Here is a 56181-nt window from a genome sequence, read left to right on the forward strand (position 1 = left end):
CCCGAGAACGTCGCGGTCAGCGTGTGCGCACCAGCAGCCGAGGGCGTCCACTGGAAGGTCGCGGTGCCGGTCGCGTCGACCTGCCCGGTCCCCAGAACCGTAGTGCCGTCAGCGAACTGGACCGTGCCACCCGCCGCTGCCGGAGTGACCGTCGCGGTCAAAGTGGTCGCGGTGCCCACCTTCGCACCCGTCACCGGGTTGAGGACGGTGGTGGAAGCGACATCGGCCGCGACAACCGACACCTGCCCGGTGGTATTGGATCCGGTGACACCGTCACGCCCCGAGAACGTCGCGGTCAGCGTGTGCGCACCAGCAGCCGAGGGCGTCCACTGGAAGGTCGCGGTGCCGGTCGCGTCGACCTGCCCGGTCCCCAACACGGTTGTGCCATCAGCGAACTCGACCGTGCCACCGGCCGCGGCGGGAGTCACCTTGGCCGTGAGGGTGGTCGCGGTACCGACTTTCGCACCCGTCACCGGATTGAGAGTGACGGTGGAGGCGACATCGGCCGCGGTGACGTTCACGGTCTGCGGCGCGGACTGCGATGCGTTGGCGTACGCGGTGCCTGGATACTGCGCGGTCAGGGTGCGGTTGCCGCTCACCGTCGGTGTCCACTGGTAGGTCGCGGTACCGGTGGCGTCCAGGGCGCCGGTTCCGATCTGGGTGCCGCCGTCGTAGAAACCGATCGTGTCACCGGCCGAGCCACCGGTCATCGTGGCCGTCAACGTGACCGGCTGGCCCGCGCGGGCGCCCGAGACCGGGGCCAGGGTGGTGGTCGTAGCGTTCTTGCCCACCGTGATCGACGGGCCCTGAGTACCATACAACCCCGAGCCGAGCGACCCGCCGTAATCCATGCCGGTGGTCAGAGCGGCCCCGCGGGCACAGCCGTGACCGACCTTGTACTGCACGCTGAAGGTCGGGGAGCTGTGGAAGCCCGGCCGGTTCTGGACCACCCAGGAGGTGCTGCCGAACGACGCTCGCACGTAGCCGCCGCCGTTGCCCTCGTCGGCGACTACTTCGGGATTCGACACCGCGCCACCACCCATGGTGGCCGAACCCGGTACATAGGTGATACAGGCCGGGTGCCGGTCCTTGATGTTGTAGATGTACTCGTCGGTCCAGCTGTTACGGCTGAACTGGGTGGAGACCGTGATGGTGTCACCCTCGGCCGGGGACACGTTGCTGATGGTCCGGGTGAACTGCGAGGAGCCGTCGGACCACGTGATGTTCCCGGGGTTCGCGTCCGCGGCGCCGGTGCCGAACAGCGCCAGAGCGCTCGCGGCCGTGGTGGTCGCGGCAAGTTTGCGGGCGACATGTCGATTTGTCATTGTTATTCCTGGAGAAGAGAATTCGGCGCTCGTTCGGAATTCGATCGCGGGCAGAGGGACGGAACGCACATCGCTCCACTCCCCCGCGACGCCGCTTATCCCGAGGCAGGCCCGCCGGTTACGAGCAACGCTGACGCCGCGAAACCGGCAGCGATCGAGGAATGACGCATTTTCTTTCCTTCTACTGATTTTCTTCTGAGCGCTGGTATCCGGACAGGGCAAATCCAGCGATCATCAACAACATTCGATCGCTGAATCACGCAACGCCGGCGATCACGCAGACTCAGGGGTTTCAGCGGAGGCTACGACCGAGAGTTTCGGAAGCTCTGCTCTCGGCATTTGTTCTGATCCGTACTGCTGTGATCTCCTGTGATCTCGTCTGGGGCAAGCGCGCTCACCATAGGTGGCCACATTCGGAAATGTCGGCGTTTCACAAAGTTACCGGCGAGTTCGACACCAATTTTGGACATCTGCCCAGTTCGGCCGAAGGTAACGATCCGGGCACGTCGGCAAATACTCCGCTCGATTGCCCAGCAAGACAGCGAATGCGCCGTTCCTCCGGCACCCGCTGGTCACTCCGCGCGCCAGATACGGAGCGTAGCCGGGCGGTCGACACCCAGATCTGACCAGATTGCGGCCGGGTGGCTCCGGGAGCCGGCGACTGGCCACACACCCGACACGACGGAACGATGAAGATTGAATCGAAACCGTGGGCAAGCGCGGGGTAGGCGGAACAAAAACAGGTCAGGCCCGGTACGAAACCGGGCCTGACCTGTATCAACGGGTGGACCTGACGGACCAGCATACGAACCGGGTCGTGCTGGTCGACGGGCCCGACATCATGGTTCGAGCGGTGGGTGCCCGGCCGAGTCCGGTTGCAGGTGCCCGATGACCGCGACCGCTCCCCATACCCGGTCGCAACGAATCACGTGCGGACCAAACCGCCGACTCAATGACAACGCTCTAGCGAAGCGGTGGCCCCAGCATCGGCAAGAAGCGCACGAACATAGCGGCAGATCGCGCACACAACTTCCGGCAGATCGCGCACGCATTGTGCGGCAGATCGCGCATGAAATATGCAATACTACTGCGGTGACCTCGTCCTTCTCGTCATCGCCGATTGGTCGAATACTTCCCCGCCATGCCCATTCCGCAGTGCATGAAGCTCTTGCGGACACTCGTGTCGTCCTGGTCAACGGGGCTCGCCAATGCGGGAAGAGCACGCTGGTCTCCCGGATAGGCAGGGAGATCGGCGCGACCTGGCGCAGCCTCGACAAGCCGGAGACTCGGCAGGCAGCCGGCTACGACCCGACCCAGTTCGTCCTCGACGATTCCCTCTTGATCATCGACGAGGTACAGCGAGTACCGGAGCTGTTACTGGCGATCAAGGAGACCGTCGACGCCGACGGACGACCCGGCCGGTTCCTGCTGACCGGTTCGGCTCACGTAATGGCACTTCGGAGCGTTCCAGACGCGCTTCCCGGACGCATGGAGACGATCGAACTCTGGCCGCTCTCCCAAGGCGAAATCGACGGCGCGCCCGATAGATTCATCGATTGCGCTTTCGAGCGCGGACCCCAGCTACGGCACGATGGGACCGAGAATCGCGATGATTACATCGAACGGATCGCACGAGGCGGCTTCCCCGAAGCCGTTGCACGAGAGGGCAAACGGCGTTCCCGATTCTTCTCCTCCTATATCGCCGATCTGATCAACCGAGACGTCATGCAACTGTCCGAGATCGAACGTTCCGCAGAGATGTTCACCCTGACCAACCTCGTCGCTGCCAGATCCGGTCAACTCCTGGTGCCCGGCGCCCTCGGCAATGAACTCGGCCTGCCCAAAGACACCGTCGCCCGCTATCTTCGCCTCCTGGAAGAGGTTTTCCTGATCAAGCGAATCCCCGCTTGGTCCCGAAACCTGACCACCCGGGCCGTCGCGACCTCCAAGGTATTCATGGTTGATTCCGGAATCGCCACCTATCTGTGCGGTGCCGACCCGCGCACGCTGCGGGCCGTGAACGGTCCACTCGGGTCACTGCTGGAGGGCTTCGTAGCCGCCGAACTCGCTCGTCAGCTCACCTGGTCCGACCAGGACGCTCGCATGTTCCACTACCGCACCCGCGACAACGTCGAGGTCGACATCATTCTCGAGAACAACCGGCGGGAGGTCATCGCGATCGAGGTCAAAGCCGCCGCCACGGTCAAGGGCGAGGACTTCCGCGGCCTCCGCCACCTCGCAGACCGCCTGGGCGACGACCTCCTCGCCGGATACGTGCTCTACACCGGCACCGAAACCCTCCCCTTCGGACCGAAATTCCGCGCCCTACCGGTAAGCGCCCTCTGGAACGCGCGACCATGACCGCCGTCGCCGGTTCGCGCACTGTCACGAAAGAGGCAGAGCCGCAAGTCAATGACCTGCGGCCCTGCCGTGGAGTGGAGCTAAGGGGACTCGAACCCCTGACCCCCACACTGCCAGTGTGGTGCGCTACCAGCTGCGCCATAGCCCCGTATTCACTTCTTCGCCAGCCGGGCGTTGCCCCGCTTGCTTGAACGAAGTTACACGACCGATGCGGAACAAACCAAATCGCCTGGACAGAGGCTGGCGGTGACGATCACCGGGAGGTAGTCTCGAACGCATGTTCGATAGCCGAGAGGTGGAGGCGATGGGCGAGGACGAGCTGGTCGACGCGCTGCGGCGGGCACACGGGGCGGCGGCGTTCGCACAGGCGGCGGAAATCACAGCGGTGCGGGAGGTGTATCGCCGCCATCGGGCCGCGAACGCCGCACCGGGCGCCGGCGGGGTGCGGGCCGGGGAGTTCGCGGCGGCGGAGATCGCGGTCGCGGTGCAGGTGCCGGAGGGGGTGGCGGCGGCGCTCATCGACATCGGGCTCGCGCTGGACTCGCTACCCCAGACCAAACTGGCGTTCGCGGCGGGACGGATCGATCTGTCCCGGGTGCAGGTGATCACGGACTGCCTGCGGGGGATGCCACGGGAAATACGGGAAGTCCTGGAGCCCAAGCTGATCGACGCCGCGTTGCGGTCCGATCCGGTCCGGCTGCGGCAGACCGCGCAGCGCTGGGTGACGCGGCTCGATCCCGACGGCGAGACGCGGCGGCGCGAGGCCCGGGAACAGGACCGCGACGTCCGGATTCGCGCGGTTCAAGACGGGATGGCCGTGTTCGACGGGCTGCTGCCCGCCGCGGGAGCGCAGGCGCTCGCCATGCGGCTGCGGGAGATGAGCCTGCAAGTGTGCGAGGACGATCCGCGCACCATGTCCCAGCGCCGGGCCGACGCGCTCATCGCCCTCGCCGACGGCTCGGGCCGCCTGCACTGCGAATGCGGCAAGGAACTCGACTGCCCCAAGGCCAGCACCCCCACCACGCCTCGCCGTCCACTCATCCAGGTCGGCGTGTCCGCCGAAACCCTCCTCGGCCTGCGCGACGATCCCGCCTTCCTGTCCGGCTACGGACCCATCGACGCCGCGCTGGCCCGCTCGCTCGCCGAACACGCCCGGTTCCAGGTCATCCCCGAGTACTTCCCGGAGGACGCCACTCCGGGCCCGAGCGAAGACGACGCCCCTTCGCCCCCTGAGGAAAGCGCTTCGCAGACAAAGGAATCCGTCCTCGCCGACGGCATTCCGAGCCCGCGCCGGACCCGGCGGACGCGAATCGCCGCCGAAGCTCCCTGGGAGCGCGCGGCCGCCGCCCACCTCCGCGAGCGTCGCGTGCGCGACGACACCCCGGCCACCCCCCGGGTGGATCGCGGCCGCCTCACCACCGATGGTCCCGCCACCGCCGACAGCCCTGCCACCCAGGAACGGCCCGCCCGGCCCACCGAACCGGCTCCCCCGTCCGCACCACTGCGCAAACACGCCAAAGTCACTGCGGTGCGCCCCTTCTCGAACGCCCCGGCCCGCGAGGTGCGCGCCCTCGACGGATTCTGCCGTTTCCCCGGCTGCACCATGCCCGCCGCCGAAACCTCACTCATCCAGTTCGGCCCGCTCCCCCACCTCCCCGCACAACCGAACTCCGGCTACCGCGCCGTGCTCTGCACCCATCACAACCGCCTGAAGTCCCTGGCGGACAAGGGAAAACACCCGTGGCGCGTCTACCTGGCCGACACCGACCGCATGCGCTGGATCGACCCGAGCGGTGAGACCCACGAAACCATCCGCGAGGGCGCCCGCTATCTCTTCCCCCACACCGACATAGACGCCCCCGCCAAGCCGCCCCGCCTCCGCCCGGTCCCCACCGACCCCGCCACGGCCGGAAGCTACTTCACCACCGACCTGGCCTACCCCCTCGAATCCCACGTCCTGATCCACCCCCAGCTGTCCCGCACCACCGCCGACAACGACATCCCCGAATCCCCCACCCACCCGGTCCCCCACTGACCGTTCACCACCCCGAACCAAGGGACCGAGCCCCCGGCTCGGCCCCCTGCCCGGGGTGCGGCTCAAATTCACCGTTCCCCCGATGGGCCGCACCCCACCCAATCGCAGCGGATGCCACCGCATGAGACAGGCCGGGCAGCCGACTCGCAGGAGTCGCTGCCCGGCCTGAACCGGCTATCCGAAGACCGCTGTTCCGCAGCCTATTTCGCGGCGCTGAGGACCCAGTCCGCGTTGCCGCGGTCGACCTTCTTGCCGTCGAGGAAGACCGACGGGGTGGCGGCCGGGCCGTTCAGAGCGTCACCGAGGGCCTTGAGAGCGGCGGCGGCGTGGGCCCGGGCGGTGTCGGCGCGGTCGCCGGAGGTGATGCACTTGGCGACGGAGTCGCTCGCGCCCGCTTCCTTGGCGATGGCGGCGAGTTCCTTGTTGTCGTGGTCGGAGCCGCCTTCGGAAGGCTGCTTCGTGGTGAAGAGCAGCTCGTGGAACTTGGCGTACACCGGGCCGTTCCCGTCCTGCGCCACGCATTCGTTGGCGGCGACGGCGCGGGTGGAGTAGTCCTTGCTGCCCGAGCGGGAGTCGAGGAAGTTCACCAGCCGGTACCGCACCGCGAGCTTGCCCTCGTCGACCTGCTGGGCGATCTCCTGGCCGTTGACCTTCTCCATCTGGCCGCACGCCGGGCACAGCGGATCCTCGTAGATGTCAAGGGTTTTCGCCACCTTGGGCTTCCCCAGCACGATGGCCCCGTCGGAGTCCAGCGCCACCTCCACGGCCGGATCGTGCGCCGACCCGTACCCGTCGTTGCGCACCGCGTCCCCGCCACCGCGGTTCCACTGGAACACCGCGAACACGATCAGCACGATCACCACCACCGCCACCCCGGCCAGCGCATAGGTGGTCTTGCTCGACACCGGCCGCGGCGTGTGCTTCGAAGTCGGATTGCTCACCCGCACCACTCTGCCCGACACCCCCACCCCACCGACACCCGCCCCTAACGGTCGACGGCGAGCGCGGCTTCCTTGCGGCGCAGGGTCTCGGGCACGACCAGCCAGACCGCGGAGGCGGAGGCGAGCAGGATGCCGGTGACGCCGAGCGCGACACCGTAGGAGACGCGGTCGGCGAGCAGGCCGATGGCGTAGGGGCCGAGGAAGGTGCCGAGGTCGGCGGACATCTGGTAGCCGGCGAGGACCGGGCCGCCGCGGCGGCCGGGGCCGATGATGTCGGCGACCGCCGCCTGCAAGGCGGGGGTGAACATGCCGGATCCGATGCCAGCGAGGGCGGAGGCGGCGAGGAGCCAGGGCAGGGTCGAGGCGAAGCCGATGCCTGCGGTGCCTACGGCGCAGACCAGGGTGCCCGCGGTGAGGAAGGGTTTGCGGCCCAGGGTGTCCGACCAGCGGCCGGAGAGGAACAGGACCGAGGCGTTGCCGAGGGCGAAGGCGGTGAGGGCTACGCCCGCCAGGGCGGCGTCTTGTTTGAGGACCTCTACGACGATCAGGGGCACGAGCGCCATACGGACGCCGAATACCGCTGCGCCGTTGCCGAAGTTGGCCCAGAGGGCGGCTCGGTAGGCGGGGCGGGCGGCGGCTTCGCGGAAGGACATGGTGGGGGCGCCGTCGGATTTCTCCGGAAGAGCCAAGGGGGAATCACGGAGGGCCGCATAGACGATGAGGCTGGCGATCAGCAGGGCTATGCAGTAGATCAGGAAGGGGGCGCGCAGGCCCAGGAATGACAGGGCGCCGCCGACCAGCGGGCCGCTGATGGAGCCGATGAGGAAGCTGGTGGAGTAGACGCCGGAAACGCGGCCGCGTTCGGCGGGCGGGGACATGCGGATGACCAGGCCCAGGGAGGACACCGTGAACATGGTGGATCCGATGCCGCCCAGCGAACGCAGCACCAGGAGCTGCCAATAGCTTTGCGCGAGGGCGCACGCGCCGGTGGAGACCGCGACGATGAGCAGACCGGTCAGGTAGACCGGGCGCTCGCCCAGTTTCTGCAACAGCCGCCCGGCCATGGGGGCGAAGATCAAGCGCATCAACGCGAACGCGCTCACGATGAACGAGGCCGCCGCCACGCCGACATCGAAGCTCCGCGCGAACTGCGGCAGAGCCGGTGCGACCAAACCGAACCCGATGGCGATGGTGAAGGCCGAGCCCACCAGCACCCAGATCTCCACGGGCAGCCGCCGCGTCTCCAGCACTTCACTCACCGGCCGACACCTCGCGCTCACCTGGTCGCGCGACCCCGGCACACCGCGACAACTCCACCGCACACACCGATCCACTCATTTCCAACATCCGGCCGAACGCCGCACTAGCCACCGGACAACGCGTGTCCGACGATCTCCTCCGCGGCCGCCTGCACCTGTACGAGGTGCTCGGGGCCCTCGAAGGATTCGGCGTAGATCTTGTACTTGTCCTCGGTCCCGGAGGGCCGGGCCGCGAACCACGCGTTCTCGGTGGTGATCTTGAGCCCGCCCAGCGCCGCGCCATTGCCGCGGGCGCGGGTCTGGATACCGGTGATGGGTTCGCCGGCGATTTCGGTCGCGGTGATCATGTCCGGCGTCAACGCCGCGAGGCGGGTCTTCTGTTCCGCGGTGGCGGTGGCGTCGACGCGGGCGTAGGCGGGTGAGCCGTAGCGCTTCTCGAGTTCGGTGTAGCGGGTGGACGGGCTCTGCCCGGTGACGGCGGTGATCTCCGCGGCCAGCAGAGCCAGCAGGATGCCGTCCTTGTCGGTGGTCCAGACGGTGCCGTCCATGCGCAGGAACGAGGCGCCCGCGGACTCCTCGCCGCCGAAAGCGAGGCTGCCGCTGAACAATCCGGGCACGAACCATTTGAACCCGACCGGCACCTCGTACACGTCGCGGCCCAGGACGCCGACCACGCGGTCGATCATGGAGGACGTCACCACCGTCTTGCCGATCTTGGTCAGCGCGTCCCACCCCATCCGGTTGGCGATCATGTATTCGATCGCCACCGCCAGGAAGTGGTTCGGATTCATCAGTCCCGCATCGGGAGTCACGATCCCGTGCCGGTCCGCGTCCGCGTCATTGCCGGTCGAAATGTCGTAATCGTCGCGAATCGCCACGAGTGAGGCCATGGCGTAGCGCGAGGACGGATCCATCCGGATCCGCCCGTCGGAATCCAGCGTCATGAACCGCCACGTCGGGTCGACGAACGGGTTCACCACCTCGAGCTCGAGGTCGTAGCGCTGCCCGATCTCCTCCCAGTAATCCACGGAGGCCCCGCCCATGGGATCCGCGCCCAGCCGAATCCCGGCGCCGCGAATGGCGTCCAGATTCAGCACGTTGGGTAGGTCCGAGATGTAGCGGTCCAGGTAGTCGTAGCGCTCCACGTTGGTGGCCAGCGCGTGCGCCAGCGAGGTGCGCTTGACCTCGGAGAGCCCGGTACGCAGCAGCTCGTTGGCGCGGGCGGCGATGGCGTCGGTGGCGATGGTGTCGGCCGGGCCGCCGTGCGGCGGGTTGTATTTGAAGCCGCCGTCGCGGGGCGGATTGTGCGAGGGCGTCACCACGATGCCGTCGGCCTGATGCCGGGTGCCGCCCCGATTGTGGCGCAGCACGGCGTGACTCAAAGCCGGTGTGGGCGTGTACCTGTCGCGGGCGTCGATGATCGCGGTGACATCGTTGGCGGCGAGCACCTCGAGGGCGGTGGTCCAGGCGGGCTCGGACAGCGCGTGCGTGTCCCGCGCCAGGTACACCGGCCCGGTGATGCCGCGCGAGGCCCGGTATTCCACGATGGCCTGCGTGATGGCCAGGATGTGCGCCTCGTTGAACGCGCAGTCCAGGCTGGATCCACGATGCCCGGAGGTGCCGAAGGAGACCAGCTGCGTGGGATCGGCCGGATCCGGGATGCGGCTGTAGTACGCGGTCACCAGGTGCGCGATGTCCTCGAGGTCCGTGGCCCGCGCCGGTCGTCCGGCTCGATCGTGGGCCATGCCCGCACCTCCCTTCCGTATCGCCTGCGCCCGGCTGGTCATCAGGATCACGGCCGTACCCACTGCCCGAGTTGGACACCGAGGTAGGCCGCGGCCAGGCTCGCGCCGACGCCGATCACGACGTTCGCCACCGCATAGCTGTAAGCGCCCTCCTCGGCCAAACGAACCGTTTCGTATCCGAACGTACTGAACGTGGTCAGCGCGCCGCAGAAGCCCGTTCCCGCGGCCGCGAAGAGCCAATGGTTTGCTCCCGCACCGATCAACGCGCCCAGCAAGGCCGAACCGCCCATGTTCACCGTCAGTGTGCCCAGGGGGAGAACACTATCGAATCGAAGGGCCAACGCGCGATCCACCAGAAATCGGGCGGGCGCACCGAGCAGCGCGCCGAGGATCACCGCCAGCGCGGTCACCGCCGCACCCCGTCGAAGACGTCGACGGGTGAGAGCGCGACGGTCAGTGAATCCAGCAGGTCCGCATTGGTTTCCACGAAAGCACGCAACCGGTCGGTGTCGTCGATGATCATCACCATCACCGGCAGCCGTTCAGCCAGATCGAGCAGTCGGGTGGTGTGGATCTGGGAGGACACCCCGTACCCCTCGACGCCGCGCCACACACTCGCCCCGACCAATCCGGCATCCCGGGCACGCCGCACGATCTCGTGGTAGCGGGGCCGATGCCGATAGGTGTCGTCCTCGCCGAGCAGCACCGTCAGCCGCGACGCCGGTATCCACCGCCGGACCGCATCGGTGTCGGACTCCGTGTTCATCGTCCTGCCCCCAATCGTCGCGCCGTTCCCGATATCCATCGTGTCGCACCCACGCCCAGCACGACCGCGATCAGCCCGGTCACCACCGTCCCCCCGAGGTAGCCGAGCCCGTAGCCGATTCGGCCCGATTCGAGCAGTGTACGAACTTCCCCGGCATATGTGGACATGGTGGTGAATCCGCCCAGTACACCGACCCCGAGGAACGGCCGCAGCAGTCGGTGCGCCGCCCAGATCTCGGTGATACAGACCATGAGTACCCCGATGAGCAAGCAACCGATCACGTTGACCGCCAAGGTGTGCCAGGGGATCACACCGCGCTGCGGCAGCAGCACACTCACCCCGTAGCGCGCCTCCGCCCCGATCGCGCCTCCCAGGGCGATGACGCCGAGCAGAGCGACGTCGACGCCCGCGGTGTTCGCCGCCATCACCCTCCCTTCGATTTGCCTGGCCCAATCGCCGCTGTCTGGCGTGTTGCTGAGCCCGAACAGCAGCCCGGAACTGCGAGGATAGTGCGGCTTGCCCGGTGTTGTCCCACCGGCCTCGAGGAGAGCCAAGTTGGCGGTGCGCCAGTCGATCAGAAAGATGCTGGTCCAGAGCTTCGGAATCGCCGCGGTCCTGGCGGCCGTCATGGCGGCCGCGCCCGCGGCGCACGCCGGGGCAATCTTCCCCCTCCCTGATCCGGACGGGTTCTACTACGCCGCAGGCAATCTCGACGCCGCTCGGAACGGCGACGTGCTGAACTCCCGCCAGGTGCCCGCCCACCCGTTCCCCGGGGCGACGGTGTGGCGGATCCTGTTCCGCTCCACCAATTCCAACGGCGCGCCCATCGCCGCGGTGACCACGTTGATCTCCCCGGGCCCCGGGCCGCGACCGCTGCTGTCGTATCAGCCGTTCGTGAATTCCCTGGGCCTGCAATGCGCGCCGTCGCACAGCCTGATCGACGGGAGTCTGAAGGAGTCGTCGGCGTTCCCGCTGCCGCCGGCCAAGGGCTGGGCGATCGCGGTGCCCGAGCTGATCCACCAGCCGCTCTGCGAATGGCACGACGGCAACGACCAGGTGCCGCTGGATCTGGCCCAGTACACCGCGGGCCGCGACTGCGCCGCCGGGACGCCGGTCCAGTTCGACGTCATCCCGGGCGCGGACCACGGCACCGCCATCTTCTCCGGCACGCTCAACGCCATGAACTATCTGTCCGACCGGTTCGCGGGCCTGGCCCCGCCCTCCAACTGCCGCTGATCGCGGTAAGAAGGAAAACGAAGCGGCCCCGCTCGGATCGGCGAGCGGGGCCGCATTCATGGTTGAACCACGGTGTCCAGGGGTTCGGATCTCAGTGCGCGAGAACGGGTTCGCCCTCGGCCGGGACCGGTACCTTGTTCGGCATGATCAGCCCGGTGACCACCGCGCCGACCACGAAGATCGCGGCGGCCCACCAGAAGGTGGTGGTGTAGCTCTGCACCGCGGCCTCGGCCAGCACCCGCGGCGACGGCGGAACGTGCCCGGCCACATAGTCGTTGAACGAGGTCGCGGCCAGCGTGCTCAGCAGCGCGGTGCCGATCGAGCCGCCCACCTGCTGGCTGGTGTTCACCATGGCCGAGGCGACGCCGGCGTCGGCGTGCTCCACGCCCGCGGTCGCACCGCTGAACGCGGTGGACATCGCCATACCCAGACCCAGGCCCATCAGCAGCAGGCTCGGCAGGATGTGGCTCGCGTAGCCGGTGTCCACACCGATGCGGGTCAGCAGCGCCATTCCCAGTGTGGCGAGCAGGAATCCGGTCACCACGGTCACCTTCGGGCCCACCCGCGGGATGAGCAGTGCGGGCACGGTGGTGGAGGCGGCGACCATGCCCGCGACCATCGGCAGGAACGCGACGCCGGTGCGGATCGGCGAGTACCCCAGCTGCTGCTGCATGTAGTAGGTGAGGAACAGGAACATGGCGAACATGCCGATGCCGATGGTGAACACCGCGACGTAGGACGCGCCGCGGGTGCGGTCCAGCACCACGCGCAGCGGCAGCAGCGGGTGCGCGACGCGCTGTTCCAGCCACACGAACAGGCCCAGCAGCGCGACGCCGCCGATCAGGAAGGCCAGGGTGACGCCGTTGGTCCATCCGTCGGACTCGGCGTGCGAGAAGCCGTAGACGATGCCGAACAGCGCGGCGGTCACGGTGACGGTGCCGGGCAGATCCAGCTTGGGGCGGGTGGTGGCGGTGTGCTTGGCCAGCAGCAGGATCGCGCCGACCAGCGCGACGGCCGCGAAGACCAGGTTCACGTACATCACCCAGCGCCACGAGGCCCACTCGGTGAGCGCGCCGCCCAGCAGCAGGCCGAGCGCGCCGCCCGCGCCGGCGATGGCGCCGAAGATGCCGAATGCCTTTGCGCGCTCGGCGGGTTCGGTGAAGGTGACGGTCAGCAGCGAGAGCGCGGCGGGCGCGAGCAGCGCGGCGAACACGCCCTGCGCGACGCGGGAGCCGACCAGCACCTCGAAGTTGCCGGCCGCGCCGCCGACCGCGGAGGCGACCGCGAAGCCGATCAGGCCGGTGATGAAGGTGGTGCGGCGGCCGAACAGGTCGGAGAGCCGTCCGCCGAGCAGCAGCAGCGAGCCGAAGGCCAGCGCGTAGCCGGTGATGACCCACTGCCGGTCGCCGTTGGAGAAGCCGAGATCGGCCTGCGCGTGCGGGAGCGCGATGTTCACGACGGTCGCGTCGAGCACGACCATCAGCTGGGCGACGCCGAGCACGGCGAGCACCCACCAGCGCAGGGCGTGCGATCCGCGCCGCCCTGCCTTGTCCTCGGTCGCAGCCGGGGCTGTGACGTCTTTCTCGAGCGCTGTAGTCATGGTTGGTGTCCTCGTCCCCTAGACTTAGTGGAGAAACCATCTCCGCTTACCGATCAAGCTATCAGCTAAACGGAGATAACTCCTCCGGATAATCCCGATTGCTGATAGGATTAGCCTGTGAATCACGTCACCACCGCGCCCCCACCTCGGCGTCTGCGCGCGGACGCCGCCCGCAATCAGCAGCGCATCATCGCGGCCGCCCGCGAGCTGTTCGCCGATCGGGGGCTGGACGTCACCCTCGACGATGTGGCCGAGCGGGCGGGCGTCGGCGTCGGCACGGTCTACCGCCGCTTCGCCAACAAGCAGGAGCTCATCTCCGAGGTCTTCGACCAGATGGTCACCGAACTGGCCGAGGCCGTGAACGTGGCGCTGCACCACCCGGATCCCTGGGAGGGCCTGACCGACCTGTTCGAGTACTCGTGCCGCCACGTCGCCGCCAACCGGGGCTTCAGCGAGGTGATCCTCGAACTGCACGACAGCATGGAGCGCTTCGTGTGCATGAAGGATCAGATCCGGCCCGGGATGCAGGCGGTCATCGCGCGCGCCAAGGACGCGGGCGTGCTGCAGCCCGATATCGAACCGGCCGACTTCTTCGCCATGGTGAACATGGTCGACGGCATCGCGGGCTTCGCCCGGCCGGTCAATCCCGAAGTGTGGGAGCGCTACATGGCGGTGATTCTCAATGGCGTGCGCGGCGACAGCGTGCCTCGCCTGCCGCTCACGCAGCGTCCACTGTCCGAAGACGAGGTCGAGCGAGCGAAGGCGGCCGCCTTCAACCCGCGCAAACGGTAGCGCGCATCACACTCGCGGTTTAAAGTTGGTCGCATGACCAACTCTTGGGTGAACTGGGCCGGGGATCAGAGCTGTACCCCGGCGTCCATCGCCGAACCGAGCTCGCCCGAGGACGTCGCGGCAGTACTCGCTCAGGCCGAAGCGAACGGCCACACCGTCCGGGTCGCCGGATCCGGGCACTCCTTCACCGAGACCGTGCTCACCGACGGCACGCTCATGCGGCTGAACCAGCTCGACAAGATCCTGCACGTGGACCGCGCCACCGGCCTGGTCCGCGCCGAGGCCGGCATCACCCTCAATGCCGCCAGCAACGCGTTGCACCCGCTGGGCCTGGCCTTCCCCAACCTCGGCGACATCGACGTGCAGTCGATCGCCGGCGCCACCGCGACCGGTACCCACGGGACCGGATCCAAGCTGCAGAACCTCTCCGCCGCACTGCATTCGGTGGAGCTCATGCTGGCCGACGGCAGCCGGGTCGAACTCAACGAGCAGACCGATCCCGACGGCTGGCGCGCCGCGCGCGTGAATGTCGGCGCGCTGGGCGTCGTCACGGCCGTGACGCTGCAGATGGTGCCGTCGTTCGTGCTCGAGGGCATCGAGCGGCCGATCCCGGTCGAGGACGTACTGGCCGATCTGGACAGCTACGTCGAGGACAACGAGCACTTCGAGTTCTACATGTTCGCCCACAGCCCGCTGGCCATGACCAAGCGCAACAACCGGGTCGAGCTCCCCGAACAGCCGCGCGGCAAAGCCATGGACTGGTTCTCCGACATCCTCATGACCAACTACACCTTCGACGCGCTGTGCAAGCTCACCCGGTGGCGCCCGAACCTGATCCCGATGGTCCAGCGCAGCGCCGCCTACGCCGGCAGCTACCGCCGCCAGGTCGAACGCTCCTACCGGGTCTTCGCCAGCCCCCGGCTGTTCCGCTTCACCGAGATGGAATACGCCATCCCGCGCGAGCATTCGGTCGACGCCATCCGCGAGATCAAGGAGGTGGCCAAGCATTTCGACACCCCGATGCCGATCGAGGTGCGCTGGGTCGCCCCCGATGACGCCTTCCTGTCACCCGCCGGCGGGCGCGAGACCTGCTACATCGCGGTCCACCAATACGAGGGCATGAACTACGAGCCGTATTTCCGCGCCTGCGAACGCGTTTTCGACCGCTACAACGGCCGCCCGCACTGGGGCAAGCGGCACTTCCAGACCGCCGAGACACTGCGTGAGCGCTACCCGGAGTGGGACCGCTTCGCCGAGGTGCGCCGTCGCTTCGACCCCAAGGGCCGGTTCACCAACGCCTACATCGAGCGCGTCCTGGGCCCGGTGAACTGAGTACGCCCGAGCGTAGGACAAACCGACTAGTATCGGTTGCTGAAAGATCGCTGCTCTTCCGGGCGTGACCACCCACGTAGGAGGTTCGATGACTTCTTTCAGCGACGGCAACGAGGCGGGCGAGAAGGCTCCCGGCGCGGCCCAGAATCTGGGCGACACAGTGCAGGAGGCCTTCAAGGGCGGAGCCGAGGACGCCAGGGAATGGGTCGAGAAGGCGGGCGACGAGGTCAAGGAGTGGGCCGAGAAGGCCGGTGACGAAGTCAAGGAATGGGCGGGGGGCTTGACCGACAAGGTCAAGGGGATGTTCGACCGCGGATCGAAGTAGGAGTCCAACCATGCCGACCAACGACGACGATCTCGGCGACGGCGCTTCGAAGTTCGAGGACGCGACCGAACGCCTGGCAGACGACCTGCGCACCACCGCCGACGACCTGACCACCGATCTCGGGGTCACCGCCGCCGACCTGCGCGAGCGGGCCGGGGCGGCGACCGGACAGCTGGCCGAACGGGCCAGCGGCGCCGCCGCCGAACTGGCCGAACGGGCTCAGACCGCGGCCGCCGACCTCGCCGATATGGCGAAGTCCTTCGCCGACAAGATCACTCCCGAGGATTTCCAGGTCACCCTCGAACAGGTGCGGGCCAACCTCGACCACGCCGCACAGGACGTGCTGGCCGCGGTCAACGAGATCGTCACCGCGCTGAAGAACAGGGCCGGAAAGTAGTTCAGCCAACCCCGGTTCCGGGCCACACGGCCCGGAACCGGGGTTGTTCGCATGTGTTCGGCAGGTAGATCGCAGCAGACGACGACCGCAGGGGGCACGCCACGTGGGCACGACCCGACATACCTCGACCGAGACGGTTCCGGCCCATCATCGAGTGGCGGTGGCTCCCCGGGTGTTCTGGCCCTCGGCCATCGTGGTGGCCGCCTTCACCGTGTACGCCATCGTCTTCCGCGACACCGCGGGCCGGCAGGCGAAAGCGCTGCAGGACAATGTGATCGGCGGCTTCGGCTGGTACTACATCCTGATCGTGAGCCTGTTCGTGGTGTTCGCGATCTGGCTGGGACTGGGCCGGTTCGGCGACATCACCCTGGGCGAGGACGGCGAGCAGGCCGAATACTCCATCGGCGCTTGGCTTTCCATGCTGTTCGCGGCGGGCATGGGGATCGGCCTGGTGTTCTGGGGTGTGGCCGAGCCGCTGTTCCACTACGAGGACCCGCGCCCCGGGGTCGGGTCCACCCCGGCGCAGCGCGCGGATTCGGCCATGGTGCAGACGTTCCTGCACTGGGGCATCCACCCGTGGGCCATCTACGTGGTGGTGGGGCTGGCGATCGCGTACTCGATCCACCGCAAGGGCAGGCCGGTGTCGATCCGCTGGTCGCTGGAATCGATCGCGGGCGACAAGGTCCGGGGCTGGCGCGGGGATCTCATCGACGTGGTGGCGGTGATCGGAACCGTGTTCGGCGTCGCGACCTCCCTCGGGCTGGGGGTGCTGCAGATCTCGGCAGGGCTGAATCATCAGGGCTGGCTGCACGAACCGGGCAAGGGCTTGCAGGTGACGCTGGTCGTGGCGGTCACCGCGCTGGCCACGGTGTCGGTGGTGACGGGCGTGGACAAGGGCATCAAACTGCTGTCCCAGCTCAATATGGGTGTGGCGGGCGCGCTGATGCTGTTCGTGCTGATCGTCGGGCCGACGCTGTTCATCGTCGACGATCTGGTGCAGAGCCTGGGCCAGTACCTGCAGTCGCTGCCCCGGATCAGCATGTACACCGGCGCGACCGAAGGCCCCACCGGGACGGCCTGGACCCGGCAGTGGACCGTCTTCTATTGGGGCTGGTGGATCTCCTGGGCCCCGTTCGTGGGCGTGTTCATCGCGCGCATCTCACGCGGGCGCACGGTGCGGGAGTTCGTGGCCGGGGTGCTGCTGGTGCCGACGCTGCTGACCTTCGTGTGGTTCGCGGTGTTCGGCGGGGCGGGCCTGCACCGCGAGATGTTCGGTGGCGGCGGGCTGGTCGGTCCGGACGGACCCGATCGCGACAGCGCGCTGTTCGAGCTGCTGCGGACGCTGCCGGGCGGATCGATCACGGCGGGGCTGGCGATCCTGGTGATCGTGCTGTTCTTCGTCACCTCCGCGGATTCGGGGGCGCTGGTGGTGAACATGCTGTCCTCGGGCGGCAATCCGGAGCCGCCGACCTGGAGTCGCGCGTTCTGGACCACCGCGCAGGGTGCGGTGGCGGCGGCGCTGCTGGTGGCCAGCGGCACCGGCACGGCCGCGCTGACCACCCTGCAGACGGTGGCGATCTTGATCGCGTTGCCGTTCAGTGTGGTGTTGCTGGCCATGTGCGTGGCGCTGGTGAAGACCTTCCGGGCCGATCACGCGCGCTCGGAGCCGGGCCGCGAGAGCTGATTCGGACCCTCCGGTTTGCCAAATGTGTGCCAGCACCCTTCCGGCGATCGGGGTGACACGCGTCAAGGGGGGTGTGCCGGGTGCGCACAAGGCCCCTACCAGCATTTAAACTCCCATCCGGAACATAACGAAAACGTCTCGGATTGGAACTGCGCGCATCATGCTCAAGGGCTTCAAAGACTTCCTGATGAGGGGCAATGTCATCGATCTCGCGGTGGCGGTGGTCATGGGCACCGCGTTCACCGCCATCGTCACCTCGGTGACCAAGGGCGTGATCGAGCCGCTGCTCGCCACCCTCGGCGGCAACAAGGAATTCGGCCTGGGCTTCCAGCTGCTGGCCGACAAGCCGTCCACCTTCGTCGCCCTCGGGCCGATCATCAGCGCGGGCATCAACTTCCTCTGCGTCGCGGCGGTGCTCTACTTCGTGCTCATCCTGCCGATGAACACCATCAAGAACCGTTTCGCGAAGGTCGAGGAGGAGAAGGTCGCGACCGAGCTGGAACTGCTCACCGAGATCCGCGACCTGCTCGCCAAGCAGAACGCGAGCCGGTAGTTCTCCACCGTCGGGCCACGGTTCCGCCGAGCGCCTCGACTAGGCTTAGCCAGGTTGTTGCCAACAGCCGGACAGAGATCTAGTCGAGGAGGCGGGAACCGTGGGCCGCATTCCACCCCGGGAACAGGCGAGAGATCTGGCGGACCCGGTGCGGCCCGCGCCGGCGAGCCGGTGGGCCATGCTCGCCGTGCTCTGCGCGAGCCTGCTGCTGGTGGCGATGGACGCGACCATCCTCAATGTCGCACTGCCCTCGCTCATCGATCACATGGCGCCCACCCCCATGGAGCAGCTGTGGATCGTCGACCTCTACGGCCTGGTGCTGGGCGGTCTGCTGATCACCTGCGGCGCGATCGGCGACCGGTACGGCCGGAAACTGCTGTTCCTGCTCGGCTTCCTGCTCTTCGGCGTCGCCTCGGTGATCGCTGCGACCGCGCACTCCCCCGCCCAGCTCATCGCGGGCCGGGCGCTGCTCGGGGTCGGCGGAGCCATGGTGATGCCGTCCACGCTCTCGCTGATCCGCAATATCTTCACCGATGACCACGAACGCACCCTCGCCATCGGCATCTGGGCCTCGGTGGCCGGCGGTGGCGCGGCCATCGGCCCGCTGGTCGGCGGTCATCTGGTCGAGGCGTTCGGCTGGTCGGCGGCCTTCTGGCTCAATGTGCCCGTAGTGATCCTCACCGTGGCCGCGGGGCTGTGGCTGCTGCCGGAGTACCGGGCCCCGCAGCAGGGCCGCTTGGACTGGGCCGGCGCGGCGCTGTCGGTGCTGGGCATCGTGGCGCTGGCGTGGGGCATCAAGCATGTGGCGAAGGGCAATCCGGCCCCGGTCGATCTGATCATCTTGGTGTCGTCGGTACTCCTGCTGGGGTGGTTCGCCTACCGGCAGTCGAAGTCGCCCGACCCGCTGCTGGATGTGCGGCTGTTCCGCAATCGCGCCTTCACCGCCGCCGCGCTCGCCACCCTGCTCGCCATGCTGGCCATCGGAGCTGCGCTGTTCCTGATCTCCTTGTGGCTGCAATACATTCACGGCTACTCGCCGTCGGAGGCCGGTATGCGCACCCTGCCCGCGGCGCTGGCCACCCTGTTCGGTTCGCTCGCCACCCCCTGGCTCATGCGGCGCGTGGGCGTGCGCGCGCTGATGGGTTTCGGATTGGGCGCGCTGGCGACGGGTTTCGCGGTGCTGGCCGCGATTCCCGACACCACTTACCCGATCGTCGCCCTGGTGCTGCTGTGCCTGGGCATCGGTGACGGCATCGCGATCACCACGGCCGCCGCCGTCCTGGTCGCCTCGGTGCCCGCCGAGCGCGCCGGGCAGGCGGGGGCGGTCGAGGAGACCAACTACGAACTGGGCATCGGTCTGGGCGTGGCACTGCTGGGCAGCATCCACGGCCGTTTGTTCACCGGCCACATGACCGGATTGCCGCTGCACGGCGACGATCTGACCGAGGCGCAGGGCTCGGTGGGCGGCGCGGCCCACGTCGCCGAGCGGATCGGCGGACCCGCCGGCGACGAGGTGCTGCGCATCGCCCAGCACGCCTACGACGCGGCGCTCACCACCACCTCCTGGATCTCCACGGGACTGGTGGGCGCGGTCGCGGTGCTCACCGTGATCCTGGTTCCGCGCGGCTTCAAGGCGACCGCCGCGCACTGAGACCCCCTTCCCGGGGATGCATCCGGTTATGCCAGTGCGACTTTCAGCTGCGCCAGGCCGGAGCGGATGCGCGCCTTCACGGCGGGCAGGCCGATTCCCAGCCGGTCCGCGACCTGCGGGTAGGTGAGCCCGCCGTAGAAGGCCAGCACCAGCGACTCGCGTTGATTGGGGGTGAGGGTGGACAGGCCGTGGCGGATGGCGCGCTCCTCCTGGCGGCGCAGGATCTCCTCGGCCACCACATCGGTGGCGGGGCGGTAATCGCCGACGCCCCAGCGGTGTTCGTGTCCAGCCGCGCTGCACTCGCGCCGGACCCGGTCCACCGCCTGATGGTGGGCCAGGGTGGTGAGCCAGGTCAGCGCGTTGCCGCGGGCCGGGTCGAAGTTCGGGGCGCTGCGCCAGACCTGGAGGTAGACCTCGTGACAGGTTTCCTCGGCATATCCGGTGTCGCACACGATGTTCAGGACGCGGGAGTAGATGAGGCCGCGGGTGCGGCGGTAGAGCTCCTCGTAGGCGGCGCGGTCGCGCTCGGCGATGCGGCGGACGAGGTTGTCGAACTCGCTGCCGCGCCGGGTGCGGCGGGCAGGGACGGTCGAAGGTCGGACGGGGTGGGCCGATTGCGGACGGACTGCCGGGTGGGCAGCGGAACGGTGTGGTGCACGTGAGGAATTCACGATTGCCCCCAGGTCGACGAAGCGAGCGGATCGACGGTGTCCGGATACGGATATGTCGAAACGAGCCGTCGAGGACTGGGACGGCCACTGCGGAAACCGGCCGGGGACAGGGGCTTTCGGTTCCGCCAAGAATCCAGGCTACGCCCCGGGGCCCGATGCCTGCACCGATCCGATTAACCGGACATCATCCCGGCAAACCCGGCCGAACCGGGCGTGGGTCAGATCCGTAGCCCCAGTGCGACGATGCCGTGCGCGACCGCGTGCACCGTCACCCGGTTGCGGCGGGCGTGCGCCCGGATCAACTCGAACGCCGCGTCGGGGGTGGTGTGGTGGGCGTGGGCGAGCACGCCCTTGGCCTGTTCCACCACGATGCGGGTGGTCAGCGCGTGCTGGAGCTGTTCGGTCACCCGCTGGTGGCGGTGCACCAGATCGGCGGTGACGATGTGCCCGGCGGCCATGCCCGCCAGCAGCGTCGCCACCGACAGGTCCTGGCCGGTCCAGTGCCGGACCTCGCGCGAATACAGGCTCAGCACACCGGCTTCGGTGGCGTCCAGGCGCATGGGGACGGCGGCGACCGAGGCGATCCGGCGCTGCCCGGCCACGGTCGTGTACTCCGGCCACAGGTCGCCGTAGCTGCCGATATCGGTGACGGTCACCGGCGCTCCGCAGGCGTGCGCGACCACGCCGGGTCCGCGGTCGTGGTCGCGCTGGCAGACCTCGAGATCCAGGAGGTCCTCGGGGATACCGGTGAAGAGTTCGGACCGGTCGCCTCGTAGTCGGGCGGACAGCGCCACCGTCACCCCGCCCGGTTCCAGCACATCGATGGCGCTGCGCATCAACTCGTCCAGAATCTGGGGCAGTTCACTCGCCGCCGGTAGCAGCCGCGCGAATCTGGCCAGCACCGTCACCAGCAACTCACTGTCGGACACCGCATTCACCCCGCATCGGCGAACGCCGGGCGCCCGCCACGAAAGTATTCCTGTGCCGCTCTTGCCGTCAGCCCATGGTATTTGCCGGGCGGGTGTCACGGAACAGTTGCGCTCATTCGGCCTCGATCCGAATGCTGCGCTCCACCACCCGCCGTGCCACCTCCACCAGCGAGAGTCCATGGGTGAAGGCGTATCCGCGCAGGCGGGCGTAGGCGTCGGGGATCTCGATGCCGAGTTGGGCGCTGGTCATGCCGGCCGCCTGGTGAATCCATCTGCTGGACAACGGCTGTGCCCACTGGCGGGCGTCGTGGCCGGTGGCCAGCACCAGGCTGGCGGTCACCAGATCGGCGATGTGCAGCGACGCCGACAGCAGCCGCGGCCCGGGCCGCCCGATGGATTCGCGATACAGGTCCAACCCGCCGAGCCGAATCGCGCCCAGCCGCAAGGGCACCGCGAACAGCGATCCCGACACCGGGGTACCGGAGAGGGCTTCGGCGAAACCTGGCCAGTGCTCGCAGTCGGCGCTCAGATCGGTGACCACCACCGGCACCCCGTCGGCCACCGCGGTGACCGCGGGGCCCTCCCCCGCCGTCGCCTGCGCCCGCTCCACCCGTTCGGCGAATTCGTCACTGGCGCACCAGGGTTGCATGCCCGCGTCGCGTTCCTCGAGCACGATGGCGGCGCGGCGCACCGGTAATACCCGCACGCACGCGATGCACACCGCGTTCAATCCGCCGCCCGCGTCGCGCACGGCGCGCAGGAACTGTCCTGTCAGCTGATCGAACTGCGACGAAGCCATCACCATCGAACCGCCCCACAATCATCGCCCGGCGATGAGTTATTCGGTGCCCGAGGCCAGTATCTCCGTCACAGCTCGACAACGAACAGGGCCGAAAGTCACTGTGGGTCAGCGCCAACGGCGACCGCGACCGGACGGTGCGGCACGCCGAGCCGGTACAGGCCGCGCAGATCGTACAGATGCGTGGCGACCGCGCCGAGCACCGCTCCGAAGGCCAGCCCGAACAGCGTCATCCAGATGCCCGTGCCGAGTCCGGCCTCGAGGTGGCCGTCGAAGAACAGGATGGCGCGCACCGACAGATAGATCTGGTGCATCGGTTCGAAGCTCGACAGCGAGGCGATCCAGCGCGGAATCGCTTCCACCGGAATCGAGCCCGAGGACGAGGGCAGGCCCAGCACCACGAACACGATCATATTGATCAGCAGGCCCGCGGTGCCGAAGGCCGCCAGCACCGACAGCCCGGTGACCGACACCGCGATGATGGCCAGCGTGCCGTAGAGGAACAGCGGCAGCGGTTCGTCGATGGGCATACCGAAAATCCGCGCGATGCCCATGAACATGCCGGAGAGGAAAGGCGCGGTGATCGCGGCGATGGCCCACTTCACCAGCAGCGTGCGCCAGCGGCTGATCGAGGCGGGCTCGGGGGCGCGGAACCACGGGCCGTATTCGGCCGGGACGTAACCGAGCACGTTGTCGATCATGGAGTGGATGATCATCGCGCCGCTGAAGCCCGCGAACAGCAGAACCAGGGTGTAGAAGAACGCGGACAGGCCCTGCCCGGTGCCTGCCGGGAGCGGACGGTACGGGCTGGTGACCACGTCGATGGGCTGGGCCAGCTGCAACCGTGCCGCGCCGGACAATTCGGTGACGGGCGCACCCGCCTGCGGCGCGAGCTTGGCCTTCACCTGGTCGGTGAGCTGCGCGCCGACCGTCGAATTCACCTGCGCCATGGCCCGATCGGCGATGCGCTGGGTGATCGAGGAGGCGTAGGTGCCGGCACGCGGATTGGTCTGCACGGTGATGACCGGCCGTTCCACGTCGCCGGGCACCACCGAGGCCGCGGCGAGGATCGAGAGTCTCTTGGTGAAGTCGCCGGGAATGATGATGGCGCCGTAGACCTGGCCGTCGCTCAACTGCCGGCGGGCCTCGCCGATGCCGACCACGCGCAGGTCGATCTTGTCGGCGGGGATGCGCTCGGTGAGCGCGTCGGCGATCTGGTCGCCGATATTGACGGTGCGGCCGTCCATCACGTCACCCACGTCCTGATTGACCAGGGCGACCGGGAAGTCGTGCAGGTTCTTCTCCGGGTCGGAGGTGTAGCCGAGGTACATGGTGCCGATCAGGGCCGCGAGCAGGCCGAGCACCACCATCGGGCCGATCCAGCCGCGCAGCGGCACGGCGCGCTGGACCGAGTTCTCATTCGCCATGGGCACGAATGTAGGCAGCGACAACAAAGTAGTCAACGTCAACATCCCCGAGTGTGTCCGATATCCTGCTCTCACCATGAGCATCACCAAGCGCAAGGCCCGGGAGGTGGTCGAGCGCGCCCGTTCCTACCACCACGGGGACCTGCGCGCCGAACTCCTCCGCCGCGCCGAGGAGACCCTGCGCGGCGGCGGAATCGAACGCCTGTCGCTGCGGCAGCTGGCCCGCGACACCGGGGTCAGCCACGCCGCGCCCGCCCGGCACTTCCGCGACAAGCAGGCGCTGCTGGACGCGCTGACCGTAGCCGGATTCGACCGGCTCGGCGCGGGATTCGAGAAGGCGGCGGCCGCGGGCACCTTCCTGGAACGCCTGCGCGCCATGGCCCACACCTATCTGCGGTTCGCCATCGACAATCCGGAACTGCTGGCGCTCATGTTCGCCCGCAAGAACAGTCCCACCCCGGCCATCGAGGAGGCGGCCGCCCGCGCGTTCACCGTGCCGATCGAGATGGTCACCGACGCGCAGGCGAGCGGGGAGGTGGTGCCGGGCGAGCCACGGCGGATCTGCCTGTCCGCGGTGGCGGCGCTGCAGGGGCTGGCCGCGATCCTCGGGTCGGGGCTGGTCGACGCGGCGGAGGCGGACGGACTCTTCGACGAGATGGTCACCCACATGCTGAATGGTTTGCGTCCCCGACGCTGACGCTCGGTTCACAAAACTCGGCACCGCGCCGCCGCCCCCGAAATCGGTGGCCTCCGCACCCGTAACCTTTCAGGCGTGACGATCGAGAAACGACAGTGACGATCGAAGGCAGGCAGTACGGCGGACGCGCCGTGACCGAACGAAAAGCCGAGCGCCGGCAGCGTTTCCTCGACGCGGCCATCCGAATCTTCGGCGAGCGCGGCTACGCCAACTGTTCGCTGGCCGATGTGTGCGCCGCGGCCGGACTGTCCAAACGCCAGTTCTACGAGGAATTCCAGACCCGCGAGGACGTGCTGGTCGCGGCCTACGACCAGATCCAGGACCAGTCGGCCGCCGCCCTCGCCACCGCGCTGAGTTCCATGGGTCCCGACCCGGACCCGACCGAGACCGTGACGCAGGCCCTCTCGGCCTTCCTCGACTCCATCGGCACCGACCCGTTCCGCGCCAAGGTGGCCTTCGTCGAGGTCGTCGGCGTCAGCGAACGCATGGAACAGCATCGCCGCGCCCGCCGCCACCTGTGGGGCGACACCCTGCGCCTGGCCGTGCAGCCCCTGGCCGGTGACTCCGCTTCCCTCCGCGGCGCCCCCGGACTCGCCACCAGCGCCCTCATCGGCGCGATCAACGGCCTCGCCCACGAGTGGCTGCTGTCGGACCCGCGACCGCCCGTGCGCTCCCTGGTGGAAGTCCTGGTCCCGATGACGGTCGCCCTGATCGCCCGCGACGCGGACTAGCCGCCGCGCGACCCCACGGGAGGTCACCGACGCCCGGGGGCGCGGGCAACGCCTGTCGGTGCCGAGCGCGGGATCTTTCGGTGCCGGGCGCAGAGATCTGTCGGTACCGGGCGGCAAGATCGCGGGTATGACCGACGAGCAGCGGTGGGCCGATCCGCACGCGACCGAGGCTGTGCGCAAGCTGTTGCGGCGGCATCGGCGGGCAGTGGAGATGGTGCTGATGGCCGCGCGGGTGGATGGGCTGGATCAACTCGCCGATGCCGCAGCCGGATACGTGGCGGCGCCGGAGCGGGCTGGGACCGCGGTGGGGGCGGCGGTGGCCTTCGCCATCGCGCAGTACGCGGCGGTGGCCTATCGCACGGGGGTGCGGCGGGAGCAGGAATTCATCGATCGGTTCATCGACAGCTGGATGGTCGAATTCGGGCATGCGTTCGCGACCGAGGTCGCGGAGGCCCGAGTGGGGGTGCGGGTGGAGGAACCCGATCCGCGTGCGGGGCGAATGACGGCGTGGCTGCGGGTGATCGAGCCCGGGGAGGATGTCGAGCCCGCTGCCGAGGCGCTGCGAGCCCGGGTGCGGGAACGTCTGGGGAGCGCGTCCGAGGAGTCGGGACGGGTCGCGCTGGAGCCGAAGTCGGTGACGACCGACCAGATTCGGCGGCTCGAGGCGGCCATGGTGGACGGCAGGCGGTGGCGGGCCGCCGCGCATCGGCGATTGGTGCTCGAGGATCCCGCGCTCGGGCAGGCCGCACGGCTGCTGGTGTGGGCGGTCTTCGATGCCCGCGGCGAGGTGACGGGGGCGTTCCGGGTGGACGAGGAACGCGTGCTGCGCAATCTCGAGGGCGCGCCGGTCGAACTGGCGGGCCAAGCGTTGGTGGGTGTGGCTCACCCGATCCAGCTCGGTGAGACGCTCGCGGCCTGGCGGGACCTGTTCGACGACAATCGGTTACGGCAGCCGTTCGAGCAGCTGGAACGACCGGTCAACCTGCTCACGAGCGAAGACGCGGAGTCGAATCGCCTGTCCCGCTTCAGCGATCAGCCGATTCGCACGGATCGGGTGTTCGGTCTGCAACAGCTGGGCTGGCAGGTGTCGCGGGAGGTCCTCAGTCGCCGGTTCGGACCGGTCCGGGAGGTGATCGTCACGCTGGATCCCGGGCTCGAAGGCGGTTTCCGCGACGAGCCCGAGCTGCAGCGGGTGCTCTCGGTGGAGCTCCGGGGCGGCACGTTCGACTCACTCGACGCCGTGACCGCCTCGGAGCTGATCCGTCAGCTGGAGCGGCTGGCGGCGTGACGTCCGGCGCGGCGGCCGAAGAACGAGCCCGCGCCGAGCTGGGTACCGCTGGAATAGCCCTTGCCGTCCTGAGCCAGAGTGGAGGCCGTCGCGCCCGCCGCGTACAGACCGGGGATGGGTGATCCGTTGTCCCGCAGCACCTCCGAGTCGACCGAGGTGCGCAGCCCGCCGAGGGTGAAGCCCGCGTAGAGCGCCTTGCCGAGGGTCAGGTCGAAGGCCGCCCACGGGCCCTGGTCCTGCGGTTGCAGCCATTCGGCGGCCTTGTGGAAGTCCGGGTCCTCACCCCGGGCCGCGTTCTCGTTGTACCGGTCGAGTGTGGATCGCAGTGTCTCGGCGGGGATTCCGAGCGCGGCGGCCATCTCGTCCACGGTCTCCCAGCCGTCGATGAACGGTGCGAGCGGGAACATGGGCCGTTCCATGTGCTCGGAGTCCACGATCAGATAGGCGACCGCACCGGGCTGATCGAGCACGTACGCGGAGGTGCGCGCGTGGTAGGAGTCCTCGGCGACGAACCGTTCGCCCTTGTGGTTCACCACGATTCCGGTCAGCAGCTTCGACGGCGGATATACCGGCGCGGTGACGAACGCCTGATCCATCATGCGGGTCACGCCGCCCGCCGACACCCCGAGCCGGATACCCAGCCCGTCGTCGAACGGCGTCCCGAGCACGAACGGCTTCTCGGTCAGCCACGGCACGTGCTCGGCCACCATATCGGTGTTCATGACGAAGCCGCCGGCGGCCAGCACCACCGACTTGGCTTTCACCGCACCGGTTTTCCCGAGGTTCTTCCACTCCACTCCGACCACCGCGCCGTCCGCGTCGGTGATCAGGTTGGTCACGCCGGTCTCGTAGCGCACCTCGACACCGAGCGTGGCGGCCCGCTTCACCAGCAGGTCGATGATCATGGCCGCGCCCTGGGTGTCGCCGGGCACCGGAACCTTGTGCCCGCGGGGCGCGGGCACGGCCTGTTCCCGATAGGGCCACACCTTTTCGTTGCCCGTGTACATCAGCCCCTGTGTACCGGGCTGGATGACCGCCTTCTCCGGGTAGTAGCTGCGCTCGAACTCGAACCCGAGGCTCTCCAGCCAGTCGAAGTGCTCGACACTGCCCTCGCAGTAGGCGCGGATCTTCTCCGGTTCCGGATCACGCGCCACCGACAGCAGGTACTTGTACATCTCCTCGACGGAGTCGTCGTGCCCGGTCGCCTGTTGCACGGCGGTGCCGCCGCCCAGGTAGAAGTGCCCGCCCGCCAGGGCCGTGGTCCCGCCCGCGACCCCGGCGCGTTCCAGCACCAGCACGCGGGCCCCGCGCGCGGCCGCCTCGACCGCCGCGCACCCACCCGCGATGCCGAATCCGGCGACCACCACGTCGACTTCGTCGGACCAGTCGGTAACGGACTCCGCCGCAACGGTTTCCGGAATCTGCGTGCTCACTGCGCACCCTTCTTGATCTGCTCGAAGAACGCCCGCATGTTCGGCCCGATCTCCGCGAGTTCGATGAACGGCACGCCCGAGTCCGCGCCGTCGAGGTAGGCGAACCGCATCTGCCCGCCCATATCGCCCTGTTGTACCACCGGAATCCCCCGGGCCTCGGCGTCTTTCAGCGCGGCGTCGAAGTCCTGGGGCTCCAGGCAGATGTGGTGCAGCCCCGCTCCCCCGCGTTCGAGGAATTCGGTGTAGATGGAGCGCCCGGTCACCGGCTGGATGAGTTCGAGCTGCATATCCCCGCTGTACCCCAGCGAGATGTGCGCGGTGAAGTCCGCGGCCTCGCCGCGATACACGCACGTCTCGGGTCCGAAGTGCACGTCGGGCATCCGCATCCAGCCCTTCACGCCCATGGTCGTCGTCAGGAACCGTTCTCCGGCCTCGATGTCCTCGACCACCCACGCGATCTGGGTGACGGGCCCATCGGCCACGCTCGTGCTGTCCACCTCGGCAGTTAATCACAATCGCTTAATTTGGCAAGGGCTACTCGTCGTCCGGATCGGCCTCCGAGGGAGCGGTCCACCCCTTGTTGCTCAGCCCGTAGAAGGTCGCCACCAGCAGATACAGCACCAGCGCCGCGATCGGCGACAGGAATCCGACCCCGATGCACGCCGCGTAGACCAGAATCCCCGGCCAGGCCCGCCAGCTCTCCCGCCGCGCGTAATCCGCCCCCAACCCGGACTTCAGCATCTCCGGCTGCTTCGCCAGCCGCCACCACATGGGAGCCCACGGCACGGTCATCAGCACCCCCACGATGCCGTACAGGGCCACCGCCACCACCGCGTCCCGGTGCGTCCCGTGCACGACGTTCTCAGCCACCACCATGGTCGGGAACGGCACCAGCGAAATCCCCAGCAGCAACAGGAGATTCCACCACCGCAGCACATGGTCGATCCGCCGCAACCGCCCGAAGAAGGTGTGGTGGTTCATCCATACCACCCCGATCGTCATGAACGACGCCAGATAGGCCACATACGACGGCCAGATGTGCCCGAGCGCCTGCAGCAAGCGCCCGGGCTCGTGCTCGGGCACCCGGATCTCCAAAATCAACAGGGTGATGGCAATCGCCATCACCCCGTCGCTGAACGCTTCCACCCGAGCGGTTCCCGCGAGCGTGCGTTCCGGAACCGATCCCTCACTCATGCATCGCAGCGTAACCCGGTTCGATGATCGATTCGGATGCCTTGAGCCGCTTGATGGTTCGCACCGTGATCAACATCAGGATCGCGGTGGTGCCGATCATGAGGGCGCTCGACAGCCAGGCCATGGTGTGAACGGGCAGCCGGTAGGCGAGCACCACGCGCAGGACGGACTCGCCGAGCAAGCCCGCGCCCCACAGCACGGCGATCCGGTTGTGCAGCCGCCGCACCACCGGGTTGGTGCGGAACTTGTGCTCCATGTCGGCCAGTTTCGCCGGGGATCCCGCGAACGCCTTGCGGGCCGCGACGTAGGTCAGCGGCTTCCCCACCACGGCGCTGATGCCGAAGGCCACGCCGATCACCGCGGTGGTGATCGAGTCCCGCACGATGATCATCCGGGCATCCCCGCTGATCAGCGAGCTCGCGATGCCGAAGACGAACCCCGCCAGGATCAGGGCGGCCAAGGCATCGACCCGCCGCGCCCGGATCGCCTCCACCAGGACCACCGCCCCCGAGCACAACGCCCCCGCCAGCAGGGCCACGAAATCGGAGTACCCGGCGGCGTGCAGGGCGAAGTAGACGGCCAGCGGCACCAGGATGTCGCGCATGGTCGGTGCGAGCATGCGCAGCACATTCGGCCGTTCCGGAGCCTGCGACGCGGGTGCGGCGAGCGTATTGTCAGCCATGATGCGAACTCCTGTAATCGGTTTCTGCGCTACAGGAATGACGCTACGGAGACCGCCGCCGCGCCGAATCTGCCAACCATCACCTCCCGGCCGTGACAGTTGTCATGCCGCGACCGTGGCCGCCGATTCCAGGTTGCGCCCCTTGGTCTCGGGTGCGCCCCACAGGCAGATGAGGAAACCGACCGCGGTGACCACCGCGGCGAACAGGAACGTCGGCCCCATCCCGAGATGGTCCAGGGACCACGGCAGCAGGTAGGTGCCCAGGGCCGCGCCGATCCGGCTGATGGAGGTGGCGAATCCGACGGCGGTGGCGCGAATGTGGGTGGGGAACAACTCGTTCGGATACGTCCAGTCCAGCACGTTGGGCCCGCCGCAGAAGAACGCGCACAGCACCGCCCCGCTGGCGAGCTGCCAGCGCCAGCTGCCGTTGCCGCCGAAGGTCAGCATCAGATAGCCGTAGGCGAGCACCGAGCCCAGATACCAGGTCCCGGCTGACACGCCGTTTCCCCGTCATCCCGGCCGCGCGCGGGAGCGGCGGCGATGATTTCCGGTGCCGAACGTCGTCTCCATTCGCAGCGGCCGAAATACCGAGCGAACACCGATTCGAGGAGTTGACCATGTCGTACCCCACGCAGCCCGGCGATCCGATCTGGACCGATATCTTCACCACCGACCCCGAGGGCGCGATCGCCTTCTACGGCGAATTGCTCGGCTGGACGGCCGAGATCGCGCCGGAGCACGGCGACTACATCACCTTCCGCAAGGACGGCAAAGCCGTGGCGGGCGGGATGGCCGGCGACGGCTCGGGCGGCCCCAGCCAGTGGATGGTGTACCTGGCCAGCACCGACGCCGAGAAGACGGCCGAGAAGGTGACCGCGGCGGGCGGCATGACGGTGGTGCCGGTGATGCCGGTGTCCGAGCTCGGCAGGTTCGGGGTGTTCGGCGACAACGGCGGCGTCGGCATCGGCGTGTGGGAGCCGGGCACCATGACCGGTTTCGAGCAGCGCGGCACCGTCGGCGACGGGCACTGGGAGGGGCACGTGGGTGCGCCGTCGTGGTTCGAACTGCACACCCGCAGCTATGACGACGCGCTGAAGTTCTACCGCGAGGCGTTCGGCTGGCAGGACCCGTTCACGATCGCCGACACCCCCGAATTCCGGTACACCACCATCCATTCCGTGAGCCCGATGCTGGGTGGCGTGATGGATTCCTCGGGCTTCCTGCCGCCGAGCGTGCCCGGCTACTGGACGGTCTACTTCGGTGTCGAGGATGTGGACGCGTCGGTGCGGAAGGTGCAGGAGCTGGGCGGCAGCGTGGTGCGCCCGCCGGAGGACACCCCGTACGGCCGGCTGGCGGCGGTGGCCGATCCGGCCGGTGTGCGATTCAGCCTGGGCGGCAACAAGTCCTGACCCGGAAAGGGGACGAACGGCCCGGTCTCCACAGCGACCGGGCCGTTCGAATCATCCCGTGGCGACGTGCTCCGCGCCCCAGCAGCGCGTCCGGCGTCGTCGCGGGAAGTCTGTTACCGCGTCGGGTTCAGCCGCGCACCCCGGTGGCGAGGGTCTGCTGCCTGCCCAATCCCGCCACCTCCACGACGACGACATCGCCGTCGCGCAGATAGGGTTTCGGCTCCGGACGGCCGACCGCGACGCCCGCGGGCGTGCCGGTGAGCACCAGATCGCCGGGTTCCAGGGTCATCAGCGTGCTCAGGTAGCGCAGCACCTCGCCGACCCCGGCCACCATGTCGCCGGTCGAACCCGCCTGCCGCTGTTCCCCGTTCACCCACAGCTGCAGGCTCAGCGCCTGCGGTTCGGCGATCTCGTCGGGCGTGACCAGCCAGGGTCCGATGGGTGTGAAGGTGTCGAAGGACTTGCCCTTCACCCAGGTCGGTTCGCCCGCGATGCCGGCGCGTTCGGTGACGTCGTTGGCGGTGACGTAGCCGCCCACCGCCCCCAGCGCGGTGGCGGCGTCGGGGCAGTCGCGCAGGCGGCGGCCGATCACCACGCCCAGCTCCACCTCGTGGTCGGTGGTGGCGCTGTCGCGGGGCAGTTCGATGGCGTCGTAGGGACCGCTCACCGTGGTGCCGGGTTTGAGGAATACGACGGGCCGTTCCGGGATGGCCGCGCCGATGGCGGCGGCATGGTCGGTGTAGTTGAGTCCGACGCCGATCACCTTGCCGGGCCGGGCGATCGGCGCCCCGATCCGGGCGGCGGGGTCCACCTCGGGCAGGGCGCCGGAAGCCAGCGCCCCGAGGATCGCGCCGAGCGCGACCGGATCGCCCAGCAGCGCGCCGTCGACGTCGGCGGTCACCGCGGACACGTCGCGCAGCACGCCGTGATCGTCGATGGCCGCGGGCCGTTCGGACCCCTTGGCCCCTACTCGCAAGAGTTTCACGCGTCGCCTCCGGACTGCTCGGATACCGTGGCGGCCACGCGGCGACCGCCCGGCAGGTACTCGTCCGCGATGCGAACGCCCAACTGCTGCAACAACATCAACCCGGCACTCAGGCAGCGCTGCTCATCGGGCTCGATCTCCAGCAGCGAATACACCGCCGCGAAACCGGCCGCGTGAAAACGCTCCGGCGGCAAGGTGTTCCGGCCGCACACCGCGACCACGGGCACGCCCGCCGCCCGCGCGGCCTCGGCGACACCGGCCGGCGCCTTGCCGTGCAGGGTCTGCTCGTCGAGCTTGCCCTCACCGGTGACGACCAGGTCCGCCCCGGCCAGCCGTTCGCCGAAACCGACCAGTTCCAGCATCAATTCGATGCCGGGCCGCAGGGTCGCGCCCAGCACCGCGAGCGCGGCGAATCCGACGCCCCCCGCGGCGCCGGCCCCCGCCACGTCGCGCCGATCCGACCCGAGTTCGCCGGCCAGCCGCCGCGCCCACTGCCCGAGCGCGGCGTCCAACTCGGCGACCTGGGCCGGATCGGCGCCCTTCTGCGGTCCGTAGACCGCGGCGGCCCCGGAGGGCCCGGTGAGCGGATTGTCGACGTCGCAGGCCACGATGACCTCGACGCCGTCCATCCGCTCGCGCAGGGCGGTCAGGTCGATGGAGTGCACCCGGGTGAGCGCCGCCCCGCCGTCGCCGATGGGTCGCCCCTCGTCGTCCAGCAGCAGGGCACCGAGCGCCTCCAACAGTCCTGCGCCGCCGTCGGTTCCGGCGCTGCCGCCGATCCCGAGCACGATGCGGCGGCAGCCGGCCGCCACCGCCGCCGCCATCACCTCACCGGTGCCCCGGCTGGTGGCGGTCATGGGGTGCGGACGCCCTTCGGGCAGCCGCACCAGTCCGGACACATCGGCCATTTCCACGACGGCGAGGTCGCCGCGGCGGGCGTAGGCCGTCAGCACCGGTTCCCCGGTCGGGCCCGACGCGGTCAGCGGGACCGCGTCGAACCCGGCCGCGAGGGCGGCGGCGACGGTGCCGTCACCGCCGTCGGCGACGGGCACCACCGACACCGCGGCGTCGGGTCGCCCGCGCCGGATTCCGGCTCGCACGGCGGCCCCGACCTGCGCCGCGGTCAGCGAGCCCTTGAACTTGTCGGAGGCGATCAGCACACGAGCCATGGGAATCCTCTAGTCCAGCGGAACGGTGGCGGTCGGGGCGTCCGCGAAGGCGGAGGCCAGTTCCTCGAACTCCGTGATCGCGTCGATCCCGGCCGCGCCCATGGACACATTGGTGACCCGCTCGAGAATGCACTCGACCACGACGGGCACCTTGTACTCGGCCATCAGCGATTTGGCCTTCTCGAACGCGGGCCCGATGTCCTGCGGCTCGAAGACGCGAATCGCCTTGCAGCCCAGCCCTTCCGCGACCTTGACGTGGTCCACGCCGTAGCCGTTGACCTCGGGCGAGTTGATGTTCTCGAAGTCCAGCTGGACGTAGTAGTCCATGTCGAACGCTCGCTGCGCCTGACGGATCAGGCCCAGGTACGAGTTGTTCACCAGCACATGGATGTACGGGATGTTGAACTGCGCGCCGACGGCCAATTCCTCGATCAGGAACTGGAAGTCGTAGTCACCCGAGAGCGCCACGACCGGCTCGTCCTTCACCGCGGTGGCCACACCCAGCGCGGCGGGCAGCGTCCAGCCCAGAGGCCCGGCCTGACCGGCGTTGATCCAGTGCCGCGGCTGGTACACGTGCAGCATCTGCGAGGCCTGGATCTGCGACAGACCGATCGTGGTCACGTAGCGGGTTTCCCGGCCGAAAGCCTTGTTCATCTCTTCGTACACGCGCGCCGGCTTCAGCGGCACGTTCTCGAAGTGCGTCTTGCGCTGACCGGTCGCGCGCTTGGCGTGCACCTGCTCGACCCACTCGCGGTGGTCGGTCAGACCGCCCACTTTGTCGAGGGATTCGGCGACCGCGATGAACTGCTCCAGCGCGGCGCCGGCATCGGAGACGACGCCGTAGTCGGGCGCGAAGACCCGGCCGATCTGGGTCGGCTCGATGTCGACGTGCACGAAGGTGCGGTCCTTGGTGTAGACGTCGAGCGCCCCGGTGTGGCGGTTGGCCCACCGGTTGCCGATGCCCAGCACGAAGTCGGCGGCCAGCAGCGACTCATTGCCGTAGATGTGGGAGGTCTGCAGACCCACCATGCCGGCGTTCAGCTCGTGGTCGTCGGCGATGGCGCCCCAGCCCATCAGGGTCGGGACGACCGGAACACCGGTCAGCTCCGCGAACTTCACCAGCAGCTCGGAGGCGTCGGCGTTGATGACGCCGCCGCCCGCGATGATCAGCGGACGCTGCGCGGCGTTGAGCATCGCCAGCACCTTGGCGGCCTGCGCCGGGGTGGCGGCGGGCCGCACGACCGGCAGCGGCTCGTAGGTCTCGATGTCGAACTCGATCTCGGCCAGCTGCACGTCGATCGGCAGGTCCAGCAGCACCGGGCCCGGACGGCCTTCGCGCATGAGCCAGAACGCCTTCTGGAACGCGCCCGGCACCTGCGCGGGCTCGAGCACCGTGTGCGCCCACTTGGCCAGCGGCTTGGCGATGGAGGCGATGTCGACGGCCTGGAAGTCCTCCTTGTGCAGCTTGGCCACCGGCGCCTGGCCCGTGATGCACAGGATCGGAATGGAATCCGCGGAGGCGGCGTACAGGCCGGTCACCATGTCGGTGCCCGCGGGGCCCGAGGTGCCGATGCAGACACCGATATTGCCGGGCCGGGCCCGGGTGTAGCCCTCGGCCATGTGCGAGGCGGCCTCGACGTGGCGGGCCAGCACGTGCTTCATGCCGCCGTGCGCCTTCATGGCGCTGTAGAAGGGGTTGATCGCGGCGCCGGGCAGGCCGAAAGCCTGTGTGGCCCCTTCCTTCTCCAGGATCAGGACCGCCGCGTCGACGGTGCGCATGCGCGCCATGCTCAGTTCTCCTTGTCCAGCGTGCCGCTCAGGCGCTCGACGCCGCGCAGCAGGGCAGAGTGGTCCAGGTGGCCGTCGCCGTTGGCGCGGGCCGAGGCGACCAACTGCGCGATCAGCGAGCCGGCCGGGGTCACCAGACCGGCCTCGCGGGCGGCGGTGGTGAAGATGCCCATGTCCTTGTGGTGCAGGTCGATGCGGAAGCCGGGCGCGAATTCGCGGTCGATCATCTTGTCGCGCTTCTGGTTCAGCACGGCCGAACCGGCCAGGCCGCCGCCGAGCACGTCGAGTGCCGGGCCCAGCTCGACGCCGTAGGCCTCGAGGAAGACCACGGCCTCGGCCACGGCCTGGATATTGGTGGCCACGATGAGCTGGTTGGCGGCCTTCACGGTCTGGCCCGCGCCATTGGCGCCCACGTGCACGACGGTCTTGCCGACCTTGTCGAACAGCGGCTGGGCGGAAGCGAAGTCCTCGGCCGAACCGCCGACCATGATGGACAGGGTGGCGTTGACCGCGCCCGGCTCACCGCCGGAGACGGGGGCGTCGAGCAGCCGGAAGCCGCGGTCGGCGGCCTGCTTGGCCAGCTCCTGGGTGACGTCCGGGCGGATGGACGAGAAGTCGATGATCAGCGCGCCGGGCTCGGCGGTCTCGAAAACGCCCTTCTCCCCGGACAATACCTCCTGCACGTGCGGGGAGTCCGGCACCATCACGGCGATGACGTCCGCGCCGCGGGCGGCGTCGGCGATGGAGGTGACGGCCCGGCCGCCCGCGTCGACCAGCGGCTGCGCCTGGGCCGGGTTGCGGTCGAAGCCCTTGACCGAGTGGCCCGCGTTCTGCAGGTGGACGGCCATCGGGCTGCCCATGATGCCGAGGCCGATGAAAGCGATGTTGGTCATGATCTGTTCCCTGAGTGGTTGTCTGTCAAAAGTTTTCGGTCTACTTGGCGGCGCGGCGCTCGCGCGGCAGCCATTCGAAGGCGTCCTCGGAGCGGCCGGAGGGCTTGTACTCGAGGCCGACCCACCCGCGGTAGCCGCGCGAGGCGAGGTCGGTGAGCTGGAGTTCGAGCTGGAGTTCGCCGGTGCCGGGCTCGTTGCGGCCGGGGTTGTCGGCGATCTGCACGTGGGCGATGCGGCCGGTGTGCTCGGCGATCACCTTGTCCACGTCGTCGCCGTTGACGGCGAGGTGGTAGAGGTCGGCGAGCAGGCCGATGTTCGAGACCCCGGAGTGTGCCTGCACCTTGTCGATGACGGCGAGACCGTCGGTGGCGGTCAGCAGCGGGTAACGCGGTGCGCCGGAGGCGGGCTCGACGAGGACGGTGGCCCCGATGCGGGCGGCGGCCAGGGCCGCGGCGGAGAGGTTCTCGACCGCCAGCTCGTCCTGCTGCTCGGCGGTGGCGTCGTCGACGCGGTTGCCGTACAGGGCGTTGAAAGCCTTGGTGCCCAAACGCTCTCCGATGCCCACGGTGACGTCGATGTTGTCCTTGAACTCCGCGGCGCGAGCCGGCCAGGACACCAGGCCGCGGTCGCCGCCGGGCATGTCACCGGCGAAGAAGTTCAGGCCGATCAGCTGCACGCCGGCGTTCTGCACGGCGGCGACGAAGGCGTCCACATCCTGGTCCGACGGGACGGCCTCGGCGAAGGGCCACCAGAACTCGATGGCGTCGAATCCGGCCTGGCGCACGGCTTCCGGGCGCTCCAGGATCGGCAGTTCGGTGAACAGCAGCGAGCAGTTCACGGCGTAGTTCAGCGTGTGGGTCATCAGGAATCCCTCCAGTCGTTCCCGCAGGTTCTCCGCTATTTTCCATAATGCGGAAATGTTTTTTCGGGATATGAAAATGCTAGAGCTCCCGGAACAAGCCCGTCAAGAGAGTTCCGGGAGCTACCGGCCGGTAGAGCGGGAAATATACGAAGTTGCGGAATCAGGTGCGGATCTCGCGCGACTCAGTCGCGGATATCGTCGTCCAAGCGTTCGCCCAGATCGTCCTTCCGATCCTCGACCGCGGCGAATACCGAAGCGCCCGCCTTGTTTCCGCGCGTGATCTCGTTGAACACCAGGTTCAACACGATCGCCACCACGGCGGTGGCACTGATCCCGGAGTGCATGATCACCCCGAGCCAGGTCGGGAACTTGTCCCAGAACGTCGGCGCCGCAATGGGAATCAGGCCGACCCCGAGCGCCACCGCGACAATCACCATGTTCAGGTTGTCGGTGAAATCCACCCGCGCCAGCGTGCGGATGCCGCTCGCCGCCACCGATCCGAACAGCACGATGCCCGCACCGCCCAGCACCGGATACGGAATCCCGGCCACCACCGCGCCCACCACCGGGAACAGGCCCAGCAGCACCAGCACCAAACCGCCCGCGGCGACCACGAATCGGCTCTTGATGCCGGTCAGCGCCACCAGCCCCACGTTCTGCGCGAAGGCGCTGCACGGGAAGCTGCCGAACACCGGCGCGACCGTGGTGGAGAGCATGTCGGCTCGCAGCCCGGCCGCCACCCGCGCCGAATCCACCTCGGTGCCGACGATCTCGCCGATGGCGAGGATGTCGGCGGTGGTCTCGGTCATGATCACCAGCACCACGATGGTCATGGACACGATCGCCCCGACCTCGAAGGTCGGACCGCCGAAGTGCAGGATCGGCGGCAGCGCGACGATTTTCGCCTTGCTCACCGCGCCGAAGTCGGCGTGATGGGTGAGCAGGGCGATGACCGTGCCGGCCGCCAGGCCCAGCAGGATCGACAGCCGCGAGATCGCGCCCTGGAACACCCGGCTGATCACCAGAATGATGAGCAGCGTGAGCCCGGCGAAACCGATATTGCCCACTGATCCGTAGTCGGCGGCCTTCGGATTGTTGCCCATCGCCCACCGGAACGCGGTGGGCAGCAACGAGAGTCCGATCACCGTGATGATCGTCCCGGTCACCACGGCCGGGAACAGGCGCACCAGCTTGGCGAAGAAGCTGGACAACACCAGGCCGATCAATCCGGCGACGATGATCGCCCCGAACACCGGCCGGAGTCCGCCGTCGCTCGCGATGGTCACCATCGTCGAGACGCTCGCGAACGAAATGCCCTGCACGATGGGCAATCTGGAGCCGATCGGCCCGACGCCCAGGGTCTGGAGCAGAGTCGCCAGGCCGGAGACGAACAGGCCCGCTGTCACCAGCAGCGCCATGTCCGACACCGAGAGCCCGGCCGCACCGCCGACGATCAGCGGCGGCGCGATCACTCCGCCGTACATCGTCAGGATGTGCTGAGTTCCGTAGATCGCCAACTGGCCCACCGAATGTCGCGCATCCTCGGGTCGGGTGACGGTCACTGACACGCGGCTCTGGTCATCACCCATCGCCGCACCTCCTAGATCAGGAAGAGGGGAATCAGGCTCTGCCTGGTCAGCAAAAGCCGGGGGTGGCGAGCCAGGCGTTGCCCGACTCACGAGCGTCGTCGCGCTCGACGGTGGCCTCGATGAGGCCGTAGGGGCGATCCGCGGCGATGAAGACCTCACCCGGGTTCTCGACATTGAACGGGCTCAGGTCCACCAGGAAGTGGTGCTTGTTCGGTGCGGAGAAACGAATCTCGGCGACCTCGGTGAACTGCTCGAGCACGGCGCGGCCCATGGAGTACAGGGTCTGCTGCAGCGCGAGGGAGTGCACCACGGCGAACTGCCGCAGGATGGTCTTGAGGATGGCGTCGTAGGTCTTGTCCCAGTCGACGTCGGTGTGGTTGTAGCGCCACTTGGCCACCAGCGAGGTCGCCATGATGCGGTCGTCGGTCGGCTGCAGGGTGGTGTACTTGTCCTTGAAGAAGCCGTGGAACTCCGAGCCCGTGGTCTTGAGCAGGGTGAGGTCGCGGACGCCGGATACCACGTGCGCCACCCGATCCGGGCCGACGCCGTCGACGTTCACCACGGTGGTGCGGATGCCCTGACCGGACTTCACGAACGAGTGGTCGTGGCCGGAGCCGTCGACCTCGATGCGGTCCCAGGCGTATTCCTCGATCTCGACGCGCGCACCGGTGGCGGTGGGGGCTCGGGAGATGAAGTGGTCGGCGAGGGTCAGACCGAATTCCTCGATCGAGTGCACACCCTTCTCCTTGGCGAAGGAGAAGGCGGTGTTCTTCTGGGTGTCGGTGGGCAGCACGTCGCCCTGGTCGCCGGTGATGTGGGCGTCGGCGAAGTCGCCGCGCAGCGCCGAGGAGACGTTCAGGTCGCGGATCTGGTGGCGCGGGGTGTCGCGGTAGACCCGCACGACCCGGTTCTCGGCCTTGCCGTACTGGTTCTGTCCCAGCTTGATTGCCATGTGAGTTCAGCTTCCTCGGTAGGTGGAATAGGCGAAAGGGCTCATCAGCAGGGGCACGTGGTAGTGCTCGCCCGGCTCGCCCGCCACGGTGAACGTGATCGACACCGTGGGATAGAAGTAGGTCTGTCGCGTTGCGGCGGAATAGGACTCGATGTCGAAGGTGAGCCGGTAGTGCCCCGCCTCCAGTCCCTCGGGGCCGAGGTCGCGGATGCGGCCGTCGTCATCGGTCTTGCCCTCGGCCAGCACCCGGGTCTCGGGGCCGAGGTGTTCCAGCCGGACCGGGACGCCCGCGGCGGGCTTGCCGAGCGCGGAATCCAGGATGTGCGTCGTAATGGTGCTCATTGTTCGAAGACCTTTCGCAGGCGCAGGACGGCGATCTTGCGCAATTCTCCGGCCACCACGGCCGCCTCGGCGGCATCGTCGTTGGCGAGGCGCTCGTGCAGGTTCGTGAGGATCTGCTCGGCCGATAACCCGGTGGCGCAGATCAGGAAGACCCGGCCGAATCGCTTCTCGTAGGCGCGGTTTCCGTCCAGCAGCTGGGCGGCGATGGCCACGTCCTGCCCGACCCCGGCCTGTTCCTGGCGCGACCACGCCGATCCGGTGCCGGTACCGGTGACCCGCTCGCCGATCCGGGGGTGCGCGGCCAGGGCGCGGTCCACGTCGTCGCCGGACAGTCCGGCGGCCAGTTCGTCGGCTCGGGCGAGCACGCCGTCTATATCGGCGTAGGGCCGGTCCGCCAGCACGGCGTCGGCCCATTCGGGCACGTCGCAGCAGGTCAGCAGATCCGGCCGGAGTCGTTCACCGGCTGTCGAATTGAATTCGCTCAACGTCACCATCGGCGCTACCTCTCTCGGATGACGGAAGGGTGATTCCGCCACTCGAGAAGAGTGTCACGGGCCACAACAAATCGTCAACAGTTTGTTGAATATATACACCGGCCGCAGGTCAGAGCACTGGTTCGACTCAGGCCGAGGGGGCCAGGGCGGGGGTCGTGCGCGAGCGGAACAGCTGATGCAGAACCAGGGCCGTCAGGCAGCCCGCGCTGATTCCGGACGCCATGATGATCGACACCGGGCCCGGCAGACCGGCATAGAACGAGGGAGCCACCGTCGGAGTCATACCGACGAACAACGAGACGCCCACGATCAGCGAATTGATCGGGTCGCCGAGATCGGCCTTGGCGAGGGTGCGGATGCCACTGGCGGCCACGGTCCCGAACAACACCAGACCCGTCCCGCCCAGCGCCGGTTCGGGCACCAGCTCGACCACGGCGCTCGCCACCGGGAACAGTCCGAGCAGCACCAGCAGCGCACCGCCGGCGGCCACCACGTAACGGCTGTACATCCTGGTCAGGGCGACCAGTCCGACGTTCTGCGCGAAGGCGCCACAAGCGAATCCGCCCATGACCGAGGCCAGCATGGTTCCCAGACCGGCGGCCCGCAGACCGCCCGCTATGTGATGCTCCTCCGCGGGCCGATCCACGATCTCGCCGAGCGCGAGCATCGTGGCCGTACTTTCCGTCATCACCACCAGCATGACGATGCACAGCGAGACGATCGCGCCGATCTGGAATTGGGGCACGCCGAAGTGCAGCGGCGGAATGAAGCCGACCAGCGCGCTGGAGCGCACCGGGCCCGTATCCAGCAGTCCCAGTGGCCATCCCGCCAGAGACCCGGCGACCAGGCCGATCAACAGGGCGAGCTGCCGCCCGAATCCCTTCAGGAAGCGATGACACAACAGCACGACGACCAGGGCGATCGCGGCGTCGAGGAGGTTCTTCAACGGCACGTGCGCCTCCCCCATCGCACCCTCCCCCGCACCGCTGATCCAGCCGAGCGCGACCGGCAGCAGCGACAACCCGATCAGCGAGATGACGGTGCCGCCCACGATCGGCGGGAAGAACCGGTGCAGCCGTGAGAAATACGGTGCGGCGAACACCGCCAGCATGCCCGCCACCAGGGTCGCGCCGAAGATCACCGGCAGCGCCTCCCCCGGCGCGGCATCCTTGGCGATGGCCAGGATCGGGCCGACCGCGGCGAAGGAGCCGCCATTGATCAGCGGCAGCCGCGCGCCGAACTTCCACCAGCCCAGTGATTGCAGCAGGGTGGCCAGGCCCGCGGTGAACAGGCTCGCGGTGATGAGCAGGACCGTGTCGCTCGTGCCCAGCCCGACGGCCGCGCCGACGATCAGCGGGGGCGCCACGACTCCGGCGACCATGGCCGCGATGTGCTGCAGGCCGCCGGCGACCAGCTGCCAGGGCGGTGGGATGACGTCGACCGGATGTCGTTCTGGCGCTTCTGTTTCCATGGGAACGCAGCCTCTCTCGGATCGCGGAAGGGTCATTCCGCTAGCCGAGAAGAGTGGCATGGGCCACACTGGTCGTCAACAGTTCGTTGAAGATATACAGAGTTCCCCGGTCAGCGCCATGGCCCGAGCCGCGGGACCGATCAGGCGCGCTCGCGGTTGAGGTAGTTGTAGACGGTGAAGCGGGTGACGCCCAGCGCCGCCGCCACGGTCTCCGCGGACTTGCGGAAGGTGAACGCACCGCGCTCCTCCAGCAATCGCACGGCACGCTGCTTCTCGGCGCGCGGCAGTTCGGCGAGCGGGCCGCCCAATTCGCCGGCCACCTCGTCGAGCAGCCGTTCCAGGCCACCCAGGGTGTCGGCCTCCGGCTGACCGAAACGCACGCAGGCCAGCGTCTCACCCTCCCAGACCAGCGGGACGTCGTCGGCGGCGGCCTCACCGGCGGACACCAGGCGGCCGCCGGTCTTCTCCAGCAGGGGCGCGAGGGTCACCAGCACCGGGTGCGACGCGTCCACGGGCGAATGTTCAGTCATCCTGCTCGACCTGCATGGTCACCCGGGTGGCGCCGTGCGCGAAGGCGGTCACCATGATCTCGCCCAGCACCGGCAGCAGCCGCTCGTCCGACCCGGCCACCGAGGTGCCGAGCGGTCCGAAATCGCATTCCAGCCCGGCCGATTCGGCGAGCTCGAGCGCCGCCAGGGCATGCGGCGGCGCCTCCCCTTCCCCATGGAACGGTTCGGTCGTGAACTCCGCGCGTAGCCGCATGCGCCCCAGGCTACTATTCCGGCATTCGGAAAAACTAAGGAGGACCGGGGTGCCCGCAGCGAAGGAGCCGAAGGGCAGTTCCGGGGGTGTGCAATCCATCGAGCGCGCGTTCGGGCTGCTGGAACTCATGGCCGACGAGGGCGGCATGATGGGCCTGTCCCAGCTGGCCACCGAGTCCGGGCTGCCGCTGCCCACCATCCACCGCCTGGTCCGCACCCTGGTCGACCTCGGCTATCTGCACCAGGAGCCGTCCCGCAAGTACGTGCTCGGCCCCAAGCTGATCAAACTCGGCGAGAGCTCCTCCCAGATGCTGTCCGTCCTCGCGCGCCCGCACCTGGCGCGACTGGTCGACGAACTCGGGGAATCCGCGAACATGGCCATGCTCGACGGCGACCAGATCGTCTATGTGGCGCAGGTACAGTCGCGCCACTCCATGCGCATGTTCACCGAGGTGGGACGCCGCGTCCTCCCCCACTGCACCGCGGTCGGCAAGGCGATCCTCGCCGGATCCCCGCCGGACCTGACCCGGGAGCTGTTGCGGCGCACCGGCATGCCCCGCTACACCGACACCACCATCACCGACCCGGAGGAGTTCGCCCGCCAGCTCGACCAGGCCGCCCGAACCGGCTACGCCATGGACGAAGGCGAGCAGGAACTGGGAGTGCGGTGCGTGGCGGTCGCCGTCCCGAAAGCCCCCGCCCGACTCGCCATTTCGGTATCGGGCCCGGTCGGCCGAATGACCGAAGAACTCGTCGAGCGCGCCGCGCCGCTGCTGGCGGAGGTCGCCGCCGCCCTGTCGGACGATCTTCAGTAGGCGCGACGCCGCCGGCCAACCACCCCTGGCAGTGCGAGCTGCGCGCAACCATCCAGCGGCCCATCCGCATTCGCCGAATCCGCGTGGGCCGGACCGGCGGCCGCACAGACCGCGACCAGTGCCGATCCGTCCCGCAGCAGGCGCCGGGCAATCTTCCCCCTCAACGGATCCTCATTCGCTCGTCACGCAGGTGATTCAGACCAACGAATTCAGGACCGTACTAGCCGGTTCGGTGCGGGCGCGTTATTGCACGGTGAATGTCGCGAATCCGGGGGTGTAGGTGCCGCCGGGCGCGAGCATCAGGGCCACCCGGCCGGGGCCGGTGTCGATCGTCGCGGCCGAGGGGATTCCGTTCAGGCCGTCGGACAGCATCGCCACCCCGGTCGCCCCTGTCGACAGGTTGATCCAGTTGACCGGCGTGGACACGAAGCAGCCCCAGCCACCGGACTTGGCGCCGGTGACCACCACGGACCCGGGCTGCCCGCCGAGCACCGCCGCGCAGCGGGCGGGGAAGGCGTCGAAACTGCCGTTCGGGTTTCCGTAAGGCGCGGCGTCGATCTGGAAGGGAATGGTGACGGTGTCGGCCGCGGCCGTCCCGGTGGCCGCCAATCCACAGGCGGCGAGCACCGTTCCGGCAACAGCCAACCGACGAGCGAATTTCATATCCGAATCTCCTACGCAGTAATCGACGACGTTCTGACCAGGCAAATTCGAATTCGATTCTGCCATGCCCATTCCCGGATTGCCGGGTTCACCCCGAAGCCCGCTGGCATATCTTCAGCAAATTGGGACAGAGACATATCCGAACCGGCTCCGGCTTCGAATCCTGATGCGACAGACATCGATGCATCGGAATGAGGTTTCTTATGGGCCTTCATCAGGCCAAAAGTCCGGTTCGTCCGGCATTTCGGCGCGCGGCCGCCTATGCCGTCGCCGGAGCACTTCCCCTGTCCCTGTCCCTGCTGAGTACCGCACCCGCTCTCGCCGAAGAGCCGGCCCCGGCCGTCCAACCCGCTGCCCCCATCCCGGATTCGTCGATCCGGATCGGCACCATGAAGCTCGACCAGCCCTTCTTCCTCACGCCCGAGCAGACCCAGCAGATCAACGACACCTCGGCGAGCGCGGAATCGGTGCTGGCGCAAGCCCTGGAAGCGGTCGGGGTCGACCATGCCCGGGCCACGTACACGGCGAAGACCGTGATCACCGACTCCCTCATCGGCGCGAGCGTCGGCGCCACCGCCGTGAGCCCGATCGCCGCGACCGGCGCGCTCATCGGGGTGGTCGCGGGTCTGGTCGCCGGCTTGCCGTTCGCACCGATCGGTCTGGTGATCGTTCCGGTGTTCGGCGCGGCGATCGGCTACGCCATGGTCGCCGCACCGTTCGCGGCGCTGGGCGCCGGGGTCGGCGCCGCGGTCGGAGCGGCGGAGGGCCTGCTCACCGCACCTCCGGCGGCACCGGCGAGCTGAATGCGGCCGCGGTGCCGCCGATTCCGGCGGCACCGCCCGGCTGAAGCTCGGAACAGCCGGATCCTATTGAGACGCTACAAGTTCCAGAAGCGCGTACAGCTCACGCCGCTGCCGGTCGTCCAGCACGGCGAGCGCGGGGACCGAGCCGAAGACCTCCTCGTCGAGCTGTGCGCGCCGCGCTTCCCCCGCGGGGGTCGGCGTGTGCTGCCGCCGGTCCGGGTGCCCGTGGGCGGCCAACTGAGCGCGCGACCGGGAACACCACTCGGTTTCCTCGAAACGGTGTGATCAGCGGATAGGCTGGCGGGGATCACCCGGGGCTCGACGCAGGTCGGCCGAGAGGAGTTCACGATGAGCGCCGAGGAAGCCGCCACCGTACCGGCCTGGGCCGGTGACCTGACGGGCATCGTCGGGCAGCACCTGATCTACACGTACGAGAACGGCTGGAAGTACGAGCTGTACATCCGTAATCCCCAGACCGTCGCGTTCCGGTGCCTGATGGGTCCCATGTTCGGCCGCTGGTCCACCGCGCAACCGGCGAAGATCGTCCAGCTCGGCGAGGGCCTGTTCAAACTCGCCTGGGTCGAACCGACCGGCACGGTCACCGTGGTCATCGCCTGGCTCGCCGAACGCCGCGTCCACACCACCATCTGCTACCCGCAGTGGATGCTCGACTATCCCGAGTTCACGCTGGGCCGCTACGAGGACAACATCCCCGAGATCACCGCCGCGCGCAATCGCGGCCCCACCTACCCCCAGACCCTGGTCGCCGCCACCGGCCACATCACCTTCCTGGAAGCCCGCACCCCCGACGACGACACCGTCATCGACCGTCCCCCGGGCAAACTCCCCCGCGATTACGCCGACCGCGCCAACTGACTTCGGCCGCCACCGATGAATTCCGCGCGCTGATCCCGTCCTCACTGTCAGCACGCGAACCGTGAGCCGGTCAGGAGGACCTCCGTGAGCACCCAGCCCTTGCCACCGATCGTCGACGCCGCCACCTGGCGGAAAGAACTCGAAGCCCTGCGCATCCGCGAGAAGGCCGCCACCCGTGAGCTGGACGCCATCGCCGCCCAGCGCCGCCACCTCCCCATGGTCGAACTCCCGCCCTACACCCTCGAAGGCGCGGACGGCCCGATCACCCTCGCCGAGATCTTCGAGGGCAGGTCCCAGCTGATCGTCTACAACCACATGTGGTTCGAGGGCAAGGAATGGCAGTGCCCCGGCTGCACCGGATTCACCGCCCAGTTCACCCGCTTCAACTTCCTCGACAACTACGACGCCCGCTTCGTCATCATCACCCAGGGCCCGATCGACGAGGCGCTCGCCTACAAGCGCCGGGTCGGCAACCAGATGCCTTGGTACTCAACGGCGAACAGCACCTTCGGCAGCGACGTCGACGCCCCTCCCGGCGGCGGCTTCGGCGTGAATGTCTTTCTGCGCGACGGCGATACCGTCTACCGGACCTGGCACACCAACGGCCGAGGCGTGGAACAGATCGCTCACACGTTCCCGCTCATCGACCTGCTCCCCTACGGCCGCCAGGAAGAGTGGCAGGACTCCCCGGCCGGTTGGCCCCAGTCCCCGGCCTACTCCCGCTGGACCTCCTCCGAGGACATCGCCGCCGCCTACGGCGACCCGAATCCCTAGGACTCCACCGCGGCCGTGATCGAATGTGGTCATGTTGTTCCGGCAGCTCGAGTACTTCGTCGCCCTCGCCCGGGAGCGTCACTTCGCGCGAGCCGCCGCCGCCTGCTACGTGTCACAACCGGCGTTGTCGGAGGCGATCCGCAAGCTCGAGCACGAGCTGAAGGTGCCGCTGGTCAAGCGGGGCCGCACCTTCGAGGGGCTCACTCCCGAAGGGGAGCGGCTGGTGTTGTGGGCGCGCCGGATCCTGGCCGATCGCGACGCGCTCCAGCAGGAGGTCGTGGCGCTGCAGACCGGTCTGACGGGTGAGCTGCGGCTCGGGGTGATTCCCGCGGCCGCGGCCACGGTCGCGCTGCTCACCGATCCGTTCTGCGCGGAGAACCCGCTGGTGAAGGTGCGCGTCGACACCGGCTTGGAGTCGGCAGGCATCATCGACCGGCTGCGCCGGTTCGAACTCGACGCCGGTCTGGTGTACCCGGACGAGCAGGACGCCCCGGATGTGACGGTGACGCCGTTGTACTCCGAGGAGCATCTCGTGCTGGCCGCGGAGGGACTGGTGACCGGTGCGGCCGGATCGGTCGACTGGGCCGAGGTGGTGGAACTGCCGCTGTGCCTGCTGCGTCCGGGGATGCGCGGGCGCAAGCTGATCGACGACGCGCTGTCCGATCGCGGCCTGACGGCCGGGCCGCAGCTCGAGACCGACTCGGTGGCGACCCTGTTCGGGCAGGTGGCCACCGGCCGCTGGGCCACGATCGTGCCCGCGTCCTGGCTGCGCACCATACGACCGCCCGCCGGTGCGCGGGTACTGCGTCCCAACGATCCGGTGACCGCGACGATCGCGCTGGTCACCTTGGCGACCGAGCCGGTGCCGTTGATCGTCCGGGCTTTCACCGAGACCGCGCGGTCGGTCCGCGTCGAGGGCGACTCCGTCGGCGCGCAGGCGTAGCCCTGGGGTGAGCACGCGATAGCCCTGGGCTGAGCACGGTGGTGGACCGGGTCTGATCGGCCGCGCCTATCAGGTGGTAGGAGCCACGTCTTGGACACCGGAGGCCGCTACACCGAACACTTGATCTCACCATCCGCCGGACTCGATCGCCGCGGGTATCGAGGCAGAGGCGGGTGTGAACGTGCGTGCGGTGCAGACGGCTCGCGAGGCGGCCGCGGGCCTGTTCACCGTCGGTCCCGCCGCCGGCCACACCCGGCACGCGCTGCGTGTGGCGGCGGGCCTGGCCATCCCCGGGTCGGCGCTGCTGGCGCTGGGCCGGACCGACCTGTTGATCTTCGCCATGTTCGGCTCCTTCGTCGGCATGTACGGGCGCGACGGTTCGCGCCGCGAGCGCGGGCGGCATCAGCGGTCGGCCGCGCTGCTTATCGGCGGCGGGGTCGGAGTGGGCGTGTGGCTGGCGGCTGCCGGGGTCGAACCCCTCGTGCTGATCGTGGTCGAGAGCGGATTCGCGGCGGCGGCCTCATTGCTGGCCGACCACCGCGGGATCCTGCCCGGGGGCCCGTTCTACGCGATCTTCGCGCTCGGGGCGATCGCATGGACACCGGCTGACGCGGCGAAACCGCTTCCGGCACTGGCGGTGTTCACAGTGACCGCCGCGCTGTGCATGGCGCTCGCGGCCCTCGATATCGAGAGCGCCGACGCGGCTGCCGCGCCCGCGCCACCCGGCCTGCACGTCGGCGCCCGGCACGCGACGCGCTACGCCGTCGCGGTGTCCGGCGCGGGCCTCGCCGGCCTCGGATTGGGTGTGGGTCACGCGAATTGGGCCATGGTCTCCGCGGCGGTCCCGCTGGCCGCGCTCGATGCCGGAGCGCACTTCTCGCGGGGACTGCACCGGGTGGCGGGGACCTTCCTGGGGCTGGGTCTGACGGCGATCCTGCTGGTCCCCGGACCACGCCCGGTCCTGACCGGCGCCTTGGTGCTGGCACTGCTGTTCCCGACCGAGTTGTACATGGCCCGCAACTACGCGCTGGCGCTCGGATTCTTCACGCCGTTGATCATGCTGATGACCAGCTTGTCCGTCCCGACCAGTCCTGAGCGGCTGTTGTTCGACCGTGGCATCGACACGGTGCTGGGCGTGGCCATCGGTGTGCTGGTGGCGACCGCCCATCAGCATCTACGCTGGCAAACACCGGGCATCGCACCACACCGACCGCAGACACGTTGTCGAAGGGATCCGTGATGGCCATCGATTTCACCAAACGGACCGAGTCCGACGGTGGGCCGAGTTTCCACCCGTACGACCATCCCGCTGCCGGGTGGGGTGCGGCCAAGTCCGTCACCGAATTCATGATCGCCCAGGAACGCGAGCCGATCATCGGCACGCGCGCGATCTTGAAGATGAATCACGAGAACGACGGATTCGACTGTCCCGGTTGCGCCTGGCCCGATTCTCTCAAGGGCATCCACCTCGACATCTGCGAGAACGGGATCAAGCACGTCACCTGGGAGATGACCCACAAGCGGGTCGACCGGGAGTTCTTCTCCGCCCACACGGTGACCGAGCTGTCCGGCTGGAGTGACCACGATCTGGAGAACCAGGGCCGGCTGACCGAGCCCATGAGCTACGACCCGGAAACCGACCGCTACCTCCCGATCTCGTGGGACGAGGCGTTCGAGCTGGTCGGCCGGACCCTGCGCGAGCTCGACGACCCCAACCGGGCCGCGTTCTACACCTCCGGCCGCCTCGGCAACGAAGCCACCTTCCTGTATCAGCTGATGGCCCGCGAACTGGGCACCAACAATCTGCCGGACTGCTCGAACATGTGTCACGAGGCCAGCGGCCGCGCCCTGCAGGCCTCCCTCGGCACCGGCAAGGGCACCTGCGATCTGGCGGACTGGGAGACCACCGACGCGCTGTTCATCATGGGCGTCAACGCGGCCTCCAACGCGCCGCGCATGCTCACCGCGCTGGCCGAGGCCGATCGCCGGGGCGCGCAGATCGTGCACATCAACCCGTTGATCGAGGCCGGTTCGCGGCGCACCATCATCCCGCACGAGTTCCTGCAGATGGCGACGTTCCACGCCACCCCGACCGGCACCCTGAACCTGCAGACCCGCATCGGCGGCGACTTCGCGGTGATCCGCGGTATCGCCAAAGCTGTTCTGGAGCAGTCGAAGACCGATCCCAAAGCCCTCGACCACCGGTTCATCGAGCTTCACACCACCGGTTTCGAGGCTTACCGCGCCAAGGTGGAGGCCACCTCGTGGGCCGAGATCGAGGAGCAGTCGGCGCTCACCGAGGCCGAATTGCGCCGCGCCGCAAAGATATACCGGGAGGCTGACCGCTCGATCATCAGCTGGTGCCTGGGCGTGACGCAGCACGAGCACGGCGTCGACACCATCCGCGAGATCGTGAATCTGCTGCTGCTGCGCGGCAATCTGGGCCGCGAGGGCGCGGGCCCGTCCCCGGTCCGCGGGCACAGCAATGTCCAGGGCAACCGCACCTGCGGCATCGACCATCGTCCGCGACCCCAGTTCCTGGATCGGCTGGCGGAGGTCTGCGGCATCGATCCGCCCCGCGCGCACGGCCTCGACACCGTCGCCACCATCGAGGCGATGCACGCGGGCAAGGTCACCGTATTCGTCGGCATGGGCGGCAATTTCGCCCTGGCCGCCCCCGACACCGTCTACACCTGCGAGGCGCTCCGCCGCTGCGCCCTGACCGTCCAGGTCAGCACCAAACTCAACCGCAGCCACCTGGTCCACGGCGCCCGCGCCGTCATCCTCCCCTGCCTGGGCCGCACCGAACGCGACGAACAACGCGCCGGCCTGCAGCAGACCTCCGTCGAGGACGCCATGGCCATGGTCCACCTGTCGAAGGGCATGAAGAAGCCCGCCTCCCCGCACCTGCTCTCCGAGCCGGCCATCATCGCCGGAGTAGCGAAAGCCGCTCTTCCCCAGACGAATACCCCCTGGGACCACTACGTCGACGACTACGACCGCATCCGCGACACCATGGCCGAGGTGATCGACGGCTTCGAGGACTTCAACCGGCGAGTCCGCCTCCCCCTGGGCTTCCGCATCAAACAGCCCGCCCGAGAACTGGTCTTCCTCACCCCCTCCGGCCGCGCCGAATTCTCCACAGCCGATCTCCCCGACCTCACCCCCGCCCCCGGCACCCTCACCCTCGCCACCATGCGCTCCCACGACCAGTGGAACACCACCATCTACTCCCACGACGACCGCTACCGAGGCATCAAGAACCTCCGCGCCTTGGTCCTCATGAACCCCGACGACATGCGCGACCGCAGCCTGAAGCTGTTCGACGAAGTCGACATCACCAGCATCGCCCGCAACGGCACCACCCGAACAGTCCACCGATACAAGGCAATCCCCTACGACATCCCCCAAGGCTGCGCCGCCGGCTACATGCCCGAACTCAACGTCCTCTGCGCCATCGGCGACTACAGCACCCAGAGCGACCAGCCGATCATGAAGAACGTGAAGGTCACCATCGAACGCTCGGTCTGACAACGCGCCGACGGGTGCGGGTGGTCGTGCGCCAGACAGGAAGTCGCCCGACTCAGGCCGTCACCGCCGCTTTCACCCGCCCGGCAAGGTCAGCGAAATCGACTGCGCGCGCGGTATCAACCGCGATGACGGGCGACAGCCCGAGCGGCACCGCACCTGCCGCCCAATCGGCCCAATCCTCGACCAATCGTTGCTGATCCCGATGAACGGGGGCACGCTGCCGCGACGCGTACCGTGCCCGGGCAACCTCCACGGATACGTCGCACCAGACCTCCACAACTCGATGAATACCCGCCCGCCGGATCCCTGCCCGCGCAAATCCCAAATCCCGCGGCCTGAACCACCACGAATCGATCACCACATCGCCGCGCGACTCCCCCGCCAACGCCCACACCGCGTCCATAGCGATCCCACCCAGCTCCGCCCCACCCACCCCATCCCCGACGCTTTCCGCCAACGCCTCCTTGACGGCGTCCTTGGACAAGAACAACCCCCTCAGTTCCTTGGCCAACCCACGCCCCAAGCTCGTCTTCCCCGCACCCGGAAGCCCATTGACCAGCACCAGAAGTCGGTCCACCCCTCTATAGTCACCCGTCACGATCACTCCAGATCGTCGTCCCATTCGATGATGAAACTCCAGGTCACGCTGTCCGCGTCACCTGGGTAGCCATACATTGTTCCGGCATTGAAGCAAGGCTCAGGCCGCCACTGGATCACAGCGTCCGTCCGGCCTGCGGCATGCGGTTCCCGATGATCGGTTCTGAGGAAGTCAACCGTCAGAAGTAGGGGATAGACGTGAATTCGTCTGCTGTCGAGGTGAATTGGTTGCCGGTTTGCTGCATCACCGGGTGCGGAGTTCCGCGCGGTGTGCCATCACGTTCCAGATGATCCGGGTTGAACCAGACCTGTTCTACCTGGCCGATGACTATGCCGTGGTCACCGCCGAGGTCCAGGCGCGTGATGATGCGGCAGCACATCCATCCGATTCCAGACGAAAGGACCGGTCCATACTCCGACGTCTGGTAGTCAAGCGGTAAGCCGCTCGCGGTCAGCTTCTCCGCGGGCCCCACCGTAGGGAAGTGGGAATAGCGTGCGCCTAGCTTCCACACCGCTTCCAGCTGATCGAACACTGGCACCGACACAGTGAATCCCGCTGCAGTTTGCAAGGTTTCAAAAGTCGCCCACTGCTTGTACACAGCCAGCGCGATCTGCTGCGGCTGGGTGGACACCGAGGTCAGATTCGAGACCGGTATCAGATTCGGCGTCTTGTCAGCGTTCAAGGTTCCGATCAGGTACGCGATGCGCGGTGCGAGCAAGCGGTGTGCGCGTTCGATCGTATTGTCACTGCCCATCGAGATCCCTCCTCGGTGCGAACGTGCGTACTGCCTCGCCGAGCGTGCGCGTAGCTGGTGTGACAGCCGACGCTGCCAGGTCGGACCCGATCCCGTTCAACGCGGCCTTGACCTGCGGGATACGTTGTCCGACAGGTATCGCCAGCACTGGCTCCAAGTGCGCCAGCGCCGCATCGGGTCCGGTGAGGTGAAGGTCTGCACGGGCGAGGGTCACCTGCGCGAGGGTGAGTGTGGCCGACCAGGTTTGCGTCGAAGTCGGCGTGTACAGGCTGATCACGGTCTCGGCCTCGGACTTTGCCCGTTTCCACTCCCCGAGCCGGGCATAGGTGGTCGCGTCGTAGTAGTGCTGGCGGGCAGAAGAGAACCCGAATACCGGACCGAGGTCGGTCAGGCTCTCGTGCTCGGGCAGCCGGTCGCGTTCACGGCGCGCGGCATCCATGGCTGCCACCGCCTCGCGGCGGTTCCCGACCTGTGAATGGGCGCGAGCGACGAGACCAGACAGCCTCACATGTGAAATTCCCCGTGGGGTAACGGCTTTGCCGGCTTCCTTGAGTACACGTGCGGGAGGTTCCCACCAGGACGCGATCATTGCGCGTGTGCAATACACCCAGTTCTCGAGGGAACGGTGACCTGCCAGCTTTGCGAACGTGGCCGCCGAATCTGTTTGGATCATTGCCGCGTGCGGCTCGGCCAAATCGTGCGACACCGATGCCAGCAGGGCGCAGGAGGCAGCGAGCAAGACGTAGAGTTCCTGAAGATCGGTGATCCTGCGGGCGCGCTGGATCACCGCGGCGAGTCGGTCGCGCAGAACGGTCAGCTCGACGAATATCCGATCAAGGTCAGGGCAGAGCACGTAATCCGTCGCGAGTCGGTGCAGCGTGTCAGTGCACTCGCTCATTGTCGTCGGTTCGACAGCGCGCCGATCGACGACGTTACTCAGCGACGCCGACTCCCGGGCTGCCCCTAGAACGGCATCACGCAGACCGGCGACGGCAATCCCCCCGATGCCCAAGGTACGCAGAGCGTCTCGGCGGTTCGTTGAGACACCTCCTAATCCTGTGGCGGATATGCCCTTGAACAGGCCCTGCGCCAGCGACCGGCCGAATCCTGGTGATTCTGGATGAGGAACAGTGGCCGTCCCCCACAATACGTCCGCTGTGCGGTCGGTGCCTGGGCTGGCGGGAGGTTGCGGCGCACGCGCGCGCTTGTTGTACAAGCCCAGTAGAGCCGGATCAGATACTGCGAAGATGGTTTGCAGCGCAACGCGGTAGTGCCGGGGCGGCCAGGTGATGTGGCCGGTCAGCAGCCGCCGGATCGACTCTTCGGTATAGAGCCCTGGGCGACCGGTAGCGGTGCCCACAGCGGCGTTGACAGCCTCGGCGATCTGAGGCTGAGACCATCCACGGGCGTCGATCAACGACTTCAGATGCGTGTTCCGGCGCGGTGAACCCATCGGTAGCCCCCATTTGCCTGCCCGAGACCTCTTGTCGTTGAGAGTAATCCGCACCCCACACAAATCAGCTTTGTTTCGATCGAAACTGAGGGGTTGACATCGAAATTGCGGGGGCATCTGCGGGGTGTTTCTGCACTTCACGATGCTCGGCGGACACGGCACGATCAACTAAGCCCCGGTGCCGGGATGGACCAGTCGCCCCTTCTCCATATCGATCGCACTGCAGCCGTGGGGATCTGGACCACAGTCGCGGCACGGGGTGCGCCTCATCGAAAACGAATGGAGGGCACCGGCAATGTCGTCGTTGACCGAACTCGAGGCACGGGTGCTGGGCGCGCTGTCTGGCCTGCAGCCAACTCGAGCGCTCACGGTGCAGGAGCTGTGCGGGGTGGTCGGGCTCACTCCAGCGTCAGCGCGTCGAGGACTTCGGGCACTGTCCCACAGCGGTTTTGCCGCCACTACCTACCAGAACCCGCCGAGCTGGCGTGCCACAGATCGCGGCCGTGACGTCATGCGAGCGCCAGCGCTCCAGGAATACGTTCGGAAGGACGTTCCCGAGGGGCAAATACGAGCTGGGCACAGCTATGTCCGTCGATGACGTCCTTCCGCTGCTGGACGAGGACCGGCCCGTCGGATGGGTGCAGTACCGGGACGGGTCCTGGGCGCCGGTCGCGTCGGATGGCTGGGTCGGGCCGCCGATCACAGCGGTCGAACTGCTCCAAGCGACGCACCGCGACCTCGCCGCACTCGAGGCTGCCGGACTCATCACCACGGTTGTCGACACCGAACCGCTCTCAGTCGTCGATACCGACTACAGCCCGAGAGGAGGTCGTGGCACTCGGCCCGCGCTCAAATGGGGGCCTGCGGACTGCCCTCAGCGACCGAACCAGCTTGAATAGGGGAAAGCACATGTTGCGCAACAAATTCGGAATCTTGACCCTGGCTGCCGCCTCGATGGTCGGCAGCGTCGCGGCGGTCGCATCCCCAGCCGCCGAGGCATTGCCCGGGGTCAATTGGTGTTCGTGGGACTGGATGCCGTTCAGCTCACCTACGGTTCTGCCTCCGCAGATCATCGGCGAAGGTACCGCGAAGTGCACCGAACCGCCGGCCACGCACGTGGTGACCTTGTCGCTCGAATACAAGGACGGCGACAACTGGGTGGTCGGATCGATGACCGACCCGATTGCCACCATCCCGAATCCCGATGTCCATTACAGGGTGAGTGCCGCCTGCTACAACGGAACCTGGCGGATGACCGCTCGCATCTCGGGCACGGGCAAGCAGGGGGACTTCAACTACACCGAGCATTCGGACCCGCCGAAAACGGTCGCTACCTGTGAGAACCGGAAGTGAAGGAGCATCGCATGCCCGCCGAATCGACCACGCCCCCTGCGCTGGACCGGGCGAAGGCGCGCGAACTGAGTGACCGAATCCAGGCCATCATGGAGGAGGCGTGGCCGTACCTGCGTGGCACGGGCGAATACGACGATGAACCGCTCAACCATCCGGTGATGCGCGCTTTGCGCGCAGCAGCGCATGGGATCCACGCGGCGGTTGCGGTGCCGGAACCGCGGACCTACGGCTGAGAGCTCAGCAGTGAACGGCCCCCGCCCATCTCGGGTTGGGGGCCGTTTTAATGGCCAGACCCGCACCCAGTGCTCACGACTATGAGGCCCGTCCCGGAGTTCCCCCGGTGTGAGGGCAACCCGATCAGTGCACGACGTCGTAGATCAGTTTGGTGACGCCATGGTTGGTAGACCAATTCGCGTGTCATAGTTCTCCTGATCTTCAACCAATCCTGGTCCGTGTGACCGAGAAAATATCTGTCCTGCAACCACTTCCGACCGTATCCGGCCGGAAGTGGTCATCGGGTCACGCGGCGTCGAGGGCTGCGGTGATCTTGCGGGCCATGGCGGTCACCGCCGGGCTGGGATCGCCCTTGGCCTGGGCGGTGGCGTCGACCGCGACCAGTACGGTGTCGCGGAAGTTGGCGGCCTCGGCCGGATCCTGCGCATCGAGCAGAGTGATCGCCGCGGTCAGGGCAGGCAGTACCTGATCGGCCAGCTCGGCGACGTTCTTGCCGTCCAAGTGGATGTCACGTGCCCGGGTGGAGAGCACGTGCCCGACCACGCCGGTCGCGGAGGTGAGGGCGATTGAGCCCTGGCTGCTGCCCTTGTGGGGCGCCCCGGCGGCGGACAGAAGGGCAACCGCGCCGTAGGCGGCGGTGCGGATGGTGGCCTTGTCCTGGTCGTTCAGAGTGACGGTCATGGTCGTGTCTCCTTCGAATCTCTGCTGATCCCAACCGGGTTCGGTCCCGGTCGTTTTCTTCGATGGACACACCATGACCGCGCGAACTGACAGCGCCCTGACAACAACCTGACACATCCGCTGACATGGATGACA

General features: G+C 68.1%; 57 protein-coding genes and 1 tRNA gene. 23 read left to right on the forward strand and 35 right to left on the reverse strand.

Annotation, left to right across the window (positions count from 1 at the left end):
- On the reverse strand, positions 1 to 1325 hold a 1325-nt coding region (locus ACFYTS_RS27410; protein WP_387308233.1), incomplete at its 3' end, for an Ig-like domain repeat protein.
- Positions 1326 to 2417: 1092 nt separating this feature from the next.
- Here ACFYTS_RS27410 and ACFYTS_RS27415 point away from each other — a divergent pair.
- Positions 2418 to 3686, forward strand: a complete 1269-nt coding sequence (locus tag ACFYTS_RS27415; protein WP_387308235.1) for an ATP-binding protein — start codon at positions 2418 to 2420, stop codon at positions 3684 to 3686.
- 75 nt (positions 3687 to 3761) lie between these two features.
- On the opposite strand, the gene ACFYTS_RS27420 is transcribed toward ACFYTS_RS27415, so the two are convergent.
- Positions 3762 to 3834 (reverse strand) — tRNA-Ala (locus tag ACFYTS_RS27420).
- A 129-nt stretch (positions 3835 to 3963) separates the two neighbouring features.
- On the opposite strand from ACFYTS_RS27420, the gene ACFYTS_RS27425 reads away from it, so the two are divergent.
- A complete protein-coding gene (locus ACFYTS_RS27425) occupies positions 3964 to 5721 on the forward strand; it encodes a DUF222 domain-containing protein (RefSeq protein ID WP_387308237.1) in 1758 nt (585 codons plus the stop codon).
- Between the two features lie 200 nt (positions 5722 to 5921).
- Here ACFYTS_RS27425 and ACFYTS_RS27430 read toward each other — a convergent pair whose 3' ends face one another.
- From ACFYTS_RS27430 to ACFYTS_RS27455, 6 genes are all read right to left on the reverse strand, one after another.
- Positions 5922 to 6662, reverse strand: coding sequence for a DsbA family protein (locus ACFYTS_RS27430; protein ID WP_387308239.1), 741 nt, complete (start codon positions 6660 to 6662; stop codon positions 5922 to 5924).
- A 44-nt stretch (positions 6663 to 6706) separates the two neighbouring features.
- Positions 6707 to 7921 carry an MFS transporter gene (locus ACFYTS_RS27435; protein ID WP_387308241.1) on the reverse strand — a complete coding sequence of 405 codons (1215 nt, stop codon included), beginning with the start codon at positions 7919 to 7921 and terminating at the stop codon, positions 6707 to 6709.
- 104 nt (positions 7922 to 8025) lie between these two features.
- The gene (pgm, locus tag ACFYTS_RS27440) at positions 8026 to 9666 is read right to left on the reverse strand and encodes a phosphoglucomutase (alpha-D-glucose-1,6-bisphosphate-dependent) (RefSeq protein ID WP_387308243.1); all 1641 of its coding nucleotides are present in this window, start codon (positions 9664 to 9666) and stop codon (positions 8026 to 8028) included.
- 47 nt (positions 9667 to 9713) lie between these two features.
- On the reverse strand, positions 9714 to 10076 hold the full coding sequence (locus ACFYTS_RS27445) for a CrcB family protein (RefSeq protein WP_357278881.1): 363 nt from the start codon (positions 10074 to 10076) through the stop codon (positions 9714 to 9716).
- On the reverse strand, positions 10073 to 10432 hold the full coding sequence (locus ACFYTS_RS27450; RefSeq protein ID WP_357278883.1) for a DUF190 domain-containing protein: 360 nt from the start codon (positions 10430 to 10432) through the stop codon (positions 10073 to 10075). Before ACFYTS_RS27450 ends, ACFYTS_RS27445 begins: the two co-directional genes overlap by 4 nt.
- Complete coding sequence (locus ACFYTS_RS27455; protein ID WP_357278885.1) at positions 10429 to 10857, reverse strand: CrcB family protein; 429 nt, start codon at positions 10855 to 10857, stop codon at positions 10429 to 10431. The genes ACFYTS_RS27450 and ACFYTS_RS27455 overlap by 4 nt, the downstream gene beginning before the upstream one ends.
- Before the next feature lie 136 nt (positions 10858 to 10993).
- Between ACFYTS_RS27455 and ACFYTS_RS27460 the strand changes: the two genes are divergently transcribed.
- Positions 10994 to 11668, forward strand: a complete 675-nt coding sequence (locus tag ACFYTS_RS27460; RefSeq protein ID WP_387308392.1) for a hypothetical protein — start codon at positions 10994 to 10996, stop codon at positions 11666 to 11668.
- Between the two features lie 91 nt (positions 11669 to 11759).
- On the opposite strand, the gene ACFYTS_RS27465 is transcribed toward ACFYTS_RS27460, so the two are convergent.
- Positions 11760 to 13268, reverse strand: coding sequence for an MFS transporter (locus ACFYTS_RS27465; RefSeq protein ID WP_387308246.1), 1509 nt, complete (start codon positions 13266 to 13268; stop codon positions 11760 to 11762).
- A 117-nt stretch (positions 13269 to 13385) separates the two neighbouring features.
- On the opposite strand from ACFYTS_RS27465, the gene ACFYTS_RS27470 reads away from it, so the two are divergent.
- The 7 genes from ACFYTS_RS27470 to ACFYTS_RS27500 all read left to right on the forward strand — a co-directional run bounded on the left by ACFYTS_RS27470 (position 13386) and on the right by ACFYTS_RS27500 (position 20002).
- On the forward strand, positions 13386 to 14060 hold the full coding sequence (locus ACFYTS_RS27470) for a helix-turn-helix domain-containing protein (protein ID WP_357278890.1): 675 nt from the start codon (positions 13386 to 13388) through the stop codon (positions 14058 to 14060).
- Positions 14061 to 14093: 33 nt separating this feature from the next.
- Positions 14094 to 15392, forward strand: a complete 1299-nt coding sequence (locus ACFYTS_RS27475; RefSeq protein WP_387308248.1) for a D-arabinono-1,4-lactone oxidase — start codon at positions 14094 to 14096, stop codon at positions 15390 to 15392.
- 88 nt (positions 15393 to 15480) lie between these two features.
- Positions 15481 to 15717, forward strand: a complete 237-nt coding sequence (locus tag ACFYTS_RS27480; protein WP_387308251.1) for a hypothetical protein — start codon at positions 15481 to 15483, stop codon at positions 15715 to 15717.
- A 10-nt stretch (positions 15718 to 15727) separates the two neighbouring features.
- A complete protein-coding gene (locus ACFYTS_RS27485; RefSeq protein ID WP_357278898.1) occupies positions 15728 to 16114 on the forward strand; it encodes a hypothetical protein in 387 nt (128 codons plus the stop codon).
- A gap of 154 nt (positions 16115 to 16268) precedes the next feature.
- Positions 16269 to 17798 carry a BCCT family transporter gene (locus ACFYTS_RS27490; protein ID WP_387308253.1) on the forward strand — a complete coding sequence of 510 codons (1530 nt, stop codon included), beginning with the start codon at positions 16269 to 16271 and terminating at the stop codon, positions 17796 to 17798.
- A gap of 160 nt (positions 17799 to 17958) precedes the next feature.
- Positions 17959 to 18351: a large conductance mechanosensitive channel protein MscL gene (gene mscL / locus ACFYTS_RS27495; protein WP_357278901.1), complete on the forward strand. Its 393-nt coding sequence runs from the start codon at positions 17959 to 17961 to the stop codon at positions 18349 to 18351.
- A gap of 100 nt (positions 18352 to 18451) precedes the next feature.
- A complete protein-coding gene (locus ACFYTS_RS27500; protein WP_357278904.1) occupies positions 18452 to 20002 on the forward strand; it encodes an MFS transporter in 1551 nt (516 codons plus the stop codon).
- A gap of 26 nt (positions 20003 to 20028) precedes the next feature.
- Here the strand turns inward: ACFYTS_RS27500 and ACFYTS_RS27505 are convergent, their stop codons facing one another.
- From ACFYTS_RS27505 to ACFYTS_RS27520, 4 genes are all read right to left on the reverse strand, one after another.
- Positions 20029 to 20673 carry a sigma-70 family RNA polymerase sigma factor gene (locus tag ACFYTS_RS27505; protein WP_387308256.1) on the reverse strand — a complete coding sequence of 215 codons (645 nt, stop codon included), beginning with the start codon at positions 20671 to 20673 and terminating at the stop codon, positions 20029 to 20031.
- 218 nt (positions 20674 to 20891) lie between these two features.
- The gene (locus tag ACFYTS_RS27510; RefSeq protein ID WP_387308258.1) at positions 20892 to 21602 is read right to left on the reverse strand and encodes a GAF and ANTAR domain-containing protein; all 711 of its coding nucleotides are present in this window, start codon (positions 21600 to 21602) and stop codon (positions 20892 to 20894) included.
- A gap of 112 nt (positions 21603 to 21714) precedes the next feature.
- Positions 21715 to 22401: a GAF and ANTAR domain-containing protein gene (locus ACFYTS_RS27515; protein WP_357278911.1), complete on the reverse strand. Its 687-nt coding sequence runs from the start codon at positions 22399 to 22401 to the stop codon at positions 21715 to 21717.
- A 98-nt stretch (positions 22402 to 22499) separates the two neighbouring features.
- A complete protein-coding gene (locus ACFYTS_RS27520; RefSeq protein WP_387308260.1) occupies positions 22500 to 23828 on the reverse strand; it encodes a DUF3533 domain-containing protein in 1329 nt (442 codons plus the stop codon).
- A gap of 76 nt (positions 23829 to 23904) precedes the next feature.
- Between ACFYTS_RS27520 and ACFYTS_RS27525 the strand changes: the two genes are divergently transcribed.
- From ACFYTS_RS27525 to ACFYTS_RS27535, 3 genes are all read left to right on the forward strand, one after another.
- The gene (locus ACFYTS_RS27525) at positions 23905 to 24525 is read left to right on the forward strand and encodes a TetR/AcrR family transcriptional regulator (RefSeq protein WP_357278915.1); all 621 of its coding nucleotides are present in this window, start codon (positions 23905 to 23907) and stop codon (positions 24523 to 24525) included.
- A 131-nt stretch (positions 24526 to 24656) separates the two neighbouring features.
- Positions 24657 to 25256 (forward strand): TetR/AcrR family transcriptional regulator, encoded by a 600-nt coding sequence (locus tag ACFYTS_RS27530; protein WP_387308262.1) that lies wholly within the window; start codon positions 24657 to 24659, stop codon positions 25254 to 25256.
- Positions 25257 to 25383: 127 nt separating this feature from the next.
- On the forward strand, positions 25384 to 26544 hold the full coding sequence (locus ACFYTS_RS27535) for a DUF4132 domain-containing protein (protein ID WP_387308264.1): 1161 nt from the start codon (positions 25384 to 25386) through the stop codon (positions 26542 to 26544).
- Here ACFYTS_RS27535 and ACFYTS_RS27540 read toward each other — a convergent pair.
- The 5 genes from ACFYTS_RS27540 to ACFYTS_RS27560 all read right to left on the reverse strand — a co-directional run bounded on the left by ACFYTS_RS27540 (position 26520) and on the right by ACFYTS_RS27560 (position 30351).
- A complete protein-coding gene (locus tag ACFYTS_RS27540; RefSeq protein ID WP_387308266.1) occupies positions 26520 to 27977 on the reverse strand; it encodes an FAD-binding protein in 1458 nt (485 codons plus the stop codon). The two genes, ACFYTS_RS27535 and ACFYTS_RS27540, sit on opposite strands and share 25 nt — an antisense overlap.
- On the reverse strand, positions 27974 to 28474 hold the full coding sequence (locus ACFYTS_RS27545; RefSeq protein ID WP_387308268.1) for a VOC family protein: 501 nt from the start codon (positions 28472 to 28474) through the stop codon (positions 27974 to 27976). The genes ACFYTS_RS27540 and ACFYTS_RS27545 overlap by 4 nt, the downstream gene beginning before the upstream one ends.
- A 37-nt stretch (positions 28475 to 28511) precedes the next feature.
- A complete protein-coding gene (locus ACFYTS_RS27550; RefSeq protein WP_387308270.1) occupies positions 28512 to 29171 on the reverse strand; it encodes a TMEM175 family protein in 660 nt (219 codons plus the stop codon).
- The gene (locus tag ACFYTS_RS27555; RefSeq protein ID WP_387308272.1) at positions 29164 to 29853 is read right to left on the reverse strand and encodes a VC0807 family protein; all 690 of its coding nucleotides are present in this window, start codon (positions 29851 to 29853) and stop codon (positions 29164 to 29166) included. The genes ACFYTS_RS27550 and ACFYTS_RS27555 overlap by 8 nt, the downstream gene beginning before the upstream one ends.
- Positions 29854 to 29955: 102 nt before the next feature.
- Positions 29956 to 30351, reverse strand: coding sequence for an MFS transporter (locus ACFYTS_RS27560; protein WP_387308274.1), 396 nt, complete (start codon positions 30349 to 30351; stop codon positions 29956 to 29958).
- A 119-nt stretch (positions 30352 to 30470) separates the two neighbouring features.
- Between ACFYTS_RS27560 and ACFYTS_RS27565 the strand changes: the two genes are divergently transcribed.
- Positions 30471 to 31262: a VOC family protein gene (locus ACFYTS_RS27565; protein WP_387308276.1), complete on the forward strand. Its 792-nt coding sequence runs from the start codon at positions 30471 to 30473 to the stop codon at positions 31260 to 31262.
- Positions 31263 to 31389: 127 nt separating this feature from the next.
- Here ACFYTS_RS27565 and ACFYTS_RS27570 read toward each other — a convergent pair whose 3' ends face one another.
- The 12 genes from ACFYTS_RS27570 to ACFYTS_RS27625 all read right to left on the reverse strand — a co-directional run bounded on the left by ACFYTS_RS27570 (position 31390) and on the right by ACFYTS_RS27625 (position 42569).
- Positions 31390 to 32247 (reverse strand): fumarylacetoacetate hydrolase family protein, encoded by an 858-nt coding sequence (locus ACFYTS_RS27570; RefSeq protein WP_357278937.1) that lies wholly within the window; start codon positions 32245 to 32247, stop codon positions 31390 to 31392.
- Positions 32244 to 33416, reverse strand: coding sequence for a glycerate kinase (locus tag ACFYTS_RS27575; RefSeq protein WP_387308278.1), 1173 nt, complete (start codon positions 33414 to 33416; stop codon positions 32244 to 32246). Before ACFYTS_RS27575 ends, ACFYTS_RS27570 begins: the two co-directional genes overlap by 4 nt.
- 9 nt (positions 33417 to 33425) lie before the next feature.
- The gene (gene gcl, locus ACFYTS_RS27580; RefSeq protein ID WP_387308280.1) at positions 33426 to 35204 is read right to left on the reverse strand and encodes a glyoxylate carboligase; all 1779 of its coding nucleotides are present in this window, start codon (positions 35202 to 35204) and stop codon (positions 33426 to 33428) included.
- A 2-nt stretch (positions 35205 to 35206) separates the two neighbouring features.
- On the reverse strand, positions 35207 to 36097 hold the full coding sequence (locus tag ACFYTS_RS27585; protein ID WP_387308282.1) for a 2-hydroxy-3-oxopropionate reductase: 891 nt from the start codon (positions 36095 to 36097) through the stop codon (positions 35207 to 35209).
- A gap of 40 nt (positions 36098 to 36137) precedes the next feature.
- Entirely contained in the window at positions 36138 to 36959 is an 822-nt protein-coding gene (locus ACFYTS_RS27590; RefSeq protein ID WP_357278945.1) for a TIM barrel protein, read from the reverse strand.
- Positions 36960 to 37141: 182 nt separating this feature from the next.
- A complete protein-coding gene (locus ACFYTS_RS27595; protein WP_357278948.1) occupies positions 37142 to 38548 on the reverse strand; it encodes a nucleobase:cation symporter-2 family protein in 1407 nt (468 codons plus the stop codon).
- A gap of 46 nt (positions 38549 to 38594) precedes the next feature.
- Positions 38595 to 39500: a factor-independent urate hydroxylase gene (gene pucL, locus ACFYTS_RS27600; protein WP_387308285.1), complete on the reverse strand. Its 906-nt coding sequence runs from the start codon at positions 39498 to 39500 to the stop codon at positions 38595 to 38597.
- A gap of 6 nt (positions 39501 to 39506) precedes the next feature.
- Positions 39507 to 39842: a hydroxyisourate hydrolase gene (gene uraH, locus ACFYTS_RS27605; RefSeq protein ID WP_357278953.1), complete on the reverse strand. Its 336-nt coding sequence runs from the start codon at positions 39840 to 39842 to the stop codon at positions 39507 to 39509.
- Complete coding sequence (gene uraD / locus ACFYTS_RS27610; protein ID WP_387308287.1) at positions 39839 to 40336, reverse strand: 2-oxo-4-hydroxy-4-carboxy-5-ureidoimidazoline decarboxylase; 498 nt, start codon at positions 40334 to 40336, stop codon at positions 39839 to 39841. The genes uraH and uraD overlap by 4 nt, the downstream gene beginning before the upstream one ends.
- 127 nt (positions 40337 to 40463) lie before the next feature.
- On the reverse strand, positions 40464 to 41807 hold the full coding sequence (locus ACFYTS_RS27615) for a nucleobase:cation symporter-2 family protein (protein ID WP_357278958.1): 1344 nt from the start codon (positions 41805 to 41807) through the stop codon (positions 40464 to 40466).
- A 140-nt stretch (positions 41808 to 41947) separates the two neighbouring features.
- Positions 41948 to 42337, reverse strand: coding sequence for a helix-turn-helix domain-containing protein (locus ACFYTS_RS27620; protein WP_357278960.1), 390 nt, complete (start codon positions 42335 to 42337; stop codon positions 41948 to 41950).
- Positions 42330 to 42569 (reverse strand): thiamine-binding protein, encoded by a 240-nt coding sequence (locus ACFYTS_RS27625; RefSeq protein WP_213559929.1) that lies wholly within the window; start codon positions 42567 to 42569, stop codon positions 42330 to 42332. Before ACFYTS_RS27625 ends, ACFYTS_RS27620 begins: the two co-directional genes overlap by 8 nt.
- 49 nt (positions 42570 to 42618) lie before the next feature.
- On the opposite strand from ACFYTS_RS27625, the gene ACFYTS_RS27630 reads away from it, so the two are divergent.
- Positions 42619 to 43383 (forward strand): IclR family transcriptional regulator, encoded by a 765-nt coding sequence (locus ACFYTS_RS27630; RefSeq protein ID WP_357278962.1) that lies wholly within the window; start codon positions 42619 to 42621, stop codon positions 43381 to 43383.
- Between the two features lie 243 nt (positions 43384 to 43626).
- On the opposite strand, the gene ACFYTS_RS27635 is transcribed toward ACFYTS_RS27630, so the two are convergent.
- A complete protein-coding gene (locus tag ACFYTS_RS27635; RefSeq protein WP_387308291.1) occupies positions 43627 to 44046 on the reverse strand; it encodes a hypothetical protein in 420 nt (139 codons plus the stop codon).
- Positions 44047 to 44249: 203 nt separating this feature from the next.
- Between ACFYTS_RS27635 and ACFYTS_RS27640 the strand changes: the two genes are divergently transcribed.
- The 6 genes from ACFYTS_RS27640 (at position 44250) to ACFYTS_RS27665 (ending at position 50973) form a co-directional block, all read left to right on the forward strand.
- The gene (locus tag ACFYTS_RS27640) at positions 44250 to 44849 is read left to right on the forward strand and encodes a hypothetical protein (RefSeq protein WP_387308293.1); all 600 of its coding nucleotides are present in this window, start codon (positions 44250 to 44252) and stop codon (positions 44847 to 44849) included.
- Positions 44850 to 45197: 348 nt separating this feature from the next.
- Complete coding sequence (locus tag ACFYTS_RS27645; protein ID WP_387308295.1) at positions 45198 to 45725, forward strand: phenolic acid decarboxylase; 528 nt, start codon at positions 45198 to 45200, stop codon at positions 45723 to 45725.
- Between the two features lie 84 nt (positions 45726 to 45809).
- On the forward strand, positions 45810 to 46499 hold the full coding sequence (locus ACFYTS_RS27650; protein ID WP_357278970.1) for a DUF899 family protein: 690 nt from the start codon (positions 45810 to 45812) through the stop codon (positions 46497 to 46499).
- A gap of 31 nt (positions 46500 to 46530) precedes the next feature.
- A complete protein-coding gene (locus ACFYTS_RS27655) occupies positions 46531 to 47442 on the forward strand; it encodes a LysR family transcriptional regulator (RefSeq protein WP_387308297.1) in 912 nt (303 codons plus the stop codon).
- Positions 47443 to 47617: 175 nt separating this feature from the next.
- Positions 47618 to 48682, forward strand: coding sequence for an FUSC family protein (locus tag ACFYTS_RS27660; protein ID WP_387308299.1), 1065 nt, complete (start codon positions 47618 to 47620; stop codon positions 48680 to 48682).
- Positions 48682 to 50973 carry an FdhF/YdeP family oxidoreductase gene (locus ACFYTS_RS27665; protein ID WP_387308300.1) on the forward strand — a complete coding sequence of 764 codons (2292 nt, stop codon included), beginning with the start codon at positions 48682 to 48684 and terminating at the stop codon, positions 50971 to 50973. The genes ACFYTS_RS27660 and ACFYTS_RS27665 overlap by 1 nt, the downstream gene beginning before the upstream one ends.
- A 52-nt stretch (positions 50974 to 51025) precedes the next feature.
- Here the strand turns inward: ACFYTS_RS27665 and ACFYTS_RS27670 are convergent, their stop codons facing one another.
- The 3 genes from ACFYTS_RS27670 to ACFYTS_RS27680 form a co-directional block, all read right to left on the reverse strand.
- The gene (locus ACFYTS_RS27670; protein WP_387308302.1) at positions 51026 to 51571 is read right to left on the reverse strand and encodes an AAA family ATPase; all 546 of its coding nucleotides are present in this window, start codon (positions 51569 to 51571) and stop codon (positions 51026 to 51028) included.
- Between the two features lie 178 nt (positions 51572 to 51749).
- Positions 51750 to 52325: a flavin reductase family protein gene (locus ACFYTS_RS27675; protein WP_387308304.1), complete on the reverse strand. Its 576-nt coding sequence runs from the start codon at positions 52323 to 52325 to the stop codon at positions 51750 to 51752.
- Positions 52315 to 53778, reverse strand: a complete 1464-nt coding sequence (locus tag ACFYTS_RS27680) for a hypothetical protein (RefSeq protein ID WP_387308306.1) — start codon at positions 53776 to 53778, stop codon at positions 52315 to 52317. The genes ACFYTS_RS27675 and ACFYTS_RS27680 overlap by 11 nt, the downstream gene beginning before the upstream one ends.
- 933 nt (positions 53779 to 54711) lie before the next feature.
- Here ACFYTS_RS27680 and ACFYTS_RS27685 point away from each other — a divergent pair.
- Positions 54712 to 55131: a hypothetical protein gene (locus ACFYTS_RS27685; RefSeq protein ID WP_387308308.1), complete on the forward strand. Its 420-nt coding sequence runs from the start codon at positions 54712 to 54714 to the stop codon at positions 55129 to 55131.
- A gap of 11 nt (positions 55132 to 55142) precedes the next feature.
- Positions 55143 to 55364, forward strand: a complete 222-nt coding sequence (locus tag ACFYTS_RS27690; protein WP_387308310.1) for a hypothetical protein — start codon at positions 55143 to 55145, stop codon at positions 55362 to 55364.
- A gap of 286 nt (positions 55365 to 55650) precedes the next feature.
- Here ACFYTS_RS27690 and ACFYTS_RS27695 read toward each other — a convergent pair whose 3' ends face one another.
- Complete coding sequence (locus tag ACFYTS_RS27695; RefSeq protein ID WP_387308312.1) at positions 55651 to 56046, reverse strand: hypothetical protein; 396 nt, start codon at positions 56044 to 56046, stop codon at positions 55651 to 55653.
- Between the last annotated feature and the right edge of the window lie 135 nt (positions 56047 to 56181).

Origin of the sequence: Nocardia sp. NPDC004151 (assembly GCF_042874235.1) — a bacterium.
Lineage (GTDB): Bacteria > Actinomycetota > Actinomycetes > Mycobacteriales > Mycobacteriaceae > Nocardia.

What these genes read in the sequence shown, in the direction of transcription:
- ACFYTS_RS27585 (WP_387308282.1), bottom strand. Translation starts at nt 36,097, where the DNA reads ATGACCAACATCGCTTTCATCGGCCTCGGCATCATGGGCAGCCCGATG.
- ACFYTS_RS27695 (WP_387308312.1), bottom strand. Translation starts at nt 56,046, where the DNA reads ATGACCGTCACTCTGAACGACCAGGACAAGGCCACCATCCGCACCGCC.
- ACFYTS_RS27665 (WP_387308300.1), top strand. Translation starts at nt 48,682, where the DNA reads ATGGCCATCGATTTCACCAAACGGACCGAGTCCGACGGTGGGCCGAGT.
- ACFYTS_RS27680 (WP_387308306.1), bottom strand. Translation starts at nt 53,778, where the DNA reads ATGGGTTCACCGCGCCGGAACACGCATCTGAAGTCGTTGATCGACGCC.
- ACFYTS_RS27525 (WP_357278915.1), top strand. Translation starts at nt 23,905, where the DNA reads ATGAGCATCACCAAGCGCAAGGCCCGGGAGGTGGTCGAGCGCGCCCGT.
- ACFYTS_RS27515 (WP_357278911.1), bottom strand. Translation starts at nt 22,401, where the DNA reads ATGGCTTCGTCGCAGTTCGATCAGCTGACAGGACAGTTCCTGCGCGCC.
- ACFYTS_RS27655 (WP_387308297.1), top strand. Translation starts at nt 46,531, where the DNA reads ATGTTGTTCCGGCAGCTCGAGTACTTCGTCGCCCTCGCCCGGGAGCGT.
- ACFYTS_RS27590 (WP_357278945.1), bottom strand. Translation starts at nt 36,959, where the DNA reads ATGACCCACACGCTGAACTACGCCGTGAACTGCTCGCTGCTGTTCACC.
- ACFYTS_RS27595 (WP_357278948.1), bottom strand. Translation starts at nt 38,548, where the DNA reads ATGGGTGATGACCAGAGCCGCGTGTCAGTGACCGTCACCCGACCCGAG.
- ACFYTS_RS27485 (WP_357278898.1), top strand. Translation starts at nt 15,728, where the DNA reads ATGCCGACCAACGACGACGATCTCGGCGACGGCGCTTCGAAGTTCGAG.
- ACFYTS_RS27620 (WP_357278960.1), bottom strand. Translation starts at nt 42,337, where the DNA reads ATGACTGAACATTCGCCCGTGGACGCGTCGCACCCGGTGCTGGTGACC.
- uraD (WP_387308287.1), bottom strand. Translation starts at nt 40,336, where the DNA reads ATGGTGACGTTGAGCGAATTCAATTCGACAGCCGGTGAACGACTCCGG.
- ACFYTS_RS27690 (WP_387308310.1), top strand. Translation starts at nt 55,143, where the DNA reads ATGCCCGCCGAATCGACCACGCCCCCTGCGCTGGACCGGGCGAAGGCG.
- ACFYTS_RS27615 (WP_357278958.1), bottom strand. Translation starts at nt 41,807, where the DNA reads ATGGAAACAGAAGCGCCAGAACGACATCCGGTCGACGTCATCCCACCG.
- ACFYTS_RS27640 (WP_387308293.1), top strand. Translation starts at nt 44,250, where the DNA reads ATGGGCCTTCATCAGGCCAAAAGTCCGGTTCGTCCGGCATTTCGGCGC.
- ACFYTS_RS27535 (WP_387308264.1), top strand. Translation starts at nt 25,384, where the DNA reads ATGACCGACGAGCAGCGGTGGGCCGATCCGCACGCGACCGAGGCTGTG.
- ACFYTS_RS27475 (WP_387308248.1), top strand. Translation starts at nt 14,094, where the DNA reads ATGACCAACTCTTGGGTGAACTGGGCCGGGGATCAGAGCTGTACCCCG.
- pgm (WP_387308243.1), bottom strand. Translation starts at nt 9,666, where the DNA reads ATGGCCCACGATCGAGCCGGACGACCGGCGCGGGCCACGGACCTCGAG.
- ACFYTS_RS27575 (WP_387308278.1), bottom strand. Translation starts at nt 33,416, where the DNA reads ATGGCTCGTGTGCTGATCGCCTCCGACAAGTTCAAGGGCTCGCTGACC.
- ACFYTS_RS27675 (WP_387308304.1), bottom strand. Translation starts at nt 52,325, where the DNA reads ATGGGCAGTGACAATACGATCGAACGCGCACACCGCTTGCTCGCACCG.
- ACFYTS_RS27520 (WP_387308260.1), bottom strand. Translation starts at nt 23,828, where the DNA reads ATGGCGAATGAGAACTCGGTCCAGCGCGCCGTGCCGCTGCGCGGCTGG.
- gcl (WP_387308280.1), bottom strand. Translation starts at nt 35,204, where the DNA reads ATGGCGCGCATGCGCACCGTCGACGCGGCGGTCCTGATCCTGGAGAAG.
- ACFYTS_RS27555 (WP_387308272.1), bottom strand. Translation starts at nt 29,853, where the DNA reads ATGGCTGACAATACGCTCGCCGCACCCGCGTCGCAGGCTCCGGAACGG.
- ACFYTS_RS27550 (WP_387308270.1), bottom strand. Translation starts at nt 29,171, where the DNA reads ATGAGTGAGGGATCGGTTCCGGAACGCACGCTCGCGGGAACCGCTCGG.
- ACFYTS_RS27625 (WP_213559929.1), bottom strand. Translation starts at nt 42,569, where the DNA reads ATGCGGCTACGCGCGGAGTTCACGACCGAACCGTTCCATGGGGAAGGG.
- uraH (WP_357278953.1), bottom strand. Translation starts at nt 39,842, where the DNA reads ATGAGCACCATTACGACGCACATCCTGGATTCCGCGCTCGGCAAGCCC.
- ACFYTS_RS27450 (WP_357278883.1), bottom strand. Translation starts at nt 10,432, where the DNA reads ATGAACACGGAGTCCGACACCGATGCGGTCCGGCGGTGGATACCGGCG.
- ACFYTS_RS27480 (WP_387308251.1), top strand. Translation starts at nt 15,481, where the DNA reads ATGACTTCTTTCAGCGACGGCAACGAGGCGGGCGAGAAGGCTCCCGGC.
- mscL (WP_357278901.1), top strand. Translation starts at nt 17,959, where the DNA reads ATGCTCAAGGGCTTCAAAGACTTCCTGATGAGGGGCAATGTCATCGAT.
- ACFYTS_RS27455 (WP_357278885.1), bottom strand. Translation starts at nt 10,857, where the DNA reads ATGGCGGCGAACACCGCGGGCGTCGACGTCGCTCTGCTCGGCGTCATC.
- ACFYTS_RS27565 (WP_387308276.1), top strand. Translation starts at nt 30,471, where the DNA reads ATGTCGTACCCCACGCAGCCCGGCGATCCGATCTGGACCGATATCTTC.
- ACFYTS_RS27635 (WP_387308291.1), bottom strand. Translation starts at nt 44,046, where the DNA reads ATGAAATTCGCTCGTCGGTTGGCTGTTGCCGGAACGGTGCTCGCCGCC.
- ACFYTS_RS27645 (WP_387308295.1), top strand. Translation starts at nt 45,198, where the DNA reads ATGAGCGCCGAGGAAGCCGCCACCGTACCGGCCTGGGCCGGTGACCTG.
- ACFYTS_RS27425 (WP_387308237.1), top strand. Translation starts at nt 3,964, where the DNA reads ATGTTCGATAGCCGAGAGGTGGAGGCGATGGGCGAGGACGAGCTGGTC.
- pucL (WP_387308285.1), bottom strand. Translation starts at nt 39,500, where the DNA reads ATGGCAATCAAGCTGGGACAGAACCAGTACGGCAAGGCCGAGAACCGG.
- ACFYTS_RS27465 (WP_387308246.1), bottom strand. Translation starts at nt 13,268, where the DNA reads ATGACTACAGCGCTCGAGAAAGACGTCACAGCCCCGGCTGCGACCGAG.